The sequence below is a fragment of the Rhodococcus sp. IEGM 1306 genome, assembly GCF_036541985.1.
Taxonomy (GTDB): domain Bacteria; phylum Actinomycetota; class Actinomycetes; order Mycobacteriales; family Mycobacteriaceae; genus Rhodococcus_F; species Rhodococcus_F qingshengii.
In genome coordinates this window covers 1-56775 of record NZ_JAZHFF010000004.1, presented here as the reverse complement: position 1 = coordinate 56775, position 56775 = coordinate 1, and the positions used below count along the sequence as shown (strand labels likewise).

59 protein-coding genes and 1 tRNA gene (1 of these 60 only partly in view) are annotated in these 56775 nt (G+C 60.2%); 29 read left to right on the top strand and 31 right to left on the bottom strand.

Annotated features, from left to right (window positions below):
- The 14 genes from V3587_RS12755 to V3587_RS12690 form a co-directional block, all read right to left on the bottom strand.
- Window positions 1-87 carry the 5' end (the start) of a glycosyltransferase family 4 protein gene (locus V3587_RS12755; protein ID WP_317829739.1) on the bottom strand. It extends 1125 nt beyond the left edge of the window, so the window shows 87 of its 1212 coding nt (coding positions 1-87); it begins with the start codon at window positions 85-87; its stop codon lies off the left edge, out of view.
- 1 nt (window position 88) lies between these two features.
- A complete protein-coding gene (locus tag V3587_RS12750) occupies window positions 89-1387 on the bottom strand; it encodes an O-antigen ligase family protein (RefSeq protein ID WP_283376860.1) in 1299 nt (432 codons plus the stop codon).
- Window positions 1374-2897, bottom strand: a complete 1524-nt coding sequence (locus V3587_RS12745; RefSeq protein WP_206029710.1) for a sugar transferase — start codon at window positions 2895-2897, stop codon at window positions 1374-1376. Before V3587_RS12745 ends, V3587_RS12750 begins: the two co-directional genes overlap by 14 nt.
- Before the next feature lie 1415 nt (window positions 2898-4312).
- Window positions 4313-5758: a polysaccharide biosynthesis tyrosine autokinase gene (locus tag V3587_RS12740; RefSeq protein ID WP_095971961.1), complete on the bottom strand. Its 1446-nt coding sequence runs from the start codon at window positions 5756-5758 to the stop codon at window positions 4313-4315.
- 640 nt (window positions 5759-6398) lie between these two features.
- Complete coding sequence (locus V3587_RS12735; protein WP_166812203.1) at window positions 6399-7724, bottom strand: UDP-glucose dehydrogenase family protein; 1326 nt, start codon at window positions 7722-7724, stop codon at window positions 6399-6401.
- A gap of 52 nt (window positions 7725-7776) precedes the next feature.
- Window positions 7777-8745, bottom strand: a complete 969-nt coding sequence (locus tag V3587_RS12730; RefSeq protein WP_283376861.1) for a GDP-L-fucose synthase family protein — start codon at window positions 8743-8745, stop codon at window positions 7777-7779.
- On the bottom strand, window positions 8742-9773 hold the full coding sequence (gmd, locus tag V3587_RS12725) for a GDP-mannose 4,6-dehydratase (protein ID WP_019747432.1): 1032 nt from the start codon (window positions 9771-9773) through the stop codon (window positions 8742-8744). Before gmd ends, V3587_RS12730 begins: the two co-directional genes overlap by 4 nt.
- A gap of 64 nt (window positions 9774-9837) precedes the next feature.
- Window positions 9838-11172, bottom strand: a complete 1335-nt coding sequence (locus V3587_RS12720; RefSeq protein WP_260395490.1) for a lipopolysaccharide biosynthesis protein — start codon at window positions 11170-11172, stop codon at window positions 9838-9840.
- Window positions 11173-11177: 5 nt separating this feature from the next.
- Complete coding sequence (locus V3587_RS12715) at window positions 11178-12104, bottom strand: glycosyltransferase family 2 protein (protein ID WP_095971929.1); 927 nt, start codon at window positions 12102-12104, stop codon at window positions 11178-11180.
- Window positions 12094-12885 carry a glycosyltransferase gene (locus tag V3587_RS12710; RefSeq protein ID WP_095971928.1) on the bottom strand — a complete coding sequence of 264 codons (792 nt, stop codon included), beginning with the start codon at window positions 12883-12885 and terminating at the stop codon, window positions 12094-12096. Before V3587_RS12710 ends, V3587_RS12715 begins: the two co-directional genes overlap by 11 nt.
- Window positions 12882-13931 (bottom strand): glycosyltransferase, encoded by a 1050-nt coding sequence (locus V3587_RS12705; protein WP_283376862.1) that lies wholly within the window; start codon window positions 13929-13931, stop codon window positions 12882-12884. The genes V3587_RS12710 and V3587_RS12705 overlap by 4 nt, the downstream gene beginning before the upstream one ends.
- Window positions 13932-14306: 375 nt before the next feature.
- Complete coding sequence (locus V3587_RS12700) at window positions 14307-15458, bottom strand: polysaccharide pyruvyl transferase family protein (protein WP_253252966.1); 1152 nt, start codon at window positions 15456-15458, stop codon at window positions 14307-14309.
- Entirely contained in the window at window positions 15430-16464 is a 1035-nt protein-coding gene (locus V3587_RS12695; RefSeq protein ID WP_331701496.1) for a glycosyltransferase, read from the bottom strand. The genes V3587_RS12700 and V3587_RS12695 overlap by 29 nt, the downstream gene beginning before the upstream one ends.
- A 208-nt stretch (window positions 16465-16672) precedes the next feature.
- The gene (locus tag V3587_RS12690; RefSeq protein WP_124567370.1) at window positions 16673-18193 is read right to left on the bottom strand and encodes a sugar transferase; all 1521 of its coding nucleotides are present in this window, start codon (window positions 18191-18193) and stop codon (window positions 16673-16675) included.
- Between the two features lie 874 nt (window positions 18194-19067).
- Here V3587_RS12690 and V3587_RS12685 point away from each other — a divergent pair.
- From V3587_RS12685 to V3587_RS12675, 3 genes are all read left to right on the top strand, one after another.
- Window positions 19068-20537 carry a hypothetical protein gene (locus V3587_RS12685; protein WP_283376863.1) on the top strand — a complete coding sequence of 490 codons (1470 nt, stop codon included), beginning with the start codon at window positions 19068-19070 and terminating at the stop codon, window positions 20535-20537.
- The gene (locus V3587_RS12680; RefSeq protein ID WP_397487149.1) at window positions 20534-22003 is read left to right on the top strand and encodes a glycosyltransferase; all 1470 of its coding nucleotides are present in this window, start codon (window positions 20534-20536) and stop codon (window positions 22001-22003) included. The genes V3587_RS12685 and V3587_RS12680 overlap by 4 nt, the downstream gene beginning before the upstream one ends.
- Window positions 22004-22264: 261 nt before the next feature.
- Window positions 22265-22591 (top strand): helix-turn-helix domain-containing protein, encoded by a 327-nt coding sequence (locus V3587_RS12675; protein ID WP_235171503.1) that lies wholly within the window; start codon window positions 22265-22267, stop codon window positions 22589-22591.
- Here the strand turns inward: V3587_RS12675 and V3587_RS12670 are convergent.
- From V3587_RS12670 to V3587_RS12655, 4 genes are all read right to left on the bottom strand, one after another.
- On the bottom strand, window positions 22585-23508 hold the full coding sequence (locus tag V3587_RS12670; RefSeq protein WP_095971921.1) for a UTP--glucose-1-phosphate uridylyltransferase: 924 nt from the start codon (window positions 23506-23508) through the stop codon (window positions 22585-22587). The genes V3587_RS12675 and V3587_RS12670 overlap by 7 nt on opposite strands.
- A gap of 571 nt (window positions 23509-24079) precedes the next feature.
- The gene (locus tag V3587_RS12665) at window positions 24080-25228 is read right to left on the bottom strand and encodes a cellulase family glycosylhydrolase (protein WP_283376864.1); all 1149 of its coding nucleotides are present in this window, start codon (window positions 25226-25228) and stop codon (window positions 24080-24082) included.
- A gap of 46 nt (window positions 25229-25274) precedes the next feature.
- Entirely contained in the window at window positions 25275-27008 is a 1734-nt protein-coding gene (locus V3587_RS12660; RefSeq protein ID WP_283376865.1) for an ArnT family glycosyltransferase, read from the bottom strand.
- Complete coding sequence (locus V3587_RS12655; protein ID WP_283376866.1) at window positions 27005-28699, bottom strand: hypothetical protein; 1695 nt, start codon at window positions 28697-28699, stop codon at window positions 27005-27007. Before V3587_RS12655 ends, V3587_RS12660 begins: the two co-directional genes overlap by 4 nt.
- A 249-nt stretch (window positions 28700-28948) precedes the next feature.
- Between V3587_RS12655 and V3587_RS12650 the strand changes: the two genes are divergently transcribed.
- Entirely contained in the window at window positions 28949-29527 is a 579-nt protein-coding gene (locus tag V3587_RS12650; protein ID WP_029537811.1) for an RNA polymerase sigma factor, read from the top strand.
- Window positions 29524-30015, top strand: coding sequence for a hypothetical protein (locus tag V3587_RS12645; RefSeq protein WP_283376867.1), 492 nt, complete (start codon window positions 29524-29526; stop codon window positions 30013-30015). The genes V3587_RS12650 and V3587_RS12645 overlap by 4 nt, the downstream gene beginning before the upstream one ends.
- A gap of 264 nt (window positions 30016-30279) precedes the next feature.
- Here V3587_RS12645 and V3587_RS12640 read toward each other — a convergent pair whose 3' ends face one another.
- Window positions 30280-30528 (bottom strand): hypothetical protein, encoded by a 249-nt coding sequence (locus V3587_RS12640; protein ID WP_095971909.1) that lies wholly within the window; start codon window positions 30526-30528, stop codon window positions 30280-30282.
- 169 nt (window positions 30529-30697) lie between these two features.
- Here V3587_RS12640 and V3587_RS12635 point away from each other — a divergent pair, with 169 nt between their 5' ends.
- The 4 genes from V3587_RS12635 to V3587_RS12620 all read left to right on the top strand — a co-directional run bounded on the left by V3587_RS12635 (window position 30698) and on the right by V3587_RS12620 (window position 33564).
- Entirely contained in the window at window positions 30698-30886 is a 189-nt protein-coding gene (locus tag V3587_RS12635; protein WP_124567378.1) for a PI-type proteinase, read from the top strand.
- Window positions 30887-31145: 259 nt separating this feature from the next.
- Window positions 31146-31565: an STAS domain-containing protein gene (locus V3587_RS12630; protein WP_095971908.1), complete on the top strand. Its 420-nt coding sequence runs from the start codon at window positions 31146-31148 to the stop codon at window positions 31563-31565.
- On the top strand, window positions 31562-33049 hold the full coding sequence (locus tag V3587_RS12625; RefSeq protein WP_235171493.1) for an alpha,alpha-trehalose-phosphate synthase (UDP-forming): 1488 nt from the start codon (window positions 31562-31564) through the stop codon (window positions 33047-33049). The genes V3587_RS12630 and V3587_RS12625 overlap by 4 nt, the downstream gene beginning before the upstream one ends.
- A 137-nt stretch (window positions 33050-33186) precedes the next feature.
- A complete protein-coding gene (locus V3587_RS12620) occupies window positions 33187-33564 on the top strand; it encodes a hypothetical protein (protein ID WP_095971906.1) in 378 nt (125 codons plus the stop codon).
- A 25-nt stretch (window positions 33565-33589) separates the two neighbouring features.
- Here V3587_RS12620 and V3587_RS12615 read toward each other — a convergent pair whose 3' ends face one another.
- Window positions 33590-33892 carry a MerR family transcriptional regulator gene (locus V3587_RS12615; RefSeq protein WP_124567380.1) on the bottom strand — a complete coding sequence of 101 codons (303 nt, stop codon included), beginning with the start codon at window positions 33890-33892 and terminating at the stop codon, window positions 33590-33592.
- A gap of 358 nt (window positions 33893-34250) precedes the next feature.
- On the opposite strand from V3587_RS12615, the gene V3587_RS12610 reads away from it, so the two are divergent.
- From V3587_RS12610 to V3587_RS12590, 5 genes are all read left to right on the top strand, one after another.
- Window positions 34251-34409, top strand: a complete 159-nt coding sequence (locus tag V3587_RS12610) for a hypothetical protein (protein WP_283376868.1) — start codon at window positions 34251-34253, stop codon at window positions 34407-34409.
- A gap of 84 nt (window positions 34410-34493) precedes the next feature.
- Window positions 34494-35039: a Dps family protein gene (locus tag V3587_RS12605; RefSeq protein WP_283376869.1), complete on the top strand. Its 546-nt coding sequence runs from the start codon at window positions 34494-34496 to the stop codon at window positions 35037-35039.
- Between the two features lie 73 nt (window positions 35040-35112).
- Window positions 35113-35247: a hypothetical protein gene (locus V3587_RS12600; protein WP_020968725.1), complete on the top strand. Its 135-nt coding sequence runs from the start codon at window positions 35113-35115 to the stop codon at window positions 35245-35247.
- Window positions 35248-35295: 48 nt separating this feature from the next.
- Window positions 35296-35967, top strand: a complete 672-nt coding sequence (locus tag V3587_RS12595) for an ANTAR domain-containing protein (RefSeq protein ID WP_283376870.1) — start codon at window positions 35296-35298, stop codon at window positions 35965-35967.
- Between the two features lie 184 nt (window positions 35968-36151).
- On the top strand, window positions 36152-36469 hold the full coding sequence (locus tag V3587_RS12590; protein WP_095971959.1) for a WhiB family transcriptional regulator: 318 nt from the start codon (window positions 36152-36154) through the stop codon (window positions 36467-36469).
- Between the two features lie 9 nt (window positions 36470-36478).
- On the opposite strand, the gene V3587_RS12585 is transcribed toward V3587_RS12590, so the two are convergent.
- Complete coding sequence (locus V3587_RS12585) at window positions 36479-36916, bottom strand: hypothetical protein (RefSeq protein WP_200314347.1); 438 nt, start codon at window positions 36914-36916, stop codon at window positions 36479-36481.
- Window positions 36917-37152: 236 nt separating this feature from the next.
- On the opposite strand from V3587_RS12585, the gene V3587_RS12580 reads away from it, so the two are divergent.
- Together V3587_RS12580 and V3587_RS12575 are read left to right on the top strand one after the other, a co-directional pair.
- A complete protein-coding gene (locus V3587_RS12580) occupies window positions 37153-37587 on the top strand; it encodes an ATP-binding protein (RefSeq protein WP_019747468.1) in 435 nt (144 codons plus the stop codon).
- Complete coding sequence (locus tag V3587_RS12575; protein ID WP_095971901.1) at window positions 37584-38366, top strand: SigB/SigF/SigG family RNA polymerase sigma factor; 783 nt, start codon at window positions 37584-37586, stop codon at window positions 38364-38366. Before V3587_RS12580 ends, V3587_RS12575 begins: the two co-directional genes overlap by 4 nt.
- Window positions 38367-38382: 16 nt before the next feature.
- On the opposite strand, the gene V3587_RS12570 is transcribed toward V3587_RS12575, so the two are convergent.
- Entirely contained in the window at window positions 38383-38631 is a 249-nt protein-coding gene (locus V3587_RS12570) for a modification methylase HgiDII (protein WP_200314349.1), read from the bottom strand.
- 314 nt (window positions 38632-38945) lie between these two features.
- Here V3587_RS12570 and V3587_RS12565 point away from each other — a divergent pair, with 314 nt between their 5' ends.
- From V3587_RS12565 to V3587_RS12555, 3 genes are all read left to right on the top strand, one after another.
- Window positions 38946-39383, top strand: coding sequence for an STAS domain-containing protein (locus tag V3587_RS12565; protein WP_200314350.1), 438 nt, complete (start codon window positions 38946-38948; stop codon window positions 39381-39383).
- Between the two features lie 86 nt (window positions 39384-39469).
- Window positions 39470-40447, top strand: coding sequence for a YihY/virulence factor BrkB family protein (locus V3587_RS12560; protein ID WP_095971898.1), 978 nt, complete (start codon window positions 39470-39472; stop codon window positions 40445-40447).
- 316 nt (window positions 40448-40763) lie between these two features.
- The gene (locus tag V3587_RS12555; RefSeq protein WP_003943666.1) at window positions 40764-40967 is read left to right on the top strand and encodes a cold-shock protein; all 204 of its coding nucleotides are present in this window, start codon (window positions 40764-40766) and stop codon (window positions 40965-40967) included.
- 122 nt (window positions 40968-41089) lie between these two features.
- Here V3587_RS12555 and V3587_RS12550 read toward each other — a convergent pair whose 3' ends face one another.
- Complete coding sequence (locus V3587_RS12550; RefSeq protein ID WP_166812229.1) at window positions 41090-41329, bottom strand: CDGSH iron-sulfur domain-containing protein; 240 nt, start codon at window positions 41327-41329, stop codon at window positions 41090-41092.
- On the opposite strand from V3587_RS12550, the gene V3587_RS12545 reads away from it, so the two are divergent.
- On the top strand, window positions 41330-42379 hold the full coding sequence (locus V3587_RS12545; RefSeq protein WP_095971896.1) for an iron-containing redox enzyme family protein: 1050 nt from the start codon (window positions 41330-41332) through the stop codon (window positions 42377-42379).
- Here the strand turns inward: V3587_RS12545 and V3587_RS12540 are convergent.
- Window positions 42336-43034, bottom strand: a complete 699-nt coding sequence (locus V3587_RS12540; protein WP_200314352.1) for a HemK2/MTQ2 family protein methyltransferase — start codon at window positions 43032-43034, stop codon at window positions 42336-42338. The two genes, V3587_RS12545 and V3587_RS12540, sit on opposite strands and share 44 nt — an antisense overlap.
- A gap of 109 nt (window positions 43035-43143) precedes the next feature.
- Between V3587_RS12540 and V3587_RS12535 the strand changes: the two genes are divergently transcribed.
- The 5 genes from V3587_RS12535 to V3587_RS12515 all read left to right on the top strand — a co-directional run bounded on the left by V3587_RS12535 (window position 43144) and on the right by V3587_RS12515 (window position 47115).
- A complete protein-coding gene (locus V3587_RS12535) occupies window positions 43144-43911 on the top strand; it encodes a GAF and ANTAR domain-containing protein (protein ID WP_124567385.1) in 768 nt (255 codons plus the stop codon).
- A 201-nt stretch (window positions 43912-44112) separates the two neighbouring features.
- A complete protein-coding gene (locus V3587_RS12530; RefSeq protein ID WP_283376871.1) occupies window positions 44113-44817 on the top strand; it encodes a glycosyltransferase in 705 nt (234 codons plus the stop codon).
- Window positions 44814-45752, top strand: a complete 939-nt coding sequence (locus tag V3587_RS12525; RefSeq protein ID WP_166812233.1) for an acyl-CoA dehydrogenase — start codon at window positions 44814-44816, stop codon at window positions 45750-45752. Before V3587_RS12530 ends, V3587_RS12525 begins: the two co-directional genes overlap by 4 nt.
- The gene (locus tag V3587_RS12520; protein ID WP_283376872.1) at window positions 45746-46504 is read left to right on the top strand and encodes a PIG-L deacetylase family protein; all 759 of its coding nucleotides are present in this window, start codon (window positions 45746-45748) and stop codon (window positions 46502-46504) included. The genes V3587_RS12525 and V3587_RS12520 overlap by 7 nt, the downstream gene beginning before the upstream one ends.
- A complete protein-coding gene (locus V3587_RS12515; protein WP_283376873.1) occupies window positions 46501-47115 on the top strand; it encodes a class I SAM-dependent DNA methyltransferase in 615 nt (204 codons plus the stop codon). The genes V3587_RS12520 and V3587_RS12515 overlap by 4 nt, the downstream gene beginning before the upstream one ends.
- 52 nt (window positions 47116-47167) lie before the next feature.
- Here the strand turns inward: V3587_RS12515 and tatA are convergent, their stop codons facing one another.
- The 3 genes from tatA to V3587_RS12500 are packed head-to-tail and all read right to left on the bottom strand — an operon-like array spanning window position 47168 to window position 49634.
- Window positions 47168-47344 carry a Sec-independent protein translocase subunit TatA gene (gene tatA / locus V3587_RS12510; protein ID WP_050655684.1) on the bottom strand — a complete coding sequence of 59 codons (177 nt, stop codon included), beginning with the start codon at window positions 47342-47344 and terminating at the stop codon, window positions 47168-47170.
- Window positions 47344-48015 carry a Rid family hydrolase gene (locus V3587_RS12505; protein WP_283376874.1) on the bottom strand — a complete coding sequence of 224 codons (672 nt, stop codon included), beginning with the start codon at window positions 48013-48015 and terminating at the stop codon, window positions 47344-47346. The genes tatA and V3587_RS12505 overlap by 1 nt, the downstream gene beginning before the upstream one ends.
- Before the next feature lie 38 nt (window positions 48016-48053).
- Window positions 48054-49634, bottom strand: coding sequence for a flavin monoamine oxidase family protein (locus tag V3587_RS12500; protein ID WP_200318085.1), 1581 nt, complete (start codon window positions 49632-49634; stop codon window positions 48054-48056).
- 238 nt (window positions 49635-49872) lie between these two features.
- Here V3587_RS12500 and V3587_RS12495 point away from each other — a divergent pair, with 238 nt between their 5' ends.
- Together V3587_RS12495 and V3587_RS12490 are read left to right on the top strand one after the other, a co-directional pair.
- A complete protein-coding gene (locus V3587_RS12495) occupies window positions 49873-51384 on the top strand; it encodes an APC family permease (protein WP_283376875.1) in 1512 nt (503 codons plus the stop codon).
- Window positions 51384-52136, top strand: coding sequence for an IclR family transcriptional regulator (locus tag V3587_RS12490; protein ID WP_214881731.1), 753 nt, complete (start codon window positions 51384-51386; stop codon window positions 52134-52136). Before V3587_RS12495 ends, V3587_RS12490 begins: the two co-directional genes overlap by 1 nt.
- Window positions 52137-52138: 2 nt before the next feature.
- Here the strand turns inward: V3587_RS12490 and V3587_RS30700 are convergent, their stop codons facing one another.
- Entirely contained in the window at window positions 52139-52786 is a 648-nt protein-coding gene (locus tag V3587_RS30700; protein WP_411742230.1) for a hypothetical protein, read from the bottom strand.
- On the opposite strand from V3587_RS30700, the gene V3587_RS30695 reads away from it, so the two are divergent.
- Complete coding sequence (locus V3587_RS30695; protein WP_411742229.1) at window positions 52787-53734, top strand: DUF3322 domain-containing protein; 948 nt, start codon at window positions 52787-52789, stop codon at window positions 53732-53734.
- On the opposite strand, the gene V3587_RS12480 is transcribed toward V3587_RS30695, so the two are convergent.
- The 3 genes from V3587_RS12480 to dcd form a co-directional block, all read right to left on the bottom strand.
- Window positions 53692-53898, bottom strand: coding sequence for a hypothetical protein (locus tag V3587_RS12480; protein ID WP_019747486.1), 207 nt, complete (start codon window positions 53896-53898; stop codon window positions 53692-53694). The two genes, V3587_RS30695 and V3587_RS12480, sit on opposite strands and share 43 nt — an antisense overlap.
- Before the next feature lie 91 nt (window positions 53899-53989).
- A complete protein-coding gene (locus V3587_RS12475) occupies window positions 53990-54274 on the bottom strand; it encodes a hypothetical protein (protein WP_019747487.1) in 285 nt (94 codons plus the stop codon).
- 25 nt (window positions 54275-54299) lie between these two features.
- Window positions 54300-54869: a dCTP deaminase gene (dcd, locus tag V3587_RS12470; RefSeq protein ID WP_019747488.1), complete on the bottom strand. Its 570-nt coding sequence runs from the start codon at window positions 54867-54869 to the stop codon at window positions 54300-54302.
- Between the two features lie 306 nt (window positions 54870-55175).
- On the opposite strand from dcd, the gene V3587_RS12465 reads away from it, so the two are divergent.
- Window positions 55176-55249 (top strand) — tRNA-Gly (locus tag V3587_RS12465).
- Window positions 55250-56775: the final 1526 nt, after the last annotated feature.

The following is a 56775-nucleotide window of genomic DNA, read 5'->3' as shown; positions in this document are numbered from 1 at the left end:
CATCAAGGCTTTCGGCTGCGTGGATCCACCGGCGGGCGTTAGGGTCACATCAGGCTTCGAACGCGCTACATCGAACGTCTTGTACATCTCACCGACCTCCTCTTTGCTGCGTAGCGAGGCTGTACACATCGTTCGTGTCGGCACGCCGCGCACTGTGAGAGCGGTGCGTCGAGGGTCCGTACGGTGCCAGGAAGACCCATACGACCAACCACATGGCGCCGAAGAAGAGCGTCGATTCCGTCAAGTCCATCGAGAAGACGAGAACCATGATCGCGACGACGGCGATGTACTCCGTTCTGCTGCGAGCTCGCCCGAGCGCCGTGCTCAGAAGCAGGTAATAGCCGGCCAACAGCAGCAGGAATCCGATCCAACCGATCTGCAGACGAATGTCGAGCATTCCGTTGTGCGCGCTGGTCGCCGGAAAGGACAGCTTGGACCGGATCATCTGTCCAACGGCGCTGTCAGGTGCCCAGACCGAGCCGAAGCCCCAGCCGAGCAGAGGCCGCTGCTCGGCGTAGTAGCCGGATACCGTCCAGAGATGTAGTCGGCCGGTCAACGTGACATCTCGCGAGAGTATCGCTGCGACATCGGGTCCGAGCACCTTCATCGCGCCGGACACCCCGATGTAGAGCCCGATGATTACCGTCGAGGCGAGGTGAGCGTTCGGAGTCCGTCGAAAACACTTCAGAGCAAGCACTGTCGCCAGTGCAATCCCAGCAGCGACGAGACTGGTCTGGCTCCGGGCTTCGAACAACACGATGCCCGCGACAGCAAGCGCCGCCCCCCACGGTATCCACTTGACGTCGGGAAGCATGAGTATGACAGCAACGAGAACAACTTCGATCGCAGCCATTCGGCCCAAAGTGTTCTTGTGGGTGAAGATTCCGCGATAGGCAACGGCGCGGGTGTCCACGTCGATGCCAGTCGAAGGATCGAGAATCACGACGATCAGAGACAGGACGAGTAGTACCAGCAAGGTGATGGCCACAGTCCGCACTCGCACCGCGAAGGTCAACTCCCGGGCGACGATGATTCCCGTGATCGCCAGGCACACGATGACGATGCCGGCGACTGCGGAGTTCCGGGGTAGCGTCGACCAGTACCAGCTGGTCGCCGGAACGCAGGCCGCGATCAGAAGCGCGAAGACGGGCCAGGTCGCATTCCGTGAGTATCGCCGATCGAGGAAGTAGACCAACGCCAGTGTCGCCGCGAGAACGGCCGAACCGTGTACGAGCAACGATCCGAGAGCCGTCTTCTGCGTGTACGCCTGAAAGGCTCCGCTCGCGCCGATGACCGCGATCACCAATGCCGTTCGCAAGATCAGCGGATCGTGCGGAGCCTCATTTTCGCACGGCACCGGTGCCGCCTTCTGGTCAGTAGGCGCCATCACTTCCCACCACCGCCTTGAGCGTCTTCGCGACGATCATGACGTCACCCATCATCGACCAGTTGTCGACGTAGGAAAGATCAAGGCGGACAGTGTCTTCCCACGAAAGATCCGAACGTCCACTGACTTGCCACAGGCCGGTGACACCGGGCTTGACCAGCAGTCGGCGACTGACCGCACCGTCGTACATCTCGACCTCGCGCCGAAGCGGTGGCCGCGGTCCGACGACGCTCATCTCTCGCCGAAGGACGTTGACGAACTGGGGCAACTCGTCGATCGAGTACCGACGCATGAAGCGACCGACAGTCGTCACCCGCGGATCGTCTCGCATCTTGAAAAGCACTCCGGCGCCTTCGTTCTCCTTCATCAGCGCCGTGACCTGAGAATCCGCATTCTGGACCATCGAGCGGAACTTGAGCATCGGGAACGGCTGCCCGTCCAACCCCATCCGCTCGGACTTGTAAAGAACCGGCCCCTTGCTCGTGAGCTTGACTGCGATCGCAGCCGCCAGAAGCACCGGACTGATCACGACGAGTACCACGGTTGCGAAGACGATGTCGAAGGTCGTCTTCGTGAACTTCTGTGCGCCGTGATAGCGCGGACGCTCGACATGGATCAGCGGAAATCCAGCGACCGGGCGCATCGACAGCCTCGGTCCGGACACGTCCAGAATCCCCGGTGCGACAACAAGGTCCACATGATCACGCTCGAGTTCCCAGGCCAGTTTGCGCAGCCCTTCCGGTCCGAGTCGCTCCGACGCCGTCACCGCCACCGTGTCGGCCCCGACCTGTTCGAGTGCGTCGGCGACGCTGTGCTCGTCCCCGAGCACCGGAATGTCCCGGCCGTTCACTGTGACAACTTCGCCCACGTCTCCGCCGTAGCCAGGTACGCAGACGCCGACGACTCGGTATCCATGGGCATCGTCGCGCTCGAGGTTGCGTGCAAGATCGACAACCGCCCCTCGCACACCGACCACGAGAACTGCAGTTCGAAATTCACCTTGGGCCCGCTCACGAGCAATCACCCGTCGCCAGATCCAACGACTCGCGATCAAGGCGGTCAATCCCATCGGAAACGCAACTGCGAGGTACAGGCGCGCGATCTCCAGGTGAAGGAGAAGGCTGGCGATCGCAATCAGTCCGAACAGGCGGAGCGTTCCGACAGCGATCAATCGGTACTCTTCAGGGCCGCTTCCGATCACCCGAGGAGATCTGGTGCGAAACACTCTCAGTACGGCGAACCAGCCGATGATCAGGGCGAAAGACAGTGCGGTGTAGCTCAAATGGCCGAACGCTTCACCGTCGACGACATCCGCGTCGCTACCGAATCGCCACCATTGAGCCAGAAACACAACTGCCGCAACGATGATCGTGTCGGTGATCGCCAGGCGACGAAGATACGCAGATTGCCATTTCCTGCGTGCGGACACTCCACCAGCCCGCTCCGGCGCTACTCGTCGGTGTTGTTGTGGCCGTTCGTTCGTAGGCGCGGCCATCTCGAGAACCGTCATGTGTTCAGATACCTTTCCCCATGCACAGAATTCGGCCTGAAGCTGTTCACCGGCCGAGGTCCATCGGACCGCCGTGCCGAATCCCGATACTTCGACTGCGAAGCAACTGCTCCGCATCACTGCGTTCAGTGCGAATGGTCGCATTACGTGCGCCTTGTAGTTAGCCCGGCGACTATTGTCAGGCCTCGGCCCAACGGTCGATTGATGCGGCATTGCCGCAGCTCACACCCCATGAGTGAAGCAGAGTCCACTAACGACCCAAACACGGGACGATCGGCGATTTCTCCTCGCCCGCTGACGTCGCCAGCCTCGATATTGCCGGGACTCAGGACTTGGCAATTATTCGGCTAGCTGGTCAGTACCAGTGAGGAGTTTGCCACATTCCGGACAGCGTGGCAATAGCGCTTTCCGAACTTCTTCCGGACTCCGGCATTGAACTCAGTTACTTACCCTCCAAGCAGGAAGGTCCGAACATTCCCCACTATTACCGTTGCGTACCTATAGTTTTCATTTCCGTGGTCAATTGGACTCCACGTTTGGACAGAAACAAGCACACAGTTGGTAATCGCTCTGCAAACCATGCTTTGATGCGTTCAGCGTCGCCTCAACCCTGGACGATTGTCCGATACTTCGCCTATGGGCGTCTTACCTACGACGGGCCGACAATGCGCGAACCTGCGATCGCGCGACACCGAGAATTCGGACATGCGAAAGGCGGAGCCTGCTCCGTCAACGACAGTCTGTGAGGTCCTAAAATAGCTGCAGCACAGCTGAATTCGAGCGATGCGAATTGTATGGCCGATCGGCTGCAAAGCGGGGAGACCGCTACCGATGGCCATGGCAAGCGTGTGTCGCCGCGCATAGGGTCAACTGACGCTCGACACGCTTGTTGGCACCCAGTAGCGGAGCGTGTCTCTCGAATAATCGACGTTGCGGGACAACTGATCAGCTGTGCGCAGGCTATCGAGTAAACTCCCGCACGCTTCAATGGCCTTACGCGAACCCGCGTTCGTTTCGTCGAAGGTGATCAAGACACGACCGAGGCCCACCGGTTGTGTGGCATACGTGAGCAACTCCCGCAGAGCAGTCGACGCTCTCCCTTCCGGTGTTCCGACGGCCGGACCCCTTCTTACCGTCTCGAGCGATCCGCCAGCTGGTTGCCGGGACAATGTCGGGCCCGGCAACGCCGCCGGCTGCGCCAACAGCTGCTGCACCCTCTGTCCAAATCCATCGCGGGATGCAACCAGATCGATCTACCCAACTACTGCGTCGACCGATGAACCTGCATTCCGGCAATGCGCGTCGCAGACTCAGAGGACCCGACTAGAGATTGCGTCCGATTCACCACATAGAGAAGGGCCCCCGAGCATTGCTCGGGGGCCCTGTGAGGCGTCGGAATTTAAAGTACGACCAAGTCAGATGACTGTCGACGTGACCTTTCGTTCGCCGACTGGATTGCTGTCCACGGAACCTCCCACGGCCACGTCAGCGACAACCGGATCGGAATCGTAGTAGTACTTGTATTCGTAGGATCCACGGCCGTTCAGCGGGGTCATCGTGATGACGGTGCCGAGAATCGTCGCACCCACACTGTGGAGATTGCCGACCGCCCTGCTCAGCTGTTCCCTCTTCGTCGAGCCGTGACGCGCAATCACGAGCGCACCGTCCGCCAGAGCTGAAAGAACTGCAGCATCCGTAACAGGAAGCAACGGCGAGGCGTCGATGATGACGTAGTCGAACCTTCTGCGGAGGTCGGCAAAGACTGCATGAGCAGTGTCAGTGCCCAGCAATTCGCTCGGGTTCGGAGGAATCGGACCCGAGGCAAGAACCGTCAGGTCGGCATTGCTCGTAACTTGAAGTACGTCGTCCAGGTCTGCTTGCCCGGCCAGGACCGAACTCAGACCGACGCTTCCGATAAGTCCAAGGTACTTCGAAACGCGAGGCTTACGAAGGTCACCTTCGACGAGACACACCTTCTTGCCTGCCTCGGCCAACACGAGTGCGATGTTGACCGCAGTCGTGGTCTTTCCCTCGGAGGGAAGAGAACTCGTGACGACGATGACACTCGGTGGGCGATCCACGGCCAGGAACTGCAGATTGGTTCGGAGCTCGCGGTACGCCTCGGCACTTGCCGAATTGCCCTCGTGGAAGTTGATCGCTTGATGAACTTCGCGTTCCTTGTCGAACGGAATTGTTCCCACCATCGCCGCGCCGGCGATGTCTTCGACCACCTTGCGCTCTTTGACGGTGTTGTCCAGGCGATCACGCACCACAGCCAACCCGATCCCCAGCAGAAGCCCGATCGCGGCACCGAGCGCCACGTTCCGCGATGTCTTCGGCGACACCGGTTCCGCGGGAGTTTGTGCTCGCTGCTCGACAACGACGCGCGCCGGCGCTGTGCCACCATTCGCAGGCGTACCCAGATCTTTGACCATGACGACAAACTCGTCCGACAGCGCATTTGCGATTTCACGTGCCAGTTCAGGCGACGCATCTTGCACACTCAAATCGAGAAGTACCGTGTCCGGCGCCGATGTCGCGGTCACCTTGGACGAAATCTCCGCAGCGGAAAGCCCGCCGAGCCGATCGGGCCCGACTGAATCGATCGTTCGTTGTGCCAGTGTCTCGCCGGTAAGGAGCTTGGCGTAGGAAGTGACCAACTGCTGCGAGAGCTGGTTACCTTGGTAAGCCTCGTTCACGGTTGTTCCGGTAGAGGTCGACACGAACAGGCGCGTGGAAGCCTGGTAGACCGGCGTCGCAATCAACGAGGCGCCCAATGCGCCCAAGATCACGACCACAGTGACGACAGCGACTATCTTCCACCGTGCCTGCAAAATCTTCAGGTAGTCCCGTACATCCATCGTCGAATCTCCTTCGGCTCGAACACGTATCACGTCTTCGAGTAGTAATCGACAGCCGCTGTCGAGCCGCTGCACTCAATGCAGGCTGAACGAGGCAGCCAATCTTCTATCGCGCGTCCCTGCGTCCCAGCGCGAGGTATTTGCCGAAACAGCCAGGGGGGAGAAGCCTTCACGGCATCTCACACATCTCACTTCCTGGCCGATACATGATCGGGAAGCGGCGAACACGCAACACTGACAAACCCGCGACACTGACATCGGGTCCACTCGCACATCGCGCAGAGCAGACACAACGTGCAGCCAGGCTGAACTCTACTGCGTCATTGGTCTTTTCACCACCGCAACGGAGCCTCGGAACGCCCTCGGTATCGTCAATCGACCGCGCCGACCGCGAAAGGGTCAAATACCATAGCGAGCCGTAGGACCAACGTCCGTCGTCGACCAACTACGTAACTTGCCGCCGGAAGTTGATGCACACCAACCGAACAAGGCAACATGCCCCTCACCATGCGACGCACGAGCTGCGATCCCAGCATCTCCCCCGGTCACAGCTCGCTCGCTGACGGACTTTGGTCCCGGGCGCACGGCCACTTCCCCTCGATACCTACAACAACCCAGCCTCCGTGAAGGTTTCACCGGTTTACGGCCTTCCGAGACCTCGGTAGGTCCACCCTGCGTCGCGCCAGGTGGTCGGTTCCAGGCAGTTACGTCCGTCGATGATGACCTTCTTGCGGACGACAGCTTCGAGGTCCGACGGCAACAGCTTTCGAAACTCGGTCCACTCGGTCAGAACCAAGACGACGTCAGCGCCTGCGCACGCGTCAAGTGCGCTCGAAGTGTAAGTGAGGGTGGGGAACAACGCCTTCGAGTTTCCCATTGCTTTCGGGTCATAGACATTGACGGCAGCGCCTTGCAGCTGAATCTGGCCGGCAACGTTCAGCGCAGGTGAGTCACGCACGTCGTCGGAGTCAGGCTTGAAGGCGGCACCGAGAACCGCAACGTTGGCTCCTAGCAGCGAACCACACGCTTCTCGAGCCAGTTCGACCATCCGAGTGCGGCGACGCATGTTGATATTGTCGACTTCGCGTAGGAAAGTGAGTGCTTGATCTGCTCCCAGCTCACCCGCACGTGCCATGAAAGCACGGATGTCCTTCGGTAGGCAGCCACCACCGAAACCGATTCCGGCGTTGAGGAATCGCCTACCGATTCTCTCGTCGTGGCCGATGGCATCGGCAAGAACTGTCACATCCGCGCCTGACGCCTCGCACACCTCCGAGATCGCATTGATGAACGAGATCTTCGTCGCCAGAAATGCATTGGCTGATGCTTTGACCAACTCCGAAGTCGCAAGGTCGGTCACGACAAAGGGAATACCTTCGTTCAAGAGCTGCTCGTACACTTCACGCGCAACCGATTCCGCACGTCCGGGTCGATGGCGGTCGACCCCGAGCACAAGCCGGTCCGGGTGAAGCGTGTCTTTCACCGCGTAGCCTTCTCGGAGAAATTCCGGATTCCACGCCACTTCGACGTCTTGTCCGGCAGGCGCCAGTTCGCGTGCCCGCGCACCCAGTCGCTCTGCTGTGCCCACTGGCACAGTTGATTTCCCGAAAATAACGGTCGGCCTGGTCAAGAGGGGCGCGAGCGTCTCGATCACCGAATCGACGAAACGCATGTCGGCCGCGAACTCCCCCTTCTTCTGCGGCGTGCCGACGCCGAGGAAATGGATGTCGGCGAACTCTGCGGCTTCCTCGTAGGAGGCGGTGAATCGAAGACGTCCCGCGGCTATGTTGCGGCGCAGCACTTCCTCGAGTCCCGGTTCGTAGAAGGGAACCTCCCCAGCTTCGAGCATGGCGAGCTTGTTCGGATCAACATCCACCCCGAGAACCTCGTGGCCCAACTCGGCCATGCACGCAGCATGTGTCGCCCCGAGGTAGCCGGTGCCGAATACCGCAATACGAGAAGTCATAACGATGTCTGCCTGTCGAAGTCGGGTTTACGTCGAATAATGCTGTAGTACTTCATGTCCTGATCGAATCGACATTCTGTCGATACCACTCCACGGTCGATGCGATCCCCGCACGAAGGTCAATCCTGGGCTGCCACCCCAAATCTCGAAGCTTCCCGATGTCGAGCAACTTCCGCGGCGTCCCGTCAGGTTTCGAATGATCCCATTCGATCTCGCCGTCGAACGCGATCTCGTCAGCCACGATCGCGGAGATCTCCGCGATACTCTGGTCCTCGCCCGTACCGACATTGACGTGTTCTGCTCCGTCATAGTGGTCGAGCAAGTGAAGGCAGGCATCCGCCATGTCGTCGACGTGGAGAAACTCGCGCCTCGGCGTCCCGCTGCCCCAGTTCACGACTGACGCAACTCCATCACGGCGCGCGTCGTCGAAGCGCCTGATGAGGGCCGGCAGCACATGAGAGCCCTTGGCAGAGAAGTTGTCACCCGGGCCGTAGAGATTGGTCGGCATCGCGGAGATCCACGGACGCCCGAACTGCTTTCGAACGGCCTGTACCTGCAGGATTCCCGCGATCTTTGCGATGGCATATGCATCGTTCGTCGGTTCCAAATGACCGGTCAGAAGATATTCTTCGCGAATCGGTTGAGGAGCGAATTTCGGGTAGATGCACGATGATCCGAGGAACAGCAGGCGATCTACGTCGAATTCGGCCGCCGCGTCCATCACGTTCACCTGGATGCGAAGGTTGTCGGAGATGAAGTCCACCGGCAGTGTGCTGTTCGCCAGGATCCCGCCGACTCTGGCTGCCGCGAGAACCACGTTCTTCGGCCTCTCAGCAGCGAAGAATTCGAACACTGCACCGCGGTCGCGAAGATCTAGTTCGGCAGACGTGCGACCGACAAGGCGACTAAAACCGTCGGCTTCCAACCGACGCCAAATCGCTGAACCCACGAGGCCACGATGACCCGCGACGTACACCGCGTCGCTCCGATCGAGGGGCTTCTGCGCGTACTCCCCCGTCATCGAGCGTGCTCCCAATCCACCAGGTTCGGACGGTCGATCCAGGGCTTGCCCTCACACGTCAGAGCCTCGATGTCCGCATCGACCATGATTCGAGCCAGCTCAGGGGTATGCACAGTCGCCTTCCAGCCGAGCTTCTGCTCCGCCTTACCGGCATCTCCGATCAACGCATCTACTTCCGTCGGCCGCAGATAGCGCTCGTCGAAGCGCACGTGATCTTCCCAGTTCAGGCCGGCGTGCTCGAAGGCCACCGTCAGGAAATCCTTGACCGAGTAGTTGCCGCCTGTCGCGAGCACGTAATCGTCCGGTTCGTCGGCCTGCAGCATTCTCCACATTCCCTCCACGTACTCCGGCGCATAGCCCCAGTCGCGGATTGCATCGAGATTGCCCATGTACAAATGGCTTTCCAGACCGGCCTTGATCCGTGCCACCGCTCGCGTGATCTTACGAGTGACGAATGTTTCGCCTCGCCGGGGAGATTCGTGGTTGAACAGAATTCCGTTCACGGCAAAGATCCCGTACGCCTCGCGGTAGTTCTTGGTGATCCAGTACGAGTACACCTTCGCAGCACCGTACGGCGATCGCGGGTAGAAGGGAGTCTGCTCGTCCTGCGGAGGCGGTGTCGCACCGAACATCTCGGAACTGGACGCCTGATAGAACCTGCATTCGAGACCAGCCATCCGGACTGCTTCGAGCAACCTGATCGACCCGATTCCCGTCGTGTCACCGGTGTGTTCCGGCTCGTCGAAACTCACCCGCACATGGGACTGCGCTGCGAGGTTGTAGACCTCGTCCGGGCGTATCTGTGCGAGAAGAGTGACCAAACGCGCCCCGTCGCTGAGATCGCCGTAATGAAGGAACAGTTTTGCGTCCGGCGTGTGGGGATCCACATACATGTGATCGATTCGAGCTGTATTGAACGTGGACGATCTACGAATAAGTCCGTGGACCTCGTACCCCTTGCTCAACAACAGCTCGGCCAGGTATGAACCGTCTTGGCCTGTAATTCCGGTGATCAGTGCCTTCTTCATTTCTCTCCTTCATGTGTATGTACGACCATCTGTATGTACGATTTCAAGATTTTCGGGCATCTATTCACACGGTCACGCCCGTCTTCTCCATGCTCGAAATTCGCCGCACCGAAATACAGATGCACGGAATGACTTGGAGTACAACCATTCCTGCGGATAACCCCAGGTACAGCGCGGCGGGTCCGAGATCAGGAATCAAAGATATTGCCAATGCCATCCCGGCGAGGCCGCTCAGCCAGACGCACAGGACTTGCAACCACAGCCCTCGCGGGTCCATGAGGAACATTGCCGCCGGTTGATGCACCGAAACAACAAGGATGTAAACACTTCCGGCCAAAACGGTTGCCAGTGGCACGGCAAGGCTTCCACCCGAGACAAACCGTATTCCCGGATAGCTGATGACGATCAGGGCGAGCGCAAATACGGCGCCTACAGTGCCGAGAAGCACTATATGCTGGGAAAATTCGCGTACCCGAAGTGTCCCGAGTCGGTAGCGTTGGCGATATCTCGACCACAAGTTCTGACCCATCACTCCCAAGATCGCCAGTAGCGGTCCAGCGAATTGCGCCACTACCGAATATTGTGCGACGTCTTCCACCGTCCCGAAAGTGGAGATCAGCAACCTATGGCTCTGAAAGCCGACGACCATGCCGATCGATATGAGAAAAAACGGAACCGCAGTTTCAGCCATGCGAACTCGCACCGGGCTTGTAAGACTCCAGCCGACCAACGAACCCACGTCGCCGGAAATCGACCGAAGCGCGAGAGCAAGGGTCAGAAATCCGACGGCGAGGTAGCCTGCGCACGGTGCCAGAACAAACAGGTAGGCCGGCGCGTGAGTAGTCCAACAGACCACTATCACGATCAGTTGAATGATCGGACCGATCAACGCTGCGGTAACGACAACGCGCATCTTTCCGCAACCCTGCAGGATGCGGGATCCCAAACCCAACGGAATACCAACTGCCGCAGATATAATCACCACTGTGGCCAGCGCTGACGCATGACTCATCTCACCGACTGCGCCTAGCATCGGCACCCACAGCCCCAACTGGTAGAACAGGAAAGCGAGGCTTGCGACAGCGAGGGACACCAGAACGGTAACCAGACTCGCCCGCCGAAAATGGGATTGGAACGACATCCGATCGAGTGCACCACTTCGGTAATCTGCTGTTGCATTAACCATGGTCGCGCCGATACCGAAGTCCGCGAAGGGAAGTAGGTTCAACATGGACGCCATCAGCGCATAGAAGGCGTAGTACTCAACGCCGTAGTCGCGAGACAGAATTGCTATTACGGCGAAGTTCGCACAAGCTCCGGCCAGCAGACCTACCAGTCGAAAGAACCCGGTCCCACCCAGGTCGATCGACTTCGCCGACCTCAGGTAAGAGCTGACCACTGTGTTCACCCTCGCGCCTCCGAGGTTCCCGCACCAGACACGATTGTGGACTGCTTCAGACCGCTGTTATCGAGCCGAGAAAGTACCTTGTAGCACGCGGCAACTGCTACCTTCGTGCAGCCCCGCAGGTAAAACCCACGCGCGAACGACGCTCGTCCCATACGTGCGTTCGCAGCTGCGGCAACCGCCGATGCGCTCATCAGCCGAACGGTGATCCCCAGATGTCGCGCGTAGTGCCCCCTGATCGACTCCTTGCACAATAGCGATTTCTCGGGAGAACCAATGGATTTCCCTGCGTACATCGAATACACGAGGGACACAGTGTTGTGTTGAACGATTCGGCCGACGACGGATAGCCGAATGAACAATTCGTAGTCGTCGGCATAACGCTCGACGATCTCAGGTACGTCGAGAGCGATCGCCGCTTCGTAATCGGCACGCCGAACCAGCGCCGCTCCCGGTGGAAACGGACCATAACCTTGCGTCAACAGGGTTCGAGTATTGATCTCGGAGTACGACTGTTTGTTCAACCGACTACGCCCACGCGGGAGGCTCGCCATCACACGTCCAGCGACGACTGCGCAGTCCGCCTGCGCGGAGAGAATACGCAAGGACTCGTGAACGCCGGATGTGACCAGAAGATCATCCGCGTCCAGGAACACGATGTACGGTGCCGTGACAAGCGCGGCCCCCCGTCGTCTCGCAAGGTATGCACCCGCATTGGGCTGCGTCAGGACACGGATGTCGTGGGCGCGACATAGCGCGGCGGTACCGTCTGTGGATCCGTCGTCCACCACGATGACTTCCGAAGCGCCCGCATTGTGCGCGCTCTCGATTGACGCCATAAGTGTGGCTTCCGCGTTGAAAGCTGGTATGACAACTGCGAAGTTCGACTTCAATTCCGTTGTGGGTTCTGAAGATTCACCGGACACGAGGAGTCACCCCCGCTAGTACTCGTCTTTGGACACGATCAGTTTTTGCAAGAAGCGCAACTCCCAAGGACACTGCATAATCGAGCCGGTGCGACCTGAAGACTGTGACACCGGTCAGGGCGCGCGATCGCCGCATGTCCCGATAGTGATCCATCATGCCCCGCACCGAACCAGCACCGGCCGAATCGAAATCACAGAAGAACTCGGTCCACACCCGCGGTTCTGATCGGACTGCCATCTTCAACAGATACAGCTGATCGGCACTGAGCCCGAATTCGGTATCGTAACCGCCGATCTCAACATGCAGAGACTTCTCGATCACACATGCTTGATGGGGAATGATGTTTCCACCCAGGGAGAATCGGGACAGACTGAACGGGATCCGGCCACCGATTCCGATGGAACTTCCGGAGTCATGAATGTTGCTCAGCCCGTAACCCCACCGCCAAGAGACGTCCCCTCTTTGATACTCCCGAGAAACTCGTTCCAGAACGTCACCTGAATGGAATACGTCCGACGAGTGCATGAACCACAGCAATTCGCCACTCGCCAACTCTGCACCGATGTTCATTGCGTCATAACGACCGCTGTCGAGACCTGTGTTCCACACCAACGAATCACCCAGTGAATCAAGGTATTCCACAGTCCCATCGGTCGAGCCACCGTCGATCACGATGTGTTCGACTCCTCGTGCACTCTGAGTCCGGACACTCTCGATCGTGCGGACCAGCCCAGATAGATCGTTCCTGGTGATGGTAATGACGGTGACCGATGAGTTCATCGAGAAACCCCTCTCGCGAGTGCATAGGCGTCATTGAGTGCTGTCCGCGCACTCACGACGTCGACAGTTCGGTTGAAACTTTGTGTCTTGGCCTGAACTGCGGTCCGGTAGTCCAGGCAGTCGAAATAGTGTGTGACGGCCGTCGAAAGCGACTCGGCGGTATTGCCGGCGACTGGATAACCAAGCGAGACCATACTTTTGATATCTCGACTGATTACGGAGACACCTACAGCGGCAGCCTCCGCCGCGGATATCGGAGCGCCCTCCCAGGCTGCAGTATGGAGATACAGCGAACTGGCGCGCACTTCATCCAGCACCTGTTCAGCTGGAATCCAGCCCGTCACCCGAACCCCTGATTCCACGAGACTTTCTTTCAAGACGGCTTCACCATCTCCTACCCACACGAACTCGAACCTGCTCGACAGCCTTGATGCAATATCGGCGAACAATTGGGGATCTTTTTGGGGAAATATTCTTCCCACCATCACTACTCGGCTTCTTTCAGCCGATGTTTCCGTTGCCCCATGGCTGCTTGCGCGCAAATACCCGCCGTGATCGGTCGGTGATACGTTGCCGACCACGATCGAGATGGAGGAGTTCGACAACTCCGTAGTCAACTCGGCTTCTCGTCCACTCACCGCGACAACGCACTGGCGCCGAATCGAAAGTAGCCCACGCTCAACAGACTTGTAGAGTACCCGCGCGAGAGGGCTGACGTCGGTGCGCTCGAACGCATAGCAGTGTGGGGTGTATACGATCCCAGCCCGGTGTCCTGGGATGATCCGGGCGAGACCGGCAAGACTGGAATGCAGGTGCAGAATATCGAAATCTCCTCGGCGCACCATACGAATCGCGGACAGTAACAGTGCGGCCAAACTTCCAGGTACCAATGTCACGCTGAGTTCGGAGGGAAAATTGTACGTGCTCTGCCCGACCCGTTCGCGAGCGATCACGCAGTGATGCATTTCCGGGGTCAACGCCTGATAATTCAAGATCGCGGTGCTTACACCCCCTCCGAGTGCTTCCGTGACATGCAGAACTTTCATCGCGCACCATCTCTCGTCGGACCGGCACCAACCGGTGCATCTCGAATCGTTTTCATCTCAACGTCTTCCGTCTCCGAAGTATCAAATGATCGTTTCCGCATGCCTGAGGAGCACAAGAGAAGGAGGAGAAGGCACAAGAACGGAAGCAGACCGGTTCGATAGGGTTGGATCGGCGCCTCCGGGAAACCCAAGCAGCCGTGGTCACGATAAGCGCCGATGCCAAGTATCGATCTTCGTCGTCCGTGGTCAGCAGCGCCCAGATCGCAGCGACCATTTGTCGAGGTTTGAGGTCGGTTTTGCAACACCGTAACCACATTTGCACGTGCGATCAGCAAGAGAAAAACACTGGCAAACAACAGGATCGAGAGATTCATGTCATTGGCCGACCGTCGGCGACTGGCATGGCACAGCCAGGGAGTCGAGCAGGCGTTCCCTCTGGGACGCGACGGCCTCGATGCGTGAATCGATCAGACTCCAGTAAGTGGCTGGATCGTCTCGAATCGATTCCACCGCGTCGAGAACGCGCGTTGCCGAAGTCCGTCGGGCATCGAGAACGTATTGTTCCAGCCCCAGATCATGAAAAGCTCCCCATGATTTTCGTTCGTAGCCTAGGTGCACACTCGGCTTTCCAGCGAGCAATGCAGACAACGATCCGTGGAGGCGTGTACTGACAACAACGCGATTCTCCGCGCTTTCCAGATAGTGCTGCAATGGCTTTGGGGTTTCCGGAGAGTATTTGGCGGTGAGGGGCGTGTCATTGTTTCCGCCACCCGTGGACTGAATCGCCCATACGACATGATCTGACCGAGCCAAGTCGGACAAAGTGTTCTCGTAGGATCCAGGGCGGGAGAGCTCACGGGCCACGACTACCGGGCCATGCGTGATCTCGATATTGCGAGGTGCACGGACCTCCGCCATCTTGAGAACCGCCAGATCCGAGATTCGTTCGACATTGCCGAGGTCAGCGAACAATTCGTGTGATCGATCGTCTCGAACGAGCACCTGGTCCATCGCCTTCAGCGAACCTGCGATGCGGCGACGGAGAAGGCTCGGGAACGGGCCGATACTCTGCGGGAGATAGATCTTGCGCGCACGACTTCGTGCGGCAAGATCGAGTTGACCGAAATGCGCCCCTGCAGTTTTCAGGGCTTCAGAAACAGACGAACCTCGTAGGTATCCGCCCCCGACGGCGACAACCAAATCTGCTTGCTCGAACAGCATCTTGACAGATGCCGGCCCGCCGGTGAGTGAACTGGCCAGCATGGAAACGCGTACGGACGCCTTCTTTTTCGGGTTCGGAATCCATGCCGATGTCCACTGATGGAACTTGACATGGTTCGCCATCGGATGGTGGCGGAATGATTCTGCATCAGTGGCAATCACGTCGACGACAGAGTCCGGCCACACCGATCTCAGCAATTCGAGTGTTTCCTCCACCAGCAACCGGTCGCCAGAGTTTTGAGCACTGTATGCATGAATGACCAGGATGCGCGGGCGGTCACGATTGTATTCGGGCAACGATCTCACTCCTGGTCGTCATGGTGCGGGACGCCTGCAAACCCATTGAATAGGCAGAATCTCGGTACCCGTCACTCGATACGATGCCGAGGGCGGACCGCAGGCTGGCCGCGCCGGTAAATGTGAGCACTGGCCCGGAGGTACGCAGATCCTCGAATGCAGGTAGATCGGTGGCAACAACCGGCCGGCCGCGTGCCCACGCCTCCCATACGAACACAGGATTGAGTTCGTTTCGACTGGGCATGAATGCCGCATCTGACCAATCCAGGTAGGGCACAACATCATCGACGCGTCCGACTAGTTCCACCGTATGCGCAGAAGGCTTCGCATCGTCGAACCGCCGTTTCAGATCTTCCTCTTCCGGCCCTGATCCCAAGATTTTGACTTCACAAGGAATCTCGATATCTGACAGAAGTTCGGGAATTCGATCGAAACCCTTCTGCTTGGATAGACGACCACAAGCCAAGAGCCGTAGGGGTGCCCCCGCACGTTCACGACGAGTGGTTTCTCTCGAGTCAACTCGGATCAAGTTCGGCTCGTATACAAGGCGAGCATGCGGTCCGTAACGTCGTTGGCGAATCTGACTCACGGCTAATTCCGAAGGTGCAGTGATCAGCTTTGCGTTCCGAAGTGCATTACGAACGAGCACGTTCTCGATCAGGGAGACAACGCCAGTTTCATCCGCACTCGGCAACTGATGGAAGGTCGCAATCAGCTCACTCGGAAGGCGTTTGAAGACACTCGCGACGCCGAGTGCGACATGGCTGCCCCTCATCAGTGAATAGACCACATCCGAACGCTGAAGATGTGTTGTTATTGCACGACTGGCTCCGACCAGTCCGCGAGGACTCCTTGGATAGTCGAGCATGACGAACTCGTCGGCAAGGTCGGAAACCTCGTTGAAGTCTCGGCAGCCTGCAAACAAAGTGACGACGGTCGTATGTGTGTCGGCAAGGCCGCGTAGTAATCCGCACAGTGACTTTTGTGCACCCCCACCTTCCAACCAGGGTGCCACGACGAGCAAAGACTTCAACTTTGGCGGTTCCGACACAAACTTCTCCTGGTCAATTTGCTCTATCACTTCCCAACACCGCCTCGAGCGTCTTCGCGACGATCATGATGTCGCTCGTCATCAACCAGTCGTCGACATACGAAAGACCAAGGCGAGCTGCGTCTTTCCACTAGATTCGATCGACTGCTCACCTGCTGCGGGCATTCACATCTCAATATGCGCCGTCACTGGCCAATACCGCTTTCAGTGTTTTGCCGACGATCAAGACATCCCCCATGAGCGACCAGTTGTCGACGTACGAAAGATCAAGTCGTACAGTCTCTTCCCAGGAAAGATCCGATCGTCCGCTGACCTGCCACAACCCTGTGATGCCTGGCTTGACGAGAAGTCTGCGACTGACTGTTCCGTCGTATGCCTCGACCTCGCGACGCAGCGGCGGCCTGGGGCCTACAACGCTCATCTCGCGACGAAGAACGTTCACGAACTGAGGCAGTTCATCGATCGAGTATCTGCGCAGGAAGCGCCCGACCGGTGTAACGCGCGGGTCGTCGCGCATCTTGAAGAGCACACCGGCGCCGTCGTTCTGGGCCATCAACGACGACACCTGCGAGTCCGCATTCTGGACCATCGAACGGAACTTGAGCATCGGGAACGGTTTGCCGTCCAGTCCCATTCGCTCTGCTCGGTACAACACCGGTCCCGGACTCGAGATCTTGACCGCCATCGCCGCCACCAGAAGAACAGGTGCGATCGCGACCAAGATCAGCGACGCAAAGATCACATCGAACGATGATTTCGCAAAGCGTTGCGCACCATGATATTTCGGTCGCTCGACGCGAATCAGAGGCTGACCTGCTACCGGGCGCATCGACAATCGTGGGCCCGACACATCGACGATGCTGGGCGCAACGACCAGGTCCACGTCCCGCGATTCCAGATCCCAGGCAAGCGCGCGGATACCGTCCGAGCCGAGATGCTCGGTTGCCGTCACGGCAACGGTGTCTGCGCCGACCAGTTCCAATGCTTCGACAACCGACGTCTCACCGCCGAGAAGCGGTATGTCACGTCCGTCGACCGCAATGGATTCGTCTGCGCGCCGAAGGAAACCTGGCACACACACTCCGACCACGCGGAAACCGTCAGCACTACCTCGCTCGAAGTTTCGTGCCAGTTCAGCGCCGGCGTCCTTGCTGCCCACCACCAGTACAGATGTGAGGCACTCTCCGCGCGTACGACGTCGTACGATCACCCCACGCCACAGCCAGCGGCTGACAAGTAGTGCGAGAAGCCCGACGGGAAATGCGAAAGCGAGGTACAGCCGGGCGATGTCGAGTCGAAGCAGAAGGCTCACGATCGCGATGACCCCGAACAATCTCATCGCGGACACGAGGATTCGCCGATACTCTTCCGGACCGCTCCCGATCACACTCGCGGATCTCGTCCGGAATATCTGCAACGTCGCCAGCCATGCGACCACGACACCGACGGACAATCCGGTGTAGCTGAACTGCCCGAGCTCACGGGCGTCGACGGCAGTCGGCGCGGCGCCGAATCGAAGCCACTGAGCAGCCGACACCGCCCCGATGACAATCAGCGAATCCGTCACTGTCAGAGCGCGTATGTAACGCTGCTGCCACGCAGCACGCGAGGAAAACTCCGCACGGGAGTCCGGCACGATGCGCGGACGCTGATACCCGAGCGACGGCGCCATGGGCATGTCCAATGCCGACATCTGACCAACCTTCCCGTTTGCGAGCCGCCAGGCCCCGACCGTTCTTCGGAATTTCCGGTTTGCATCCAAAAGCCGCAGACACACCAAAAATATGGAGTAGAGCAAATGTTCCGCTTAGGTGTCGGCAACATTGCAACTTGATAATCCGGGGGCGTTGCACGTGCCGTGTGGATACTATGAGAACATCTCGAAGGCCCGAGTTCAATTCGAATAATGTTGCAGGTCAAGACTCTAAGCAGCAATCTCGTCTCGACTCAGACACCCGAAGGCTCCTGGACAATTGTTCATATTCGGTGGCCGCGATGTCAGTCCATCATTCTCGCCCCAGTTACCAACTGGTAGCTATAACTCAGCTATCCGTCCGATTCCAGAAATCACTCAGGCCTTAGGTCCCAACGATCGCAATAGCTCACAAAGCGGACATTCCTAGTCAGTGCAGACCACAGTTCTTTCGCTTGGGTAACTGGACCCGAAACAACACAATCGAGAACCGTCCCTGCATTCCGGGGACCTATGTCCCCGAAGGTCGAATCGGCTCGACCTGATTGAACTTTCTGCAATCCGAAGGTGAATTAGCCTTCGACGTCCAGTAATTCGGCAGATCGAAAATCTCGCATTGCCACACGGATGACCAAGCCCTTCGCGAAGCGTCGAAAAAAAGATTTCATGCTTCCCACTATGTGAGATGTAAAACATGAAAGCGCGAGGGCCGAACCGCTCGGGGGCGGGTCCTCGACGCGTCGTGGGCGTTATGTCTTGATCAAGTAATGTCAGCACGTGGCGCCGAACCGAGGGCGGTGATCGGCGGTCTCCAGCGAGTGCGCAGCCTCGAATCGCACGTAGACATATCGGGTACAAGCGAATGGAACTGAAAATGTTGAAGATTCGTGAGATCCGCTCCGAGTCCGGGATCGTTCCTCGACTCGCCGTGCGATGGTTGATGATAGTGCTCGCCACGATCTTTGCCTTCTGGCCTACCTGGACCAAGCTATGGCAGAGCACGGCCAGCGGCACAGCCATCGGCTATGTCTTCGCCCTACCGCTGTTGTGCCTTGTTGCGGCCGTCGGAACAGACTTGAGGCGCGGTCCGGAACTTCCTATTCACGATCGCGAGACGGACAAGATAGTCGGTTGCATCGGTCTCTTCGTCGCGTTGGGACTCCAGGCACTCCTGCTACCGCGCTTTGCCGAGACGTACGAATTGATGCATATCGACGTGATCGCAGCCTGGATATTCGTTTGGAGCGCAGCGGTTCTGATGTTCGGGCTCCGTCCGGTCAATCGGTACTGGGCGATCTGGGTGGTCCCGATCATCCTGGCGCCCCTGCATTACCGAGCCATCGCGACCGAAATGGGCGGGACCCGTTTCGACTACAGCGTCCTCATGGTGCTGGTCGCGTCTGCCGCGACCACGATCGCCGTCAGTAGAACGTGGAGGCGAGGGGCGATCGCGTTCGTCGCCGCAACGGTACTCGGCGTGGTGGTCCTCTACGTCACGATTCAGAAGTACCCCACTGCTCCGCTTTTCGTCGTGCAGTTGTTTCCGGCGCTCGGGACCGCAATTGTCGTCGGTGCCGCCTTCTATCTGTACGAACGCCGGGGAAAGTCGCTCAAGCCGTTCGACCGACCACTCCGAAAGCCCTCGACAGCCACGAGCAACTGGACCATCCTCGCGGTATTTGCCGCCGCCGTGCTGATGTTCTTCACACCGCTGCCACCGACAAGCCTGACCGTTAACGTCGGTCCGCCCCCGGCTACTGCCGATCCTCGACTTGTCGTTCCACTGGGCTGGCATCAGATTGCAGCATCCGAATACGACTGGCCCCGTCGCTACTTCGGCAGCACCTCCGAACTGAGCCGTCAGACCATTCGGGCCGACACCCCGAATCCTGCCTGGGACTCACAGATGCGGCCTCGCACGGTACAGATTGACGTCGTCCAGGTCCGTCGGCCATCCACGCTCGCCGTGTATCCCAGCAAGACCACATACGACCTGGAGAATGCGAGAGTCAGCCCGACGGTCACGGTGGAGTTACCACGCGGGATCGTCGCCGAGATGTACACGATCGTCGACGACGCTCTCCTTCTCACATGGAGCAATCTCAATTTCGTCTGGACGCGGGGCGACGGAGCCGCGCAGCGAGTCAGCCTGATCAGCGTCGACAATCACGAACCCGATGCCTACTTCCCCGAACCGAAGCCGTCGATGGCGTCCAACGGTAGCAATACGCTCGCCGTCCTGCTTCGTGGTGAAACCTCGACCGAAGACACCGAATCCGAGTACAAGGATCTGGACATGCTCGAAGCGCTCGCTCGACTACTCGTGGAGGCTCAGACGTGGTGAACGAAAACCGAAGCCGGCAGAACAGTGTCGTGGTCAACGGCGACCCGGATACACCGGAGTACCGCGAGGCTGCCCTGCACGATGCAGTGAACGGACTACGCGAGCGCCATCCGATCTCATCCGCTTCGGTTGCCTTCTACCCGTGGCAACGAAACGTGTTATTGGTGGGCTTCGCGTTGGTTGCCGTCAGCCTCGTCTTCTTCCTCGCGCCAACTCTCATCGCTCTGACATTGATCTGCACCATCGGATATATCTGGGCGATGGTCGACCGCTTGATCTTGTTCACGAGGGGTCTTGATGCGTCCTCGATCATGACGATCAGTGACGAAGAGGCACTTGCTCTTTCATACGACGACCTTCCCACCTACACCATTCTGGTCCCCGCATACAACGAGCCGGAGGTCGTCGGCGACCTCATCGCAGCCATGCGAGCGATCGATTATCCGGCAGACAAGATGCAAGTCCTGCTCCTACTCGAGGAGGATGATGCCATCACGATCGAAGCGGCGCTTGCCGCCGGTGTGGACGAGGTCGTCAGCATTCTGAAGGTGCCCGCGGCCGATCCACGAACCAAACCGAAAGCATGCAACTACGGGCTGCATTTCTCGACGGGCGAGATCGTCACGATCTACGACGCCGAAGATTCCCCCGACCCACTCCAATTACGTCGAGTAGTCGCAACTTTCGCGAAGCTTCCCGAGAACACTGCTTGCGTTCAGGCCAAACTTGCATTCCACAACGGAACTCAGAACCTGTTGACCGCATGGTTCACCGCCGATTACGCGCTGTGGTTCAGCTTCATCCTTCCTGGATTGATGCGGAGCAATTCACCGATCCCTCTCGGCGGAACCTCTAATCATCTACGACGCAGCGTTCTCGACGAGATCGGTGCATGGGATCCTTTCAACGTCACCGAGGACGCAGACCTCGGGGTGCGGATAGCCGAGAGCGGATATCGCACCGCGGTCTTGAATTCCACCACACTCGAAGAAGCCAACAGCGACACGATCAACTGGATAAGGCAGCGATCGCGTTGGTACAAGGGATATTTGCAGACGTGGCTCGTTCACATGCGTCAGCCGGTGAAATTGTGGCGTGGTTTGGGCCCGATCGGCTTTCTCAGATTCACAATTCTCATGGCCGGCACACCCGTGGTCGCCACTTTGAACATGGTGTTCTGGCTCATCAGCCTGGACTGGATTCTCGGACAACCTGAAGTCATCCACCAGATCTTCCCCAACTACGTCTATTTCCCCGCGCTGATCTCTCTGGCATTCGGAAATGCCGCCGTTCTCTACATGAACCTCGTGGCGTGCCGCGAAACGCGAAACGCGATGCTCCTCGTTGCCTGTCTGACTGCTCCGTTGTACTGGGTACTCATGAGCATCGCGGCAATCAAGGGAACCTATCAATTGATTCGCAACCCGTCGTACTGGGAGAAAACTTTTCACGGTCTGAACACCTGAGAGCGTGAGCCTCGCGTTTTACACAGGTGTGAGTTATGTCTACTGATCAATCTCACCCGCAATTTCACCCGAATCCGGATTTCCACGGAAAACACACAGCTAGACGGTTGCGGTAAACACTCATTTCAGTCACAGAACTTAACTACCGATACGCGAGAATCGCAGTGAAAGGTTGCCGAACGATCACAGAATCGACGTTCAGTGGCTTATGCGCCGGGGCGGCGCTGGCTTACCGCGCAGCACTCAGGCACTATGACCGGTATGAGCGGTTTTTCGGAATGGGTGAAGCATCAACTGGAACTTCGCCAAGAAACAGACGTGGCCGATGCTGCGCGTGCGCTGGGAATACGACCATCGGAGCTCGGTCGGTGGCTGTCCGCGAAACGCCCTCCCACGCAGGACACGATCAGAACTGCGTGCCGCGTCTTCGACGTCCACGTACAGGAAATTCTCGTCGCCGCGGGATACATGACACCCGACGAATCAGGGCTGGACGACAAACCGATTTCGCTGTCCGCCCTCAGCACCCGAGAACTCGTCGACGAACTGGCGAGACGCTCCGCGTCACACAGCCCCGAAGATCAGTAAGTCAACTGCGGATCCGGTTGATCCAACCTTTCCTTGAGCCAGACTCGTAATTCCGGTCCGTACTCGGTGCGGCTGAGCGCATGGTCGAGAGAAGCCCGCAGAAAGCCACCCGGGTTACCCAGATCATGGCGGGTTCCGTGATGCACGACGACGTGAACCGGATGTCCCTCCGCTATCAACAGCGCAATTGCATCCGTCAGTTGCAGCTCGCCACCTTGTCCGGGTGAAATTCTTCTGAGCGCGTCGAAAACCGCGCGATCGAGGAGATAGCGTCCGGCCGCTGCGAGTGTCGACGGGGCATCCGCAGGGTCCGGCTTCTCGACCATGCCGACGACTGCGAGCACGTCGGGGTCATCGCCTTCTTCCGGCGCTCGGACATCGAACACTCCGTATGCGCCAACAAGATCCGGTGCGACGTCGAACGCGCACAGCACTGAGCCACCGTGCTCGGCACGCACCTTCGCCATCGTGTCGAGAACACCGCAGGGGTGTACCAGGTCGTCGGGCAGCAGCACCGCGAACGAGTCCTCGTCTGCGTCCAGCACCGATTCGACCAGTCCAACAGCGTGTCCCAAGCCCAACGGGGATTCCTGTACGACCGGTTCAACGGATATGAGGCCTGGAGCACGCCGCACGCGCTCGAGCAGATGATGCTTTCCGCTGGCGGCGAGCTTGCCCTCGAGCACCAGGTCCTCGACGAAATGCCCGACGACCGATGCCTTGCCCGGCGCAGTCACGATCACCAGACGTTCCGCGCCTGCCTGGGCCGCTTCGCTTGCGACCAGCTCGATCCCGGGTGTATCGACCACGGGGAGCAACTCTTTCGGAACCGTCTTGGTGGCCGGGAGGAAGCGAGTCCCCATCCCGGCGGCCGGCACCACAGCAGTCTTGAAAGACCGTTCAGCGCACCCTGTCATCGTTCACCTCTCCGCTCACGCGATGTTTCACACACTTACCGTTACGCGCATGCAGCGGTCGTCCCCTCATTTCGACGACCGAAGCTCACACCGCATGTACAGCCTGCGCACAAGGTCTACCGGGCGACCGATGCCGTCGCAAGTTGACCCGAACTCGGAATTCGTTGCGCGCGAGAGCTGCACACCACCCCTCGTTGTCACTTCTACGAGGTGCACACCGCGCTCCGCTCACTACCCGTTACCGCGGCGAACGGTTGTGGCCCTTTTTCGACGTTGACCACGGCGGGACGTAGCTACTTGCCAAAGAGACAGGTACGACACAACTTACGAACTCAGCACCCCGACCGGACCGTCCCCAGTCGACCCGGACGTAGGTCCTGGAGGCGCCGCGTAAATGGTCCCGTGCGACTCCACCGGCCTTCAAGTTCGGTTATCCGCAGGTGAATGCCTCTGAATACCATTGAATACGAACGAAATACGGGTATCGAGTAACAATGCCAGGTTCAGGTTGTTATCAAATCGTGACCATACTCCCACTGGGCGGAACTCCCAGTGGACTACTAGCAGTGTCCTAACTTGCCAGTGAAGCGATCACGTCGAAGAGTGGATCGTCAGGCCCGATGTCCATCGTGCATTCGTTCGGCCGTGGATCCGGTACGAATGCCCACAGGAGAGCGCCGGCCGTGCCGGCCGCCTTCTGCCCCGTCAGCTTCGTCTCGATATTCGTGGCTCTGGTCGCCAGTGATTCACAACTACCCGCCAATTCGCCTGTCTCGGCGACCAACAACGGCTTCCCGACGTTCGTCGCCTGTTCGATGCGTCGTGCCAGTCCGTTCCACTGGTCGCCCGGAAGCGGCACCCCGTCGGCTCCGTAGTCGTGATACTGCAGAACGTCGACGAAGTCGGACTCGCTCACGTATTGGTAGTCGTCACCCGCAGTGCCGCACTGACCGCCCCCGACGTATCCGGCCGTGATCAGAGTGTTCGGATCGATCGCTCGAAGTTCGGCGCCTGCCGTGTCGAAGAAGTCCCGCAACACCTGCGCGGAATCAGACGGGCACGTTCTTGTCCACCAGTTGCAGGCGGCATCGGTGCACAGGCTCGGTTCCGGCTCCCCCACCAATTCCCACGCCGCGACGGAAGGCTCGTTCTTCCAGCGGTCGACGGCGGTGTGCATCCAGTCCTGGAAGCTCATGGTGGCTCGACCTGGGATCAGGTTCGCGACCTTCCAGTCGTCGGTGTACCAGTCCCTGGATTTGAACAGCCCGTCATCGCACCCGCTGTCCTGGGGTGAGAGCACCGGAATCGTGAACTGGTTGTGCCGCGCGGCAGCGTCGAACACGGCATCCATCGGTCCGAAATCCATCTCGCCGGACACCTTGTTCACCGCGAGCGCCTGGAAGGCGTTGAAACGCGTGACGGAGTTCGGCGGCAGCGAACCGAAGTACGCGTCGAGGTCGACCATCGCGCCACAGCCGAAGTTCACCGACCAATCGGTGGCCAGTTGATAGGCATTCAGCCCGGTAGGCCACCACGGCTGTCCGTCGAGCGTCAGTCCGCTCGACGACGCTCCGACCCGGACCGTCTTGGGCGAATCGGCAACCACCGGCGTCGTGAACATTCCTGTCACCACCGCGACGGTTGCAAAGCTGACTACAGCGGCAGCGATACGGCGACGCACTGTGCGTCGCACACGCGGACGCGCTTCTTCAGAAGACATCTACAACCATCCACGTCATACGGACAATCCTCCCACACGAATTGCCTCATCGACCCGTTTGACGTTCACCGGTGACGCGATACAAACGCCAGGCCGAAGGGTCCATCCCGCCGTCGTTGGGCACCTCGAGCACGAGCGCCCCCACACCGCCGGCACCGGTGTCGTACATCGTCGGATAGCGCCGATTGACCGCGTCCGACACACCGCGACCGGTATTCGGAACCGACAGGATGTATTCGACGTGATGTTCGGCCGGGTTGTTCAGTACGCGCACGAAGTCCGCATCGGAGGGCACGACGAATTGCCGAGGGTTGTTCGACGACGCCACGACGGCATAGCTCTGCACGGTGTCGAGCAGAACCGATCCATCCGGCAGAGCCAAGTCGTCCAAGTACCTGGCAATGCGACGCTCGGCCGCAAACGTACGCAGATTTGTCTGCTCCTCGAGGTTCTGCCGGCCCGGAATGATCGCGCTGGCAATGGAATGCTCGAGCACTGCGATCCGCGCATTACCCATCGCGACAAACGTGACCAGCGTCGAGCCGACCAGCAAGCACAGGGAGATCACAAGAGGTAGAGACGGTCCCGCCTGCTCGGGGTACGTCGACACCGAGCGCGACGCAGCAGCCCCCGGTCGACGCGTGACGACCGGCGCTCCGCGAGGAGCGATCAAGACGACCAACACGAAACACAGCGGAATGATCGAAATGTAGAAGCGCAGAAGGGGAAACGTCGATCCCATCACGTACAGCAAGGTTTGGGCGCCGAGGATGGCGCCGAACAACACAAGAGGCACGATCACTTCGGTGTCCCGCCGCCGAAGTGCGTAGATGACGGCCAGGACCGCGAACACCGGGAGCGCGGGCCCGAGGACGGCCATTTCGGTAATCGAGAACCCGAGGCGGGCAATCGGTGAGTCGGTTCCGGCACCAGCCTGCTCCAGGATGGAACTGTTCCCGTACACCGACGAGAACTGTTGGAACGCTTGACCGGTGATGAGCCAACTGGCAAACGACCACAACACGAAGGCAAGGAATCCCGGCATCATCACGACGGCACCGTCGAGCGCTGCTGCCCAGAGCCGCAAGCCAGGTCCCGCGCCCTCGCCCCGCTCCTCCGCGGTCGGGCGGAAACGAAGCCAACTCACCACGGTCACCAGCACCACTGCGACAAACAGCGGTGCCAATGCGTCGTAGCGGGTCAGGTACGCCAGAGCGAACGCGAGGCCGGCACCGATGAGGTCGTGGACGTCGTCGCTTCGCATCCACCGAATCAGTCGACGTGTCGCCCACAGAACGAAGAAGAGGAACGGAGCTTCGCTCATTCCGCTCGCCGCGTACATGACGATCATCGGATTGGCAGCGAACAGCACGGTCAAGATGACGGTGACCCATCGCGTACACCCACGGTCACGACTGATCCCGCGGATCTGAATCACAGCACCAGCCATGAAGGCCGCGGACATCACGACCGCAGTGACGTTCCACCGCAGCAGATCCGGCCACCAATGACCCATCAGGCCCATCGGAATCTGGACTGCCGCCGTCAAGGGGGTGAACACGAATCCGATCGCCGCGAAGTGCGGATCACGGCTGAGCAACATCGCCGATACCGCAGCGACGCGACTGAGCGAATCGGTGAAGATGAACCCGATACCCGCGTTCATCCACACGCCCAACGCGGTGTAGATCGCGAAGAGGACGACGAACATCCGCCAGGGCTTCCGGCCCGGTAGATCGTGGACCGCGACGGACAGGGCCGGGCGATCGATGACGGTCACTGTCCCCGACGCCGAGCCACGAGCACACCACCGACGGCGACAGCGATCAGAACCACGGTCCCGAATCCGATCCAGCCGATCGTGACCGCGCTCAGTCCGGTGTCCTCTTCGGCCGAGGTCGCAGTGCCCAACGGGGCGACGTTGACTCCGACGTCGAACGGCTCTCCTCCGCGCGGTGCGACCAGGAGATCACCGGTCAGTTCTGCGAACCGGTCCTTCCCACCTTCCAACCAGTTGAGCAGGCCGTCGGCATCGGCCGCATCACTCGCAGATGTCAGCGCCACCACTTCGTTGTGCGAACCCGAAACCACCTGCAAGGCACCGTACTGTCCACCGAATTCCAGACCCTGCAAGCGCAGGAGCCCTTGATCTGCGGTGTCCATGGGTAGAGCCACCGGAGTGGGCAGCGTCCCGTCCGCCGCGATCAACAACGCCGGCAGAGAGCTCGTCGCCGCGTCGCCGAACGGGAGCACACGCGGTTGCAACGGAAGATAGCTCAACCGCTGCATCGTGACGACGAGGCGCTGCGCTCGAATGAGATCTGCGAAATCACCGTGACTCAAACCGACATCGAGTGTGGGCAGCATCGACTGCGGTAATGCCTCGAATCCTCCAGGTATCGGCGGGAATCCGGTAGTGGACGTGATGGTGCTGGCCGGATCGACAGTGAGCGAAGACGGGCTACTGGTGCCGCACTGGAAGTCGCCGGTGACATCCATCGACACCTCGAACGTCAAGTCGCGACGCAGGAGTTCGTTCGGAACATCGACGCCGATGTCGAAGCGCCCAGTCTCGTTCACCGTCTGCGAGGCGAGGCGTGTATCCCCCAGCGAGATCGACAGTTCTCCGTTGCGCGAATTCGGCAGCGGCACATAGGAACCGATCATCCGGATCGACACGTCCTTCATCGGACGGCCAAGTTGCGACTGACTGAACGGGACGTCGACCTCGATGTGATTGAGACCGGAGGCCGTCAACGTTCCGAGCTTCAGCTCACCGACGGTGATGGCGTCCTGGGAAATCTGGGCAACTGTGTTGTCCGGAGACGCCAGCGCTCTGCTCGCCGCCCAGTAGCCGTCGAAGTTCGCCGCCAAGAGACTGACTTGAGGAACGAGTGTCTTGTCGTCCCCCGAAATCCGCAGCACGGGTGAACCATTCGGAGTCGCCGCGAGATCGATGCCGGCGTCCCCACTGTTGCCGATCACTACAGCCCGCTCGAACAGTCCCGGCTCGGCGGACGGTAAGCTCTGGCCGTTCGGCAGCTGCTCCACCACCACGGCGTCAGGCTGACTTCCGTACTTGTTGACAATCGCCGCACTCAGTTGCAAAGCCGCACTCTGCTGCGACCTTGCTGAACCATCCGTGACGTAGATGGTCGCCTTCCTCAAAATCGGCGGGAAGAAGGTTGCAACAGTCATAGGCTGCTGCGCGGCACCGTCGTAGGTGACAAAGGCGTCCCGGAGTGCAAGGGGCTGGTATCTCGTTCGGTCGTAACAGCGGTCGTCGACGGGAACGAGATGAGCGATCATCGACACGGTCACGCTGCGGTCGACCACTTCGAGACCTTGCAGGGGAACCGAAATCGGCAGTCCGGTTCCGGCTTGCCCGGCGTCGAAGTCGACACGGCTCACCAATCTGCCGTCGGCAGTCACTTCGAGCCAACCTCTACTGAAGTCGGTCGGGGCAGTCAAGAGCGCGATCGGAAAGCTGGTCGGCGCGCCTTTCCACTTCGCATCATCGCTACGTATGGCCAGGGTTTTTCACCCCGATGGAGCCGCAACCGCTGAATCGGAAATCCGTGCGGTGCTGGGGGACTTGACCGGGTCACTGACGTGCATCACTGACACTTGTTAGTTACTGTCCGTAACATTCAACGCCCCGGCCGCGCGAACAATCTTCGAACGCAGCCGAGTATCCGCATTTCTGCGAGAGGAGCGACTGTGGCGTTACCGCACACACAGGGGCTCGCCGAAGCACCTGACGGCTTGGACCCTGCAACGGTGGACGCCGCGATACTCGGCGACCGAGAAGCATTCGAGTCACTCGTGCACTACTACGGCCCCGCGCTCCACCGATATGCGCGTCGAATGCTCGCGGACGAAGGCGACATTCTCGAGGTAGTCCAGGACACCTTCGTTGCCGCGTGGCGCCGCCTCGATTCATTTCGTGGCGAATCGTCGATGCGAACATGGCTTTTCGCTATCTGTTCCCGAAAGATCGTGGACAGCTATCGAATCAAGCGGGCTCAACCGATCGACGACAAGCTGCTCGATCCTCTCGTGCCGTCTCCCGAGGCCGGTCCGTTCGACGCGACCTCGAACTCCGCGTTCCTGGAAGCTCTGGAAGAAGCCTTGGGTGAATTGCCTTATCGCCAGCGTGCAGCCTGGACACTACGAGAGGTGGAGATGCTCACGTTCGTTCAAATCGGCAAGATTCTGAGACTCACTCCGGATTCGGTGCGTGGGCATCACCATCGCGCACGGGCTAACCTGAGTGAACGAATGACGAGGTGGCGATGACTGAATCACGAACCGACGCATTGATGGCGCACGCATCCGACGTCCTGCGGAACGCTCCCGAGCCAGGATGGGATCGAATCAGCGACAAGGTGATCCGGGCACTGCGGTCGACCTCGGCGTCCAGTTGGCCGCTCGACGCACATGCGTCCGAGGGTCCACGTCTCGGCACGGTGTCGGTGAGCGATCACGTACTCCGCACCCATTTGGCCGCCGAGATCCGTTCTCGACACCACTGCTCGCCGAGCAATATCGAGTTCTTCGTCGACGGCCACGAAATACGTTCACTACGTATCGAACTGACAGCGCCGTACGGAGTGGATCTGGCCGAACTGTCGGACCGGGTACGGTTCACCGTCGTCGACGTCGTTCACTTGATCCTCGGCGACATGGACCCACCGGTCTCTGCAGAGAGCGTCCACATCGCCGTAGTCGACATCGTGGATGATCTACCTGCCGAGGAGAACACCAAAAGCCACTCCGCACACTAGGTGTTTGTTCGGCAAGTGTTTGGGAACCCGGCACTCATGACCACTCCCCCACCACCGGATCCGGGCCCGGTCCCCGATCCGGGGCCGCCGACACCACCCGCCCCGACACCACCCGATCCGCTGAATCCACCACCTGTGCCGCCGACTCCGACACCACCGAATCCGTATCCCCCGGATCCCATCCCCCAGATCTGAAGTCAGCGAGAATCTGAAGCCAGGGGGCCTCAGTAGTCAGGTGGCCCCAGTAGTCAGTGGCCTCAGTAGTCAGCCACCGAGTTCGGCGATCATCTCGCTCAACGATTCCGCGGCGATACGCAGTTCACCTTCGTCGGGGTTGTCGTGCGAGGACGGTAGGCGTTCGGCCAACTGCTCACGAGTGACAAGCGAGATACCCTCGAGGCCGAACCCTTCTTCGTCGGGGACGTAGATCTCGATCTCGCCACCAACCGCTACCAATTCCGAATGGGGGCCGCTGCCGAGCAGTGCACGCAGGTGTTCGGTCGTCACGGTCATATGGTTCACGTGAAATCTCCTGCTTCGGTGACAGCTGACTTTGCTGGTACGGGCTCGACGTGGCGTACTGACTCGATGTGACGCACTACCACCTACTGAGTACCCCTCGCGGGTGAGCAGGAAACGACAAGTACATGAACAACGACTTCCCGAAGGAAACGCACACACCATGACTGAACAGAATTCCACCGACCACGCGGATCAGACGGACGAGCCGCAGACCACCGACACCGATCATGGTCCCGGAACCGGCTCCGATGCAGCACACAAAGACGTTCAGACCGATCCGTCGGGCGAGCGAACCTGGGCCGACGAGGGTGGAGCTACGACCACCGGCCCGGCGACCGACACCGACTGATCCCGCAGGGACTTAGTCATCGGGACCAAGGTCCCGTGGGTCGACGCTCACGGGTCCTTGAAATCCGTACGGATCTAACGCTTTTCACCTGGGTTTTCGCGATGCGGTAAGGTAGGCACTCAGCACGGTTGAGTACCCAGCCGTTGAAGACGAGCACGGTTCGTGCGTTGCTTCCCGTGCCGTTTCCCGGTTTCGAACGAAACCGTTTCGAACCAGACCGTTCGAACGAACCGTTTCGAGCAATCCGTCAGGAGTTTCGATGAACGAGTTTTCGAGAACTACAGATGAGCGTACGGACAGTCCCCCCACATTCACCACGACGTGTGCGGAAAACATTCAGTCGCTCGTGGTCAGCGGTGAGATCGACGTCCGGTCCCGAGCTGATTTCGCTGCTTGCGTCGACGACCTGATCGGTGAGCGTCACCCGTTCGTACTCGACTGCTCAGACGTCCAGTTCATCTCCGTCGGAGGTCTTTCCATCATCGAGACTCTGTCGGCCAAGGCACGAAGGCTCGGCGTACCTTGGACGCTCGTCGCAGCGCACCCCGTCAGGCGCCCGCTCTCTCTTCTGAAAATGGACGCCGACATCGTGTTCACCGATTCGACAGCCGAGGCGGTCACGTACCTGTCCTCGACGCCCGTCCTGGACGAGACCCTGGCGGAGCCGATGTCGGCGTGAGTACCGATCTCGAAAAGCTCTCCGAATTCGTCGTCGTCGCAAACCGACTGCCCGTCGATCTCGAAACCGACGAAGACGGAGGCAAGAACTGGAAGCGAAGTCCGGGTGGACTCGTCACTGCGCTCGAACCCATCCTGCGACAGCGAGATGGCGCTTGGGTCGGCTGGCCGGGGGTCGCGGACGAGAAGGTCGATCCGATAGTGATTGACGGCCTTCGCCTGTTTCCCGTCGAGCTCACCTCCCAGGACCTCGCCGAGTACTACGAGGGATTCTCCAACGACACGTTGTGGCCGCTCTACCACGACGTTCTGGTGGCTCCGACGTTCGAACGGTCGTGGTGGCACACGTACGTCGCGGTCAACCAGCGGTTCGCCGAGGAAACCGCCCGTTGCGCTGCGGACGGAGCCACCGTCTGGGTGCAGGACTATCAATTGCAACTCGTGCCGGCAATGTTGCGCGAGCTGCGCCCGGACCTGACGATCGGGTTCTTTCTTCACATTCCGTTTCCTCCTGTCGAGCTCTTCATGCAGCTTCCGTGGCGCAAGGAGATCGTCAAGGGCATGCTGGGCGCCGATCTGATCGGCTTCCACTTACCTGGTGGCGCAAACAATTTCCTGTTCTTGGCCCGCAAACTACTCGGCCTCAAGACAACGACCGCAGGCGTCGGTGTTCGAAGTGCGCTCGGGCATGTGGATTTCGATTCTCGCGTCGTCAAGGTGGGAGCCTTTCCGATCTCCGTCGATTCGGCCGAGCTCGAGCGGCAGTCGAAGAGCGAATCGGTCCTGCGCCGCGCACGCGAATTGAAGGAAGAGCTCGGAAATCCCGAGAAAATCCTGCTGGGAGTCGACCGCCTGGACTACACCAAGGGCATCGATCTACGGTTGCAAGCCCTCAAGGAACTCCTCGACGAGGGCCGTTTGGATCCGGAGAAGTACACGATGGTGCAGCTCGCGACGCCCAGTCGTGAACGCGTGCAACACTATATCGACCTTCGCAGTGTCATCGAGGAACAGGTGGGCCGCATCAACGGCGACCACAGTCAGATCGGCCGCCCCGTAGTTCACTACCTGTATCAACCGGTCGACCGTGAAGAACTGATCGCGTTGTTCGTCGCTGCCGACGTCATGCTCGTGACGCCGATGCGCGACGGGATGAATCTGGTGGCCAAGGAGTACGTAGCCTGCCGAAGCGACCTGGGAGGCGCTCTCGTTCTCAGCGAGTTCACCGGCGCTGCAATGGAATTACGACAGTCGTATCTGGTCAACCCGCACGATTTGGACGGCGTGAAGAATACGATTCTGACCGCGGTTCATCAGGATCCGAAAGAGGGCCGTCGCCGGATGGCTGCGCTACATCGGCAGGTCATGACGCACGATGTGCATCAGTGGGCCGAGTCGTTCCTGACCGCGCTTGCCCCACCCGGACCGCTTCCGGACGATCAGTTCGTCACGGAGCGTGAGTCGGACTTTGCGCGCAACAACTGACCCTCGCGGGCTTGCTTCAAGGGCACTCGGAGACTCGAGCTAGGATTGGTTTCAGTTCATCGTCAAGCAGCGGCTGCGAACTGATCTCCTCGACATAGCCGTGCAATGCTGCATCGGCCCAGAAAGACAGGCCGACCATGCCCCTCACGATGAAGTACTCCGAGACCTACAACGACGCACTCATCGCGCTCGCTGCCGCTACTCATCGGCCGGCCAACGTGGTGAATCTGTTCGGCGAGTACGCCATTCGTGTCGATCTCGAGTACAACCGTTACCTGCTGGCGACAAACACCGCGGCCGGACTCTCCGATCGACCCGACAACGGGGAATCGTGGCTGGTGCGGTTCTTCCAATCCGAGAACACCGACACTGCGGATCGCCTTCTCGCGGAGGCGTCGCACCAATGGTTGGTCGATGCTCTGGACGCCGCGTTCGAACAGATCGAAGCGGCGGGCAACAAGATCTCCGCCGACGCGGACTTCGGCGACCCTACCCGCACCGAAACTCCATCCTGAACAGCATCGTCTCCCGCGGGCGTCACTAGTCGTTCTCGGCGGTCAACTGGCTGATTCGAGCCGCTAAGACTGCATTCTCTGCCTCCAGGGACAGAATCAGACGAATTCCGACAAGATTGACCCCATCGTCGATCAGCGCGGTGATGCGTCCGAGCGTATCCAGGTCGGCCTCGCTGTACCGACGCGTACCACCGTCCGTGCGGGTAGGGGTGAGTAGACCCCTTCGCTCGTAAAGGCGCAGCGTCTGAGGTCCTACCCCGGACAGCTCTGACATCACTGAGATCCCGTATACGCCGCGCAGCGCCCGGGTCTGGGATTCCGACGTCACTGGAACCTCCTAGTTCGGTGTCGGCTGTCTCAATCGGCGTTATCCGACCTTAGCATCATCACGCAGTGAATCTGACGCGGGGAACATAGATTCAAGCGTGTCCAGGGCCACTGACGGCAAAAATTGGAGTGCCAGAAATGCATGTAAATGCAGCTCAAGTCCCATTTCAACGAGATCGCAGAGCTAGCTCCCCTTCGCCACCGAGCCGAAGCAGCCTTGCCAATTATCTACATCGGCTGATATAGATTTTGTAGCACCTGAAAGCGCCATAACCGGAGCTCGATGGTGCAGAACACCCAGACGTCGGAGTCGGTGGTTCAGCCGACTCCCTCACGGCACACTCTTCACCGGGAGCAAGATGACGACGATCGACATCCCGCCCGCACAGGGCGAGAGCAACACCGGCATCGGATTCACTGTCGCAAGCGCGACTTTGACAACCGAAGAGGTCAAGCGCCGAATCGCGATGATGTACGGCGACCCGGTGACAGAGGAGCCGGTAGCACTCGCGCACTGAACCTGTCCGACACGCGATCCGATTGACGATGGCGCGAGATCGCCCCGTTTGCGGGCGATCCCCATCACGACGAGAGGAAAACATATGTCCGAGTTCACCGTACCGGGACTGAGCAGCGCAGACGGTTCGTCCGTCGCCGATATTCTGCAGAAACGCCTCAGCGCCTACAACGATCTTCACCTCACGCTCAAGCACGTTCACTGGAACGTCGTGGGCCCCAACTTCATCGGCGTCCACGAGATGATCGACCCCCAGGTGGAGTTGGTCCGCGGCTACGCCGACGATGTGGCCGAACGTATCGCGGCACTGGGTAACTCGCCCAAGGGCACCGCGGGAGCGATCGAGCGGGACCGCACGTGGGACGACTACTCCGTCGGCCGAGACGACGCCCGCGCGCACCTCGCTGCGCTCGACCTCGTCTACACCGGGGTCATCACCGACAGTCGCACAGCAATTGACAGCGTCGGCAAAATCGATCCGATCACCGAAGACATGTTGATCGGCCAGACGGCACAGTTGGAAAAGTTCCAGTGGTTCGTTCGTGCTCACCTCGAGAACTCGGGTGGCAGCCTCGTACACGAAGGCGCGTCCACCGAGCAGGATGCCGCAAATGAGGCACGCCAGAGCTGATGCACCGTCCGCGATTTCGGCCGATCGGGGGTCGGCCGAAATCGCACCCCCCACAACAGGAAAGGGCAAGAGCATGTCTGCGGACTCGCGCGGCACGTCGGCACAGACACGTCGCGAGTATCAGATGTTCGTGTTGCAGCAGCGTTTGTTGTTCGGATCGATCGTGGCAGGCACCGCTCTTGGAGTTCTCGCGATCAACTACTTCTGAAATATCAGGGGCCGCAGCCGTCGAAGACAGGACAGAAACGACACAATCATGAGTTCGAGCACTCTCCGCTCGATCGTTCGTAGCGATCGCTTTGCGGCAAGCACTTCTTCTCTTCTGCTCGTGGACAGCGATTTTCGCATCCAGGGCGCAAACGACGAGTACCTTGCCGTATCCGGCCGCAGCCTCGATCAGTTACACGGAGTGGAAGTGTTCGAAGCCTTCCCCGACAATCCCGACGACTCGTTTGCCGACGGAATCTTCTCGTTGACAGCGTCATTCGAGCGCACGATGCACTCCAGAACTCGGGACGCACTGCCGACTCAGCGTTACGATGTGCGCGACGAGCGAGGCAGCGGGCTGTTTGTCACGCGCTATTGGAATACGGTCAATTCCTCTGTCGCCGATGATGACGGCAGGGTTATCGGAGTGCTTCATCGTGTGTACGAGGTTCTACGACCGCGGGCTCAGCAGTCCAGTTCGGCGTCAGACGTACTTGCCCGCCTTCGCGCGGAGAACGACGAACTGAGAAGAGCTTTGGACTCTCGGCCAGTGATCGAGCAGGCCAAGGGATTACTGATGGCAGAGCGCGAGTGCTCTGCCGACCACGCCTTCGACTTTCTGGTTCAGATGTCGCAGGAATGGAACGTCAAGGTGCGCGACATCGCCGGTGGTCTTGTCGCCGCAGCAGAAAGACGTGCCGTGGATCAAAAGAATTCCTGACGACCGGGATTCAAAAGTTGTACGGCTGGGTAATGACCGACCAGAGGTACCCCCGAAATCTTCCCCGCGAGGGAGGAGCCTCGAAGGTCCCGCCGGTTCAGGCCGGCGGGACCGAGCTTTGCCTCAACACCCGACCTGGATCCTCGATCCGAGTCGAGTTCGTCACGCAGCGAAGGGAACGTCCATGTTCATGCGCTCCTACACATCTCCCAGGCCCCTTGCCGACGAGTGGGATTGGCAGCTGTCCGGCACCTGCCGCGACACCGATCCCGCCCTGTTCTACGACGACACGAACGAGCGCGGCTCCAGGCGAGCGAAGCGCGAGAGTTCGGCGAAGCTGGTGTGCGCCAGATGTCCTGTCGTGCAGAGATGCCTCGTGCACGCCATCCAGACCGGGGAACCCCACGGCATTTGGGGCGGCATGACGGCGACCGAACGAGAATCGTTGCGTAAAAGTCGAACTGAACCACTGATCAGTGCCGCGGCGAGCTCACCGGAATAGGTAGCAACCTCAAGGTCTGGCCTCGTGGTGTCGCAAACCGTGCGTGCGGCGTCGCTCCTTCATCTCGGCTTCGAAGAGGTGCGATACTCCACCGGCCAGCTTGTCACGCACCACCTGCTCGCATTCGCGAAAGAAGGACCAGTAGTTCTCGTCGAACTCTTCGACGAGCTGGAAGGTCCAGCGCCCTTCGACCACGTTCCGGCCCATCAACTCGCCCTCGATCTGATCGGCCAGCTCGTCGTTACCGCTGGATCGCAGTAACTCGACGACCTCGTCGAGCATGAGATCCGCATGTCCGATCAGCTGATGGAAGTCGTACAGAGCGCCGCGCGCCCGCTCCACCGTTTCGAGGGCGTTCGACAACACCCCCGCTGCCTTCACCTCGTCGTCCGTGACGCCTTCCGGTCGTGTGTGTACGGGGATCTGCCTGTCCGCCTGAGTGCCCATGAAACGGACGTACCCGAGCGGGTCACAAATGAAAGATGGGAATCGGTACGAGCGCACCACAGGTGATGTGTCTCACAATTCATCCTCTAGTTCGAGTAAAGAGGATTACTTCGCCGCGCGAAGGGTAATCGAAGGCCATGAATACTTCCGGGGTAGAGATGGCTGGCACGCATGGCCGGTACCGTTCCTTGCCTCGGTCCGCCGGAATTACGCCACATCTACCTACAGGAAGCCCCTTGATCCCTCTGTCGAGTCCGACCGAAGCCGAACTTACTCACGACTCCATCGCCTCGCTCCGCGTCCGAGCGTCCTACTCCCAACTGCCGACTCTGCGCGGGATCACTCGCACTGTTGCCAACAACACCGGGTTGGATGTCGACGGAACAGCCGATCTTGCTCTGGCGATGGACGAAGTCGCGAGCATCCTCATCGGCCATGCGATACCGTCCAGCGACTTGACCTGCCGATTCGAGACCTACGGTCGCACTCTTCGGATCGTCGTATCGGTGATTGCGCACTCCGAAATACCCGACAAGTCCCACAGCTTCGGATGGTTCGTTCTCGAAGCACTGGTCGACTCGGTCCGTTTGGAGCAATCGGAAATCGACGCGGACGGTCACATCACCCTGACGATGACGCTTGAAAAGGGCTTGCTCCAGGAGCGTGCGTGACCGCTGTCCCACCGGACAAGAAGGACCAGTACGAACTAGCTGTCGAACTGTTCGTCTCGATGGCTTCGCTTCCGCCTGACGATCCGACCCGAGAAAAGATCACCAACTCGATCATCGAACTGTGCCTACCACTGGCCACCCACGTCGCTCGCCGCTACCAGGGGCGCGGCCAGCCTTTCGAGGACTTGGAACAAGTTGCGCGCGTGGGTTTGGTACAGGCTGTGCAGCGATTCGACGTAGACAAAGGGTCAGATTTCCTGTCGTTCGCAGTCCCCACCGTAATGGGTGAGGTACGCAAGCACTTTCGCGATCACGGCTGGTCCGTGCGCGTGCCTCGCAGCCTTCAGGAACGACACCTTGCCCTCAACCGGGCGCTCACGTCGTTGTCGCAGACGCTCGGCCGTGCACCGACAGTCGCGGAACTCGCCAAGGAGCTCGACATAGAGCCGGACGAGGTCGAACAGGGGTTGACCGCCGGAAATTCGTATCGAACGACCCCGCTCGACACGGCGTCCGCCGGCGACGGGAGCGGACTGACCCTGATCGATACTTTGGGACAGTACGACGAAGCGATCAGTCGGATCGACAATCACGAAACCCTGCGGCCCGCGCTCCTGGCACTACCGGAGCGCGAGCGCACGATCGTCGTTCTCAGATTCTTCGGACATCTCACCCAATCCCAGATCGCCGACAAGGTCGGCATCTCTCAGATGCATGTATCGAGAATCCTCACTCAGACTCTGAAGCAGCTACGGACCGAGATGGGTGAAATCTTCTGAAGGTACGTCTCGCGGATCAAATGTATTCCTGTGCAAGACGTTCCATCTCATCTCGATCGATGAGGCCGGGCTGGCCGATGTCGAGAGCCTCGAGATACTTGTTGGCGAGGCGATAATCGTGCCCCCAACGACCGTGCTCGCCGTCCTCCTCGGCGCGCTGAACACTGGAACCGGGCGGAACTTCGTCCCTCAGTCCGTTGGTCTGCGCGCCGATCAATGTGTCCAGCTTGGTCGAGATGGCCGTGAGTGCATCGCGGTCGTTCATCTGAATCCCTTCGTCAGGTGACGCTGATCCCCCACCATACCGAAGTGTCTGTCCAAAAACATTGCACCGCTTTATGTTCGACTACAAGCCTGGACCGATCCAAGCCCTCGAGCTACACTGAGCGGTACCGAGGTTGAGAATACAGCCGGGGCTGAAGCCGCTGGCGCTCGGTTCGCATCAAGGCTCTGGATCAGGTCACATTTTCCTGCATACATCCATTGGGCTCGATGCTTTCCACACCTGGACTCTTTCACTTTCCGTGCCGTCAGGTCGGTCGTCAGCCTTTCGATGAAAGCACACAGACCGGATCTGCCATGAATCTGAATGATCTCGACCATGCACCGATCGATTTCGTCGATCCCTCAACACAATTGGGGCCGATCGTGGACACACAAGGCTTCGCAGCCTGGCGGATAACACCCTCGACAGTCCTGATCCAGGTCGACGTCGACCTCGACAAACTGTCCGCGCCAGAACTACGAGAACTTCTCGACTCGTACGCAGCGGAGTGGTCGCGCGTCGTTCTCGACCTGTCCAATTCACTGTTCGTCGGTGCGGTCTGCCTCGAACTGTTCGCCGAACTGAACTCCCGTTCGCGAGCCCACGATTTCCAGTGGTCCGTCATCGGGTCACACCCGCTTCGACGCTTGCTCCGGGCCGCACGGGCAGAAGAGGAATTTCCGGTCACCAACTCTGTCGAGGGAGCCATGCGCGCACTCGACGAAGCCGAGCAGTCGCTCGAAGCCTCCTGACGCCACGCCTGCACCGGCGTCGAGCGCCGCACGCTCGCAGCGACTAAGGTTCGTCGGGCTGTCCGACGAGCTGAGAGAGACCGAGAATGACAATCGCCAAGCGCCTCGATGCCTTGCAACAGAAGCATCCGGCACTGGGGTTCCCGATAGCGGTCCTCTACAAGTTCCTCGACGATCAAGGTGTTTATCTCGCCGCGCTGATCGCTTACTACGGTTTCGTCTCGCTCTTTCCTCTTCTTCTGTTGCTCTCGACCATTCTCGGCTTCGTGCTCTCGGGCAACCCCGAGCTTCAGCAACAGATCTTGGACTCCGCGCTGCATCAGTTTCCGGTAATCGGTGACGACCTGGGCAATGCGCAACAGATCGGCGGCGGTGTCACAGGGCTGGTGATCGGAATCGTCGGTGGTCTCTACGGTGGCCTCGGCGTCGCTCTGGCTTGCCAGAATGCAATGAACACGGTGTGGTCGGTGCCCCGAAACATGCGACCGGATCCCATCCGCGGTCGTCTTCAAGGGTTACTGCTTCTCGGCACGATCGGTCTCGCGATCGTGGGGACCACCGCTGTCTCCAACATCGGCGGTGCGCTTCATCTGGGCGGTTCGTTCAGCTTCCTGCTGACCCTTGCGGTAGTCGTATTGAACGCGGGCATCTTCATCGTCGCTTTCCGGCTCACCTGCGCCCGCCCGCTCTCGGTGGCCGATGTGGCACCCGGAGCGATCGCCGCTGCTGTTCTCTGGCAAGCACTTCAGTCCTTCGGTGCCCTTTACGTGACATCCGTGGTGCGAGGCGCCTCCACCACCAATGGCGTCTTCGCCATCGTTCTGGGTTTGTTGGCCTTCTTGTTCCTCGCTGCCGCCTCGATCGTCATGTGCGCGGAAATCAACGTCGTGCGAGTCGACAAACTCCATCCGCGGGCGTTGTTGGCTCCGTTCACCGACAACACCGAGCTCATCGAAGGCGATCGGCGCACCTTCGCCGATCAAGCAAAGGCGCAACGCGCGGTTCCTCACGAGAACATCCATGTGACGTTCGACGGGCGCACCAAACCCGACGATTCGGACTGATCTCGACCCCGATCGAGTTGGGTATTTGGTCCCCTCCTGGGTATCGGGGTGGCATTCTGCGCCGCGAATCCAGATTTAACACAAGTGTTGTCATTTCGCGCTGCATCGAAGCGACGAATACATCACAGCAGGTAAACGCGCATAGTTGAACAATCACCTGCTTCCGACGCGGTCCCGGAACGGGACAAAGCCGTCAAATACTGCAACTCGCCATGCATGTAATTGGAGACAGAAAAAGAAGAGCATGGCAGGATCAGGTGTGAGACCGGACTCTCGATGGGAGGGCTCGGCTCGATGGATCCAGGAGAATTTGGTTATGGCTCAGGGCAGTGTCAAGTGGTTCAACGGTGAAAAGGGCTTCGGATTCATCGAGCAGGAAGGTGGCGGACCGGATGTGTTCGTTCACTACTCGGAGATCCAGGGCAGCGGCTACAAGTCCCTCGACGAGGGCCAGAAGGTCGAGTTCGAGATCGGACAGGGCCAGAAGGGCCCCCAGGCTCAGAACGTTCGCGCCATCTGAGTTCGATCCCAGTCTGACTTCAGACTGAAAAGGCTGGACGCTGCACCGCATGGTGCCGGCATCCAGCCTTTTCTTGGTTTTCGGGTCTTCCTGGCCTTCCTGGACTCCGGGTCCGGTACCGGCTAGGTCGCTCGCGCTCGCTTCTTCTTGTGTGAGCTGTCGCAGAACGGCGCGATACCGGTTCGTCCGCATCGACACAAAGCAACCGTGGAGCGCTTGTTCTCGATCGGAGTGCCGTCGTCACGGAGCAACTCGAAGTCACCACGCACCAGCAGCGGGCCGTCCGAGCAGGCGGTTATGGTGGTCTTGTTACCAGGAACACTCGGTGTTTCGGCAGATGACGATTCGGGAAACGCGGTCATATGTCCTCTTCACTTCTCGATTCGGCCACTGGCGTGCCCACTTCCATGCCTGTTCCACAGGCGCGCGGCCCACTGAGCGCCACTCTTGTTTCCATTCTGCGCTCCTCGGCCGATCCGAGGGAGCTTACGGCTGCCACCGACGCCTACGAGGATGCACGGTCCATCGACCCCACCTACGACATTCTTCGAGACGACGACGCTCAGTTGACCCTGACGCTCCTCTACGAGCTTCATTTGCAGGGAATCGAGAACGTCTCGGACGAGTGGGAGTGGAATCCGGATCTGCTCGCCGTGCGCTCTCGGCTCGAAGCGCGCTTCGAGTCCGGCATCGCGGAACTTGTGGGAGAGGTTCCGTCCTCCGGCGACGTGGTGGCCGACCTGTGGGCGATGACCGCTCCCAGCGCCGGCCCCGGCCTTGCGTCCTTCATGGCGAAGGACGCCACGGTCGATCAGTTCGCGGAGGTGCTGATTCACCGTTCGCTCAATCAGCTCCGTGAAGCGGATGTGCACACCCTCGGAATTTCGCGGCTCTCCGGTGCCGTCAAGGCGGCACTCGTCGAAGTGCAGAGCGACGAGTACGGAGGCGGCCGCGCCGAGCGTATGCATTCGCGTCTTTTTGCCGACACCATGCGGGCTGTCGGTCTTTCGGACCGCTACGGCCATTACATCGATGCTGTTCCCGCGGTCACCTTGGCGTCGTTGAATGCTCTCTCGCTCTTCGGTTTTCATCGTCGACATCTCGGAACGCTGGTCGGGCACCTGTGCGCCGTCGAGACCACGTCGGCGCTGCCGAGCAAGCGCTACAGTGCCGGACTGCGCCGACTCGGATTCGGTTCGGACGCGACACTGTTCTACGACGAGCACGTGGAAGCAGATTCGGTTCACGAACAGATCGCCGTTCGCGAACTTGCCGGCGGTCTTGCTTCTTCGCAGCCGCACCGCACTGATGACATCTTGTTCGGCGCCGCAGCGTGCCTCGCGTTCGACGACCTTCTCGGCGATCACCTCACATCGAGCTGGGAGAAGGGCGAGACTTCGTTGCGCGAATGATCACGAGTTGTTCGATTTCCTGACCTGTGGTGATCAGCCCTCGCGCCTCCAGCATGGTGCGCCGCTCGCGCATCACGGGCCCGAAGGGAATGTACTTCCGGGCCGAAATCTCCACGGCCATACCGTGTTCCTCGAGTATGGCCTCGGTCTTGTCGACCCCACACAGTACCGACTGCAGGAGAAGAAGTGTGCCGCCGGGGACGAGCACTTCGTGAACCGTGGCCGCGATCCTGTCGATCAGGGCACGACCGTCCTTGCCTGCGTCCCAAGCCCGTTCGATTCCAGCGGTAGGGAGATCATCTGCAAGCGCAGGGACGTACGGCGGGTTGGAGATCACCAGATCGAAGAGTTCCCCGTGCACCGCGCCGGTGAGGTCCCCACGACGGGAGTCGATCAAGGTTCCGTTGAGGATCCCGTTGAGACGAGCGTTGGCACACGCTCGGCGAGATATGTCGACCGCGACGACGTGACCTGCGCCGGCCGCGGATGCCGCGACGGCAAGGGCGCCGGTCCCCGTGCACAGATCCAGCACCCGACTGCGAGCGGTGAGGTGCTCGAACAGCAGCGCATCCGCCAGTAACGACGTGTCGTGTTGCGGTGGATACACACCAGGTAGACGCAGGATCATCATCGGCTCCTCTTTTTCAGGCGACATCGCACATCGCTGCGTGCGGCTACCCAGGAACCTCGGATTTCATGCAACATCGAAGCATCAACCGCCTGGAACGGTTACATCGTCGCAGTTTGCGGAGTAGACCTGAGTCATGACAGGCAATGCGGACACTCCACAGGGAGCCGCGGCGTTTGCTTCCGCAGCAGATTCGCTCGACACTCTCGCCGAAGCGATCGCCGGACTCCGGTCCACTCTGAACACGGACGAGCATCTCGACTCCATGCTCCAACGTCTGGCCGAGACTGCTGTCAAAGCCCTGCCGGATGCCGATGCTGTCAGCGTGACGGTGCTGTCCGCCGATGGCCCACGAACTGCCGCATCCACCGCGGACTACCTTTCCGAAATAGACGACGCCCAGCACTCTGCCGATCGTGGTCCGTGCGTTGACGCCGCGCGCACTGTGTCGTCGGTACGGGCAAAGGTGGGTGATCACGAGGACACATGGCCGGAATTCACCGCCGAGGCCCGCAAACAAGGCGTCCGGTCCTACTTGTCCGTGCCGATCACCATGGGAGAAGGCAGCACCGAACTACTCGGCGCTTTCAACGTCTACGGATTCGCGTCGACAGAGTTCAAGCCCTTCGACGAGGAGTTGATGAAATTGTTCACCGCCGGTGCGGGCGCAGCGATCGCAGATTCACGACGCTGGCGTCAGGCGCACGAACACATCGAACAACTGCACTGCGCCATGGAATCTCGGGCCGAGATCGAACAGGCCAAGGGCGTCCTGATCGCCGTCCACGGTATCGACGCCGACGAAGCATTCAGCCGTCTCGTGCAGCAATCGCAGCACACCAACGTGAAACTGCACGAGGTTGCCCGGATGCTCGTCGATTCGGTGCGCCACCGCCGGTTCTGAAAGAACGCCGGCGGCAAAACCCCATTTTGTACCCCGAAGGTGCAGTTCCCAAACACATCCAGAGATGTTTCACCGAAACAGTTTTCGACCTGCGTAACTGCTGGCGGTCGCGCGGCGGCACTCGTCCGAAATGTGGTTATCTGTTGAGAACCGGGACGAAAGAAGACCCGACCGTACCAGGGTGAGGAAAGGATCGTCACTGTGCCAATCGACCAGGTTCTTGTCGTAGTTCCCGCCCACAATGAAGCCGAAGACCTTCCCAACTGCCTTCGCGCACTCGCAACAGCGGCATCGGCTTGCATTGTCCCCGTCCGACTTGTTGCCGTCCTCGACAACTGTTCGGACGGAACCGCGGGGGTCGTCCCCGACGGAGTGGAAGTACTGCGCGTCGAGCATCAGAACGTCGGACGTTCGCGAGCGACGGGCTTCTCCGCGTTCGGCTCAGATTTGGGCGCCTCAGCGTGGTTCACCACCACCGATGCCGATTCGGTGGTCGGCCCCACGTGGATTGCGCGCCAATTGGAATATGCGCGTACTGCGGATGTCGTCGCGGGAACCGTGCGCATCGCCGACTGGGAAGGTCATCCACACTCCGTCCGCGAACGATACGAACGTATGTATCACGAGCATCCGTACGGTCGACACGGTCACGTCCACGGTGCCAACCTCGGTGTCCGCGCCGACATGTACTGGAGCGTCGGAGGATTCTCCGATCTCGAAGAAGACGAGGACGTCGATCTCGTCCGGCGGTTGAGCGAAGCTGGTGCCTGTATCGCATGGGCCGAAGACATTGCGGTCACCACGTCTGCACGTCTCGACGGCCGAACTCCGGGCGGTTTTGCCGGACATATCCGTAACCTGGGTGGTACGACCGCCGATAACGAAGAAGCGGAGCTGGCACGATGAAACGACTACACACACTCCTGGACGCAGGTGGACTGTACTTGCCGTTGCCCGGCGGCGGCGCGACGGCCGCACGATGGACTTCCCTGGCAGAACTCACTCGAGAGAACGTGGTCCTCGGCCGAATGGCTGAGGCCCACACCGATGCAGTCGCGATACTCACCGAACTCGACGGACCCGATCCCGAACCGGGTCAGCTGTGGGGAGTGTGGGCAGCCGAGCCACCCGAACCAGTGGTGAATGCATCTGAGCACGTGGGAATCTGGACGCTCACCGGTCGCAAGTTGTGGTGTTCGGGCGCCAACACCTGCACGCATGCACTGATCACCGCGTTGGTCGACGGTGTCCCCTCGCTCTTCGCGGTCGAGCTCGGGCTACCTGGGGTACATCCCGTTCCCGATTCGTGGAAGGCCGTTGGCATGGCCGAAAGCGACTCCAGCGCGGTCGATTTCGACATGGTTCCGGCAATACCGGTCGGGACGGCAGGCGACTACCTGAGCCGGCCGGGGTTCTGGCACGGCGCGATAGGAGTGGCCGCATGCTGGTACGGCGGTGCCTGTGGCGTCGCAGATCCGTTGTACGACAAGGCCGCAAGCAGCGAAGATCCCTATGTACTCGCGCACCTCGGTGCGGTCGACGCGGCGTTGGCCGCGGCCCGCAACGCGCTCGCAGGCGCGGCGGCGGAGATCGACGCCGACCCTTTCGACGAAAATGCCGAGGCCATGCAACGGGCACTGCGTGTGCGGGCAATTGTCGAGCGCGCCGCCACCGAGACCCTGGATCGGGTGGGACGCGCTCTCGGGGCTGCACCGCTCTGCATGGACGCCGAGCATGCCGCCCGCGTCGCCGACCTCACCGTCTACTTGCGGCAGAGCCACGCCGAGAAAGATCTCGCAGAACTGGGCCGGATTGCGGCCAAGGGGAAACGGCCGTGGTGAACTCGAAACTGTTCGCGCAGAAGCCCGTCGACGACGGTGGCACCCCCGAATCGACGTGGCGGGAGTGGGGACGCAGGTTTCCGGAACTGGACCTGAGCGGGTGCTCGCGATTGATCGTCGTCGCACCTCATCCCGACGACGAAATCCTCGGCCTGGGTGGAACCGCACTCCTGGCAACACTTTCCGGAATCAATGTCCACGTGGTGTCCGTTACCGACGGCGGCGCTTCACATCCCGACTCACCGACGGTGACTCAGCCCGAGATGGAACAACTTCGACGGTCCGAGTCGGATCGAGCGGCGCGTGTGCTCGGGATTCCCGCGCCGGTTCGATTGAGCATCCCGGACGGGAAGATCGGCGAGAACCGGCGAGAGTTGACCGACCGCCTCAGCTCGATTCTCGGTGATTCCTCGGCCGATACCTGGTGCGCCTCGACGTGGCGAGGGGACGGCCACCCGGATCATGAAGCCACCGGTGACGCTGCGGCAAGGGCGTGCGCGGATACTGGAGCACGATTGATCGAGTACCCCATCTGGGCGTGGCATTGGGCCGCGCCGGATCATGCGGCAGTCCCGTGGGACAGAGCAAGAAGAGTGACCTTGCCCTCCGACGTGCAGGCTGCAAAATCTGCTGCCACCAAAGAGTTCACTTCACAGATCGCCCCGCTTTCCGATCACCCCGCGGATGCGCCCATCCTCCCCCGACACGCGATGGAACGACTACTGCGACCGTACGAGACGGTGTTCGTATGAGCGATCGTGAACTGCCCGCGGATTACTTCGCCAAGATGTATGCCGCACAGTCCGACCCATGGGATTTCGAATCCCGCTGGTACGAGCAGCGAAAGTACGCGCTCAGTGTCGCCATGCTCCCGAAACCTCGATACCGCCGCGCGTTCGAACCTGGGTGCTCGATCGGGGTTCTCACCGAGAAGTTGGCCGAGCGCTGCGACAGCGTTCTCGCCACCGACATCGTCCCCGTCGCACTCGAGAATGCCCGAGCGCGACTTGCCGGTCGTGACGCCGAATTCCGTCTCTGGGCTTTGGGTGACGACTGGCCCGACGAGACCTTCGACCTCGTCGTCGTCAGCGAGGTCGGCTACTACCTCACCTTCGAAAAGCTCACCGAGGCAATGCTGCACGTCGTCGAGCACCTCGAGCCTGGCGGAACGCTGCTGTGCGCCCATTGGCGTCACGTCGTACCGGAGTATCCGCAAAACGGTGACGCCGTTCATTCGGCTGTGCGCCAGACGCCGGGGTTGGCGCAGTTCGCGTCGTACCAGGACGAGGACGTGCTGATCGATGTCTTCGTGAAAGGTCCACCGTCACCACCATCGGTAGCTCGTTCCGAAGGTTTGATCTAGAACCCCTGTGCGCGGTTGAGGAGTGTGGGGACTCCTCAACCGCGCACGGGGGTCAGTCTCGCTTCTCCAACGCGAGGTCCGTATCCGAGTGCAGTTCACCGACTTCGGACTTCAGGATCCGCATCGACCGGCCGAGGCCGCGGGCCGCGTCGGGCAGCTTCTTCGAACCGAACAGCACCACGAGCACTACTGCGACGATCGCCCAGTGGGTCGGGCTCAACGCGCCCATCAGGCGGGTTCCTTGCCCTCGGGGTACACCGCATCGACCTCTACCTCGACGAGCCAACCGGCAACCGGCAGTCCGGCAACCTCGAGCGCGAAGCGGGTGGGCCGGGCGCTGTTGCGCTCGATCGGAGCGATCGGCTCGGCAGTGCCCATCGGAACCAGCTCCGTATCACCGGTGTCGAGATTGGTGTTGGCGAAGAACTGGCGGTACGCACGATTCCATCCGGCGTAGTCGGCCTTGTCCGACCCCGGCGCATTGTCGAGGAAGACGCGCATCGTCACGACGTCTTCGAGACTCAATCCCTGTACTTCGAGGTTGTCGCGGATCTTCTTGAGTACGTTGATGCCCTGCGCCTCGGTGACGGTGACCCCGGCCGGTAGAACACCGCCGGAGAACTGACCGTCGATATACGACTCCGGCGATCCTTCCGGCGCCGCCTTGTTTCCTGCCGACGGGCCGATGCCGCTGGTCTTGTAGATCGCGGTGTCGCCGCCGATCGCGACACCCTGAGCGATCATCGGGCTGGCCTGCCCCGCTTCGAGAATCGATGTGGAGACGAACGAACTCGATGTGGTCTCGGCGTCCGCCTCGTCAGACGAGCAGGCAGTGGCGAACCCCAGTAGCGCGGTGGCGGCGAATGCCGCTGCAAGAACCTTGGTGCTGCGAGATTTCATGATGTGACCTCCAGAAATGTGATGGAAAATGAAGCACGTCAGGCAGTTTGCGCAACACGCTGATGCAGATGGGTAACGACGTCCTGCGCGGACGTGAAGGCCCCGTGCTGCCAGGCGATGGCATTGGAGAGGTGATCGCCGGCGAAGTAGATCCGGTCGACGGGTTCGAGCAGCTTGGTGTACTCGGGAGTTGCCATGCCGCCGTGGGAATCTCCCGCGCCGGCCCACGACGCCCAGGCGGATTCCGAATACTTGGTACGACGCCAGCTTCCGGAGAAGGACGACGAGATGTCGCGAGTGTATTTGTCGCCGTGGATCTCTGCGCCTTCGGCGATGGCCTTGGCCAGGCGCTGACGGTGCGTGAGCGATTCGAAAGCCTGTTGACGCTTACCCGAGCTGTAATACGCGACGACGACGCCACGGTCGGAGTTGTAGTGGTCGTAGGGGAACATGATCTGGGAGATGTCGCGGTCGGTGTTGGACGCGCCGCCGTAGATGCGGTCCTCGGTCTCCCACCACCGACGCGAGTATTCGATACCGAGCTTGCCCGACGACGACGGCTTGGCTGCATCCAACGCGAGCAAGATGTCGGAGGGCAGGTTGTTGTTCAGCCGCTTGATCAGGTGCGGTGGGATCGTGCAGATCGCGTAGTCGGCGGTGATCGACTTGGTCTTGCCGTCGACGACGTAGTCGACGCTGACGCCTTCCGGCACGTTCTTCATGCCGCTGACCTCGGCGCCGAACTCGATGTTGTCCATGCCGATCGCGTCCTGGAACTTGTAGTAGATCCGGTCCATGCCGCCGACGGGGGTCATCATCGTCATGGCCTGGTCGTAACCGAACTCGAAGGAGAACGCACGCCCGATGCCGCCCTGGATGACATCGCTCATCCCGAAGGGTTCGATCTCGGTTCCGAAGTTGAGGCCGGCGCCCGGCTCCGCGGAGTGCCCTCGACGCGAGGATCCGACGTAGCGGCCGTCGCTGGAGAGATCACCGAAGTCGGTGAGGAAAGACGAGAGTGCTTCCTTGTCTTCCTTGCTCAAGACCTGGTCGAGAGCGCCCTGATTTGTAGCCTTCTGCAGCAGCTCGGACATGTATCCGTAGGTGTCGGCCTTGGCTGCTCGGTAGGTGATCGACTGATTCGCGAGCGGCTTGTTGCCGGTGTAGTTGACGAAGGTGTTCGCATTCTGGTTTCCGAACATCTGCAGTTCGACACCCAGCTCGCGGCAGTAGTCGATGGTGTTGTGATTTTGCGGAATACGCGTCGCACCGAGGTTGTAGAAGTGCCCCTCGGAGAACGTACAGGTCTGTGTCTCACCGTTCAGATCGGTTTCTTCGGTGCCATTGCGGATCGACCACACCCGACCACCCGGCCGGTTGCGTGCTTCGAGGACAGTGACCTTGTATCCGGCCTTCTGCAGTTCGTAGGCGGAGCACAGACCGGACGGTCCACCGCCGAGGATCACGACGGAGTGATTTCCCTTGACCTTTCCGATCAGGTCACCCGCGGCAGGTGCCTGAAATCGCCTCGGCGTCGATGCCACCGCCGGCGCCAGGCCGATGGACGACATAGCACCGAGTGCCAGGCCGGCGCCGCCGGTGATTCCCAGACTGCGCATGAAAGATCTACGTGTGTATGGCATTCGAGCTCCCCAGTGTGCTCCCGGTGACCCGGGTGGTTGGTGTTGAACACAGACTTCAGGAGCGTTGGGTCCGGAACTTGACGCGCAGGAAACAGTCAGTGGGGACCGAGTGAGAAACCTGCGAGCATCCGCATCGGGCTCTCTCACCCGAGTGCGATCAGCGGAAGCATGTCCGCAATATCCGCGTTACAGAACCGGACTAGCGTGACGCGACATGTCCGCTCTCACCGAAGCCATCGCGCGGTCCTTCACCACGCGCGAGAAGCAGCCCCCGGCGCGATCGCCGCTGCGCGCGTTGGGCCGTCGGCAACTCTCCGGCGCCGAGGTACTGGCCCAGTCGGTGGCAACCACTGCTCCCGCGGTGTCGATGGTCGTTCTGCCCGTCACCATGCTGACACACGGCCGATTGTTGAGCGGGATGATCACGATCATCGCGGCCACCGTGCTGGTGACGCTCATAGCGTTCTGCGTTTCACAGTTCACGCGCCGAATGGCAGCATCAGGTGGGCTGCACAGCTTCGTCTTTCGTGGACTGGGCACCCGGGCAGCATTGACCACCGGCATCGCCATGTTGGTCAAATACGTCGGAAGCGCGGTGATGACGCTCTACCACGGAGGGCAGGCCGCAATCGCATTGCTCGGCTTCGCGGGTGTGCACGTGGACAAGACTTTTCACGTCATCGCGCTCTATCTGGGGATAGCCATGCTGATTCTCGGTGCCCTCGTTCGGGGTGTCAGATTTGCCGCTCTCGCGATCCTCGTCGTCGAAAGCTGTTCACTGCTGTTCATAGTCGGGCTCATGGTCCTGGGCGGTTCCGGAAGCCAACAGGCACAGATCGTTCCGCCCAGCTCCGGCCACGGATTACTGCTCACCGCCCTGGCTGCCGTGTTCGCTCTCGCCGGATTCGAGAGCGCGGCCTTCTTCGGCCCCGAAGCTCGTCGTCCGCTGGTAACCGTCACCCGCACAGTTCTTCTCACCCCGATCATCTGTGGATCGCTCTTCATCTTCGCGGGCTGGGCCGCTTGGTCCGGACGCAGTGACACTCTGGTCAACGCCTATCTTCACGGAACGGCGACGGGTGTGAGCCCCGCCGTCGTGATCGCGCTCAACGTCGGTCTGGGGTGCTCGTGGCTGGCGTCGTCGATGGCGTCGTCCAATGCTGCGTCACGCCTGGTCTATTCGTTCGGCGTCGAGCGGCTACTCCCCCGCCGGTTCGCCTCGGTTCACCGTGCCTTCCGCACGCCGTACTTTGCCTTGACCGCCGTCGTCTGCACAGTTCTGGTGGGCGGCGGAGCCTTTGCCATCCTTGGACGCGGAGAGATTTTCGACGACGTTCGACTAACGGTTCGCGGTGCCGTCATCGTTGCCTATGCACTGGTGGCGATCGCATCGGTTGTATTCCTGACGCGTATCGGAGAGCACACTCCCGGCGTTCTCGCAGCCGCGTCGTGTGGAAGTGGTGCCGGTGCGATAGTTCTCGGTTACCTCGTTTACGCCAACACGATCGACCACGCGTACGTTGCACCGATCGCTGTGCTCGTGATCCTGACCTCGGGCACGCTCTGGCAGTTCTACCTGCGACGCCGAAGCCCCAAAAGTCTGCTGCACGTCGGAGCTTTCGACAGCCCCGAAACCGAGGACGTACTACCCGGAGCTGGGGTGTTCGCCACCGACGCAGCCGGAAACATCGTGCTGGTGGGCGAGCCGACCGCCGGCGCCCGCTGATGGTGGGCCGACCCCGCGATCTCGGTGGGCACGAACCCCGAGCCGTTCAGCGCGCCCTTGCCCTGCTCGAGTCGGCAGCCAGGCTCGGATCGGGAGCCACCGCCAAAGACATTGCCGCCCTGGCCGACATCCCACCTGCCACCGCGTATCGGTTGCTCAACATCCTTGTCGCCGACGGCTACCTGGTTCGGATCGCCGACCTCTCCGGCTTCGCGCTGGGCCGACGCACCCGCGAATTGGCCGGGGCTGCCGCCGAACCCACCCCCGTCGACAATTCGGTGCTCCTCGAAGAACTCCGCGAACAGCTGAGGTTCGGCGTCTATCTCGCGTCGTTTGCAGAGAACAGAATTCGACTTGTGGATCGCGATCCCGACCACGAGCTCAGCGGTGAACGAACACTGGTCACAGCCGTTCACGCATCAGCTATCGGGAAGCTGCTCCTCGCCGGCCGACCCGAATTGGCCGAGACCCCATTGCGAAAGGTCACCGCACACACCATCACCGACGGCGACGCGTTGGAACTCGAACTCTCGCGGATCCGGCGCGGTGAGCCCGCCCGTGAGGTCGACGAGATTCGTGTCGGACGCTCTGCCGTCGCCGTCCCGATCCACGACGTCGAAAGGTGTGTGGTCGGAGCTTTGGCTGCGATAGGTCCGACCGGCAGACTGTCCGTGAACGACGCAGACCTGGTGGCGCTCTTGCGGGAGTACGCGGAACGCATCGTTGCTCCGACGATGTCGAAAGCAAGCTGAAATCACAGACCGAAAACGCGTTTGGCAAAGCCGAGATGCTCGTCGGCCCAGCCGATGACGCCCAGAGTGGAGTCGAGATTCTGCGGCGGCGTGCGTACCAAGGTGTCGCGTCGGACGAGTCGGTCGAAATCGACCTGCGCTCGGTCGAACTGGACCCCGGCTGTGACCATGATGTTCGCCAACTCTTGCGCCATCACCCCGTACGCGACTGTTGTGGGATGAACGCCGTCGAGCGAGAAGAGGCCGCCCGATGCGCGGCCACCGCGACCGTCTGCGGAGAGGAACAGTGAGTCCGGCACGGGTTGCAGATCGGTCAGTGCCTTGGGGAGGGGGTACGGCGTCCACCATGACGGCCGCGCATTGACATCGGTGACGTAGCGCCGTGAAGCCACGCGCTCGAGCAACCCGGCAATATCGCAGAGGTACCAGTCCTTCCCCACCCGACGGGCATTCGCCACGGCTTGCTCGATTCCGTCGTTGTACATGTCGATTGCGGTATCGACGGCCCACGCCTGCGCGCCGGTGATGTGTTGATCGCGCTGAGGGTCGAAGTCGGTGTCGCGCACCCATGGTCGCGCGTAATACGGGAAATATCGTGATCCGATTTCGATCTTGCCGCCGAGCCCGTGGGCGATCGGCGCGATGGTCACATGCGGGACCGTGCAAAGAATGACGTGCTGGGCGTTGATCTTGCGGATCGCAGCCAGCACCTCGGCGTACTCCGACGCGAAGTGCTCCGGCTGCCACACCGTGTAATCGCGCTTACCATCCGGGTCGCGGAAGTTGTTGCCACTCCACTCGACCCGAAGTTCGGTGACGGTGCGGAGCGCATTGTTGGCACCGAGGAAGACGATCAGAGTTTCGATGCCTTCCTTGCCCAGCTCCGCTGCTGCGTCGAACGCCGTCATGCGCTTCTCTGCCTCGGAGCCTCGCGGCAGAACTCTCAGTGCGGCACGCTCGCCGTTGTTCTCGACGATCTGGCTGATCAGGTCGTCGTGTGGTTGGTGAAGGGCCGCTTCACACCCCTGCGCGGTCTTGGTCAGAGCATCACGAAGGTCCCACCCGTAGACCGAAAGGTTGTGGTTGATCGCCGAGAACGTCGGCGCTTCGCTGCCCGGTCCGCGTTCCCAGTAGTCCTCCACCTGGTCCATGAACCCGCGTGCAGCAAAGAGTGCGAGCGGAACCTCCCAGAGGTCGAGCCGTGGGCCGAAGCGCTCTTCGAGGGTGCGGAGCAGCAGTTCGATGTTGAGTGGGAGCCCGCCCGGGCCGCCGTATCGGGGAAAGCGGAACTGATCGAGCCAGCCCAACTGGTGAGCAATGATCGACGGATACGACAGCTCGGTATTGAAGACCGCCCCGCTCTGAAATCCCTGCGACAGCGAGTCTCCGATGACCACCAACCGGTGTGGAGCATCTCCCGCAGACGGAACTACCGGAATCCCGACTGTGGGATCGAACTGCGGAATCCTGGGTCCCCCGGCGGCTGCGGCCACGACGTCGTCGGGAGTATCGGATGGAAGTTCCACGCCCACTCACCTCCGGAAAGTCCAGCTGGTCAGCTGATCAGTGGTGGCTTACGCCGATCGGCATTGTCCTGATCCGATTGCTTCTCTATGGACCTGACAACCTCGTCGGCCCACTGTTGATTTCGGCCGTCGAATTCTGCGCGGTCCCGGCGCGCGATACCGCGTCCGACCAGGATGGCAATCGGAATGGAACACACGACCCATACGAGTAGTACGCCTCCGACAATCCACCACATACTCAGTAATTGTGCCCGATTCGCCGACCGTTGTGCTCCAGGTCGAAACTTCTGTCCGAATCGTGGCGTTCAATTGAGGTGAGCTCGCAGGTCAGTAGCGATCGGCGTCGACAGTTTCGCGGACCTTACGGACCTGATTCCAACCACGAGCGGCGATGCCGAAGGCAACAAGCGACATCAGATCCGAGACCGTCAGACCGTGTTCTCGATTCAACGACCACAAGACCTGACCTTCCAGCGGGCCGTTGAAGAAGAGCCACGCCACTCCTGCGCAGACGGTCGCAACAACACTGGCCTTCGACGGCTTCATCAAGCACACGGTGCTGGTCACGAACAACAAGTTCATGAAAACCAGACCGTAGAAAATTCCGATCATGCGACTCCCCCCGAAGTTGGTTCGTTCAGCTGCGGTTGAAGTTCAGGTACGCCTTCGACGGAGTCGGGCCGCGCTGACCCTGGTACTTGGATCCTGCCTCGGAGCTTCCGTAGGGGAACTCTGCAGCGCTCGAGAGCTTGAGCAGGCAGAGCTGCCCGATCTTCATTCCCGGCCACAGCGTGATCGGCAGGTTTGCGACGTTGGACAGCTCCAGTGTGATGTGGCCGCTGAAACCCGGGTCGATGAAGCCGGCGGTGGAGTGCGTCAAAAGGCCCAGGCGCCCGAGGCTCGACTTACCTTCGAGGCGCCCGGCCAGGTCGTTCGGCAGTGAGCACACTTCGAGAGTCGAACCGAGAACGAACTCGCCGGGATGCAGTACAAACGGCTCGCCCTCTGCCGGTTCGACCAGGCTGGTCAGCTCGTCCTGGCGCAGTGCCGGGTCGATGTGCGTGTACCGCGTGTTGTTGAAAACCCGAAAAAGACCGTCGAGGCGCACGTCGACGCTCGACGGTTGCACCATGGAATCGTCGAAAGGGTCGATACCCAGACGTCCAACGGAGATTTCGGCACGGATGTCACGATCGGAGAGCAGCACAGGTAGAGGTTACCGGTTCTGCGAGCAGTGCCGACCCATCGCCGGGGGCGATCACATTGCGGTGACGAAGCGCGATGGGTGAGTTCGGGACTCCCCCGCCGTGCCCCTGCCCCACATACCTCGAGCCATCCATACCGAAAGGCTTTCCCGCGCAGAACTTGTGGGCAAATCATTTACCAATGGCGCCGACCTGGACACGCCTGTGTTGATCAATGGCGCCCGGGGACACGGCTGCTTGAAAGCTCGTCTGATAATGTTCGGAAAGCATGTTGGTCGGCGGTGAAAACACGTCCGGTCGGCTGCGACGCCGATGTAGTTCAATGGTAGAACATCAGCTTCCCAAGCTGAATACGCGGGTTCGATTCCCGTCATCGGCTCCACAGATTCAACGCAGGTGGAGGGCGTTTCCGTTCACGGAAACGCCCTCTTGCTTTCACGCTGACGCCGCGAATACGCCGCGCGGCGGGCTTCAGACGCAAGCGTTGATTGCAATCACTGTGCGTTCCACAGTCGCGAGCGCGTCCACAGCGTCGTCCCTACTCAACGGGTACGAGCCACCAAGTGCTAGAGGACCGGATCTCGGAATTCTGCAGTTCATCGATGCCGTCCGACTGGTCGTGCCCCGGCCTCAATCGGTGTCCATTGCGCGCACTGTCAGGAGAGTGCTGTCGACCTCGAAGCCGATGGTCGCCGGTACCTCGGTTCGTTTGCCGTCCATCAGTGATTCGAGCGCGACTACCAACCGATGGTTGGAAACTGTTTCTGCTCGGGCACCGCGCGCTTATCAGTTTTTAAAACCGATCTGCCGTAGCGCACCCGGACACCGGGGACCACAACTCACGCAAGAATGCAGGTCTTCTCACAATCACAACTGTGAAAATACCCAAGTCCGTCAAAAATCACCTTCGAAAAGCATCAAGTACGTATTCTTCCTCAGTACCGGACAGCCCTAACCGTAAGTCCCAATGCACGACCATCGGTCTGCACATTAAAAACCCTCACCAACCTACATCTTGTGCCTGCTCGGATCATCCGTGGATCGACTCATACACTCCGGATCCGGAAGAGCCGGATAAATCTCGAAGAAATACCCCAGTTTGGAGGACTGTCACATTAGCGTCGCGCTACCTTCCCGAAGATCTTAAAAAACCGGCAGGTTGGCCCCAATTCGATAGAAGGCCGTAGGTGTCCAGAGTCGAAACCTTATTACTCGCAAGCATTGCAGCGTCTTCCCTGGTTATGACGTTCGGAGCTACGGCTTCTCACGCAACTCCCAAACCGGGCAACTTAGGCGGAGGCAATTTTGGTGGACCTTGGTTGGTGGACTAAAACTCCTCGAATGGCCTCGGATATCAGGACGTCACCTCATTCGGTCCAGGCTCGCCCGCTTACATTGCAGGTCCCAATTTCGATAGCAGGGCCTCTGCCCTGTATGCAGTAGCGAATGCTGCCGGGCTCTCGACGGAGAGAGGAGGTGAATTTGAAATGAATAGCGTTCTCTTTGCTATCGTCAATGTGATCGTGGCGATGGCGAACGGTTCCACGATCCCCTTCTCATTAGAAGGCGCAGGGCCACTAACCGCCCCCGACTTGTAGGAAGATCGGCCGACCGCATGTGAATGACAGTTTCAGCTCTGCCTGAAACCTGCATATCAGCAGATGCGTGGATCGTGCGGTGGTCACAAACACAATCTCCCCTACCTGTCCAGGAAGGGGAGATTGTGTTTGACAGGTCCCATGCCACGGTGAGGCAGCTACCGATCTCGGACGCGAGCGGGAGCTGTCTCCGAGGTTGACCACGATGGACCTGTACCTAGTTGGCACAGAACCTAGTGCGGTGTTCTTGAAGTTTTTCGACGGTCGGCTTTCGCGAGTATCTGCTCGGCGGTTTTCGTCCAGATGAATG

Excerpts from the sequence above, each read along its gene's own strand:
- V3587_RS12750 (WP_283376860.1), bottom strand. The coding sequence starts at position 1,387 with ATGGCGCCTACTGACCAGAAGGCGGCACCGGTGCCGTGCGAAAATGAG.
- V3587_RS12745 (WP_206029710.1), bottom strand. The coding sequence starts at position 2,897 with ATGACGGTTCTCGAGATGGCCGCGCCTACGAACGAACGGCCACAACAA.
- V3587_RS12740 (WP_095971961.1), bottom strand. The coding sequence starts at position 5,758 with ATGGATGTACGGGACTACCTGAAGATTTTGCAGGCACGGTGGAAGATA.
- V3587_RS12735 (WP_166812203.1), bottom strand. The coding sequence starts at position 7,724 with ATGACTTCTCGTATTGCGGTATTCGGCACCGGCTACCTCGGGGCGACA.
- V3587_RS12730 (WP_283376861.1), bottom strand. The coding sequence starts at position 8,745 with ATGACGGGGGAGTACGCGCAGAAGCCCCTCGATCGGAGCGACGCGGTG.
- gmd (WP_019747432.1), bottom strand. The coding sequence starts at position 9,773 with ATGAAGAAGGCACTGATCACCGGAATTACAGGCCAAGACGGTTCATAC.
- V3587_RS12710 (WP_095971928.1), bottom strand. The coding sequence starts at position 12,885 with ATGAACTCATCGGTCACCGTCATTACCATCACCAGGAACGATCTATCT.
- V3587_RS12705 (WP_283376862.1), bottom strand. The coding sequence starts at position 13,931 with ATGAAAGTTCTGCATGTCACGGAAGCACTCGGAGGGGGTGTAAGCACC.
- V3587_RS12690 (WP_124567370.1), bottom strand. The coding sequence starts at position 18,193 with ATGTCGGCATTGGACATGCCCATGGCGCCGTCGCTCGGGTATCAGCGT.
- V3587_RS12685 (WP_283376863.1), top strand. The coding sequence starts at position 19,068 with ATGTTGAAGATTCGTGAGATCCGCTCCGAGTCCGGGATCGTTCCTCGA.
- V3587_RS12675 (WP_235171503.1), top strand. The coding sequence starts at position 22,265 with ATGAGCGGTTTTTCGGAATGGGTGAAGCATCAACTGGAACTTCGCCAA.
- V3587_RS12670 (WP_095971921.1), bottom strand. The coding sequence starts at position 23,508 with ATGACAGGGTGCGCTGAACGGTCTTTCAAGACTGCTGTGGTGCCGGCC.
- V3587_RS12665 (WP_283376864.1), bottom strand. The coding sequence starts at position 25,228 with ATGTCTTCTGAAGAAGCGCGTCCGCGTGTGCGACGCACAGTGCGTCGC.
- V3587_RS12645 (WP_283376867.1), top strand. The coding sequence starts at position 29,524 with ATGACTGAATCACGAACCGACGCATTGATGGCGCACGCATCCGACGTC.
- V3587_RS12640 (WP_095971909.1), bottom strand. The coding sequence starts at position 30,528 with ATGACCGTGACGACCGAACACCTGCGTGCACTGCTCGGCAGCGGCCCC.
- V3587_RS12635 (WP_124567378.1), top strand. The coding sequence starts at position 30,698 with ATGACTGAACAGAATTCCACCGACCACGCGGATCAGACGGACGAGCCG.
- V3587_RS12630 (WP_095971908.1), top strand. The coding sequence starts at position 31,146 with ATGAACGAGTTTTCGAGAACTACAGATGAGCGTACGGACAGTCCCCCC.
- V3587_RS12620 (WP_095971906.1), top strand. The coding sequence starts at position 33,187 with ATGCCCCTCACGATGAAGTACTCCGAGACCTACAACGACGCACTCATC.
- V3587_RS12610 (WP_283376868.1), top strand. The coding sequence starts at position 34,251 with ATGACGACGATCGACATCCCGCCCGCACAGGGCGAGAGCAACACCGGC.
- V3587_RS12605 (WP_283376869.1), top strand. The coding sequence starts at position 34,494 with ATGTCCGAGTTCACCGTACCGGGACTGAGCAGCGCAGACGGTTCGTCC.
- V3587_RS12600 (WP_020968725.1), top strand. The coding sequence starts at position 35,113 with ATGTCTGCGGACTCGCGCGGCACGTCGGCACAGACACGTCGCGAGTAT.
- V3587_RS12595 (WP_283376870.1), top strand. The coding sequence starts at position 35,296 with ATGAGTTCGAGCACTCTCCGCTCGATCGTTCGTAGCGATCGCTTTGCG.
- V3587_RS12590 (WP_095971959.1), top strand. The coding sequence starts at position 36,152 with ATGTTCATGCGCTCCTACACATCTCCCAGGCCCCTTGCCGACGAGTGG.
- V3587_RS12585 (WP_200314347.1), bottom strand. The coding sequence starts at position 36,916 with ATGGGCACTCAGGCGGACAGGCAGATCCCCGTACACACACGACCGGAA.
- V3587_RS12570 (WP_200314349.1), bottom strand. The coding sequence starts at position 38,631 with ATGAACGACCGCGATGCACTCACGGCCATCTCGACCAAGCTGGACACA.
- V3587_RS12565 (WP_200314350.1), top strand. The coding sequence starts at position 38,946 with ATGAATCTGAATGATCTCGACCATGCACCGATCGATTTCGTCGATCCC.
- V3587_RS12560 (WP_095971898.1), top strand. The coding sequence starts at position 39,470 with ATGACAATCGCCAAGCGCCTCGATGCCTTGCAACAGAAGCATCCGGCA.
- V3587_RS12555 (WP_003943666.1), top strand. The coding sequence starts at position 40,764 with ATGGCTCAGGGCAGTGTCAAGTGGTTCAACGGTGAAAAGGGCTTCGGA.
- V3587_RS12550 (WP_166812229.1), bottom strand. The coding sequence starts at position 41,329 with ATGACCGCGTTTCCCGAATCGTCATCTGCCGAAACACCGAGTGTTCCT.
- V3587_RS12545 (WP_095971896.1), top strand. The coding sequence starts at position 41,330 with ATGTCCTCTTCACTTCTCGATTCGGCCACTGGCGTGCCCACTTCCATG.
- V3587_RS12540 (WP_200314352.1), bottom strand. The coding sequence starts at position 43,034 with ATGTCGCCTGAAAAAGAGGAGCCGATGATGATCCTGCGTCTACCTGGT.
- V3587_RS12535 (WP_124567385.1), top strand. The coding sequence starts at position 43,144 with ATGACAGGCAATGCGGACACTCCACAGGGAGCCGCGGCGTTTGCTTCC.
- V3587_RS12525 (WP_166812233.1), top strand. The coding sequence starts at position 44,814 with ATGAAACGACTACACACACTCCTGGACGCAGGTGGACTGTACTTGCCG.
- V3587_RS12515 (WP_283376873.1), top strand. The coding sequence starts at position 46,501 with ATGAGCGATCGTGAACTGCCCGCGGATTACTTCGCCAAGATGTATGCC.
- tatA (WP_050655684.1), bottom strand. The coding sequence starts at position 47,344 with ATGGGCGCGTTGAGCCCGACCCACTGGGCGATCGTCGCAGTAGTGCTC.
- V3587_RS12505 (WP_283376874.1), bottom strand. The coding sequence starts at position 48,015 with ATGAAATCTCGCAGCACCAAGGTTCTTGCAGCGGCATTCGCCGCCACC.
- V3587_RS12500 (WP_200318085.1), bottom strand. The coding sequence starts at position 49,634 with ATGCGCAGTCTGGGAATCACCGGCGGCGCCGGCCTGGCACTCGGTGCT.
- V3587_RS12495 (WP_283376875.1), top strand. The coding sequence starts at position 49,873 with ATGTCCGCTCTCACCGAAGCCATCGCGCGGTCCTTCACCACGCGCGAG.
- V3587_RS12490 (WP_214881731.1), top strand. The coding sequence starts at position 51,384 with ATGGTGGGCCGACCCCGCGATCTCGGTGGGCACGAACCCCGAGCCGTT.
- V3587_RS30695 (WP_411742229.1), top strand. The coding sequence starts at position 52,787 with ATGCGGGACCGTGCAAAGAATGACGTGCTGGGCGTTGATCTTGCGGAT.
- V3587_RS12480 (WP_019747486.1), bottom strand. The coding sequence starts at position 53,898 with ATGTGGTGGATTGTCGGAGGCGTACTACTCGTATGGGTCGTGTGTTCC.
- V3587_RS12475 (WP_019747487.1), bottom strand. The coding sequence starts at position 54,274 with ATGATCGGAATTTTCTACGGTCTGGTTTTCATGAACTTGTTGTTCGTG.